The following is a 57,671-nucleotide window of genomic DNA, read 5'->3' on the forward strand; positions in this document are numbered from 1 at the left end:
AGACGGAATCTCAATTAATACCGGCTTGTCCTTTGGCATATATAAGTCTTTGTATTCCTTTTTATAGTCAAATGCTTTTTCACTCATCTTAAAGCCTCCGCTTCCTTTCTCCACTTAAGCCCACCTCACTTATTTCTTTCTGCATCTTTTTTGTAAGAGAATTAAAGACCAGAGAATAGGATATATCAATCCATTTCTTAAGCTCTTCTTCTGGAATTAATCCGTCTACGGTTATAGTATTCCAATGCTTTTTATTCATGAAGTAGCCCGGTGCTACCTGCGGATATTGCTGTCTTAATACATCTGATAATATCGGATCACATTTGAGCGTAATCCTTAAACCCTTGTCAGTAGATATGGCAGCAAACATTTTATTCCCCACTCTGTATCTTGCCGCATCCCATCTAAGATGGTAATCAAGTTCTGCACCTTGCTTCTCTTCACATAGCTTCATTAAGAAATTCAAATCCATAATTCTTTCATTCTCCTTCACTTAGAAGGCTTACCCTCTTGTTGATGGAGTTCAAATGCTCCTCATCACTTAACGAGGGGTCTTTTAAATCGTACCATTTCTTACATGGCAGCTCATTGCATTTTCCGCAGTTTTGAAAAGCCTTCTCTTCACAACATTTATATACAGGGCATGGCTCTCCGCCAATATATTCAGTCCAAAAAGGCTTTCCGCAGACCTCTTCACAACCTGGACATTCCTTTTGGAAAGCATAACATTCGTTACAACATAACCCGCATTTATTAATCATTAAGACAACCCCCTGCACTTTTTAACTCATAATATCACAGTAAACTTGACAACAATGTGTCAAGTTTATCAGAAATGATATATGCCATAGCTGAAGGGGATGCCAAGCTTCCAGGAAAAACCGGGGAGGGCATCGGTGCTGTAATAATTGGTGTGGCTATGTTTTCATGCTCACATTTGCGGCAGGAGTACACGTATCGAACATGTTTGATTACTTTTATTTGGGCAGGAATAATTTTAAGTTCTTGCCTCACTCACGTTTTCGATTGCAAAAGACAAAAAGACAGGGTGCAAAGGGATCAAGAGCAAAACCTTCCTTAACTAAAACGGCTAAGCCATCAATTGATTTGCGTAAATCGGTACTTCCACATGCTAGGTAAACTTGCTCTATGCCAAGGTCGGTTATCATAATTCTTTTAGTGTTCGTACCACTTCTCTAAGTATTGCCGGGGTGAAGCCAGGTTGGATCTCTGTAACCGCATGCCCTACTCTTACAACTAAACCGCAGCCCTGGCCATTAGGCCCTAATTTGTCTATTTCTACAGGCAGCCACTGTGTTGGGACTACTTTGGTAGTATCTACGGATTTAAACTTCCGGAGCCAATACCGTAATTGAGGAAGTTTTATATCGTGCTCTGCACACCATGCTGACGTACTCTGCCCACTAGCTACTGGCACAAGTGGCCTACTTTTTTCCCGGCGCTTGGTACACTATTTTCTTGACGTTCGTACACACTGTGAGAGTCAACAAAAAACTGCAACTTTTTTTATTTTGTTGCAGCTTAAAGTGTAGCCAATATTTACAGTCCTACTATTTGAATGAGTCAAAAAACTTTTTCAAGTCTGCTTTTGTTTCGCAGTTCAAATAATGCCACCTTATACCTTGAATGGCGCCTTCAAGTGCACAAAGTGAGTTAAAACAGGTATCTCCTTCAAGCAAACGCAGCTTTATAAATGCTTCTTTACTGCCGACTTGCCTCAAAGCTTCAACGTCGTTTATTCCTGCCTTGACTAGGCGTTTTTCCATTACCTTACCAATATTCGGCAGGTCGCTCAATAATCTCCCCATAGTCACACCTCATCAAAAGCGTTTAAAGCAATCGGAAGTGCTTTGACAACCTTGTTTCCAACTGCTGGCAGTCCAAGAAGAATTGCACTTTTGATGTCTTCCCTTGTAGCACCTAATTCTTTTGCTCTTTTAACATGGAATGGAATACCGCTTTCTAATCCCACAGCGGCAAGCACTGCGATATATGCTATTTCCCCCATTTTTTCATCAAGGCTGCACACCGCGTCAAGCTTTTGCACTGCCTCCATCCATGCTTTTGAATGCTCTGGCGCTTCTTTCAAAAACACCTGAAATGAATTGCTTACATTTTTGCTATCCATAGTCTTTTTCACTCCCTATAAAAGCTTCATTACTTCGCTTTTTGCTTTTTTATTAAGAATTCAACCTGTCATGGTATTGCTTATATACATCTCAATCTCTTCTCTCCGGCTCTGCTTATTAATTGCGATCAGTACATTCTGAATATCCAAAAGGAGGATTTTTCTCTGTGTCTCTCTGCGTTCCATTATTTTTATGTATATCAGCTTATCTGCAATCTTTGTGCAAAGATGCTTTTCATATGGATTTACCTTGCACTGGCGAACGGTTATTGGTTTCTGATCATCGCAAAATGAAAGGAATAAATCAATAACTTTATCAAATTTGCCATCTTCGTCCCACTTCACATTTTCAGCCAAGTTTTCAGTCGCCGCAAGCTCTCTGGCAAGCTCCTGGTTCGGAACTTCGTCCTTTCTGTCTTGCAGGCAGGCGATTCTGTTCAGTCCCGACATTTTTATTTCACTCCATATAAAATCAAGCTCTTTCCACCGGATGCCTGAGTACCGTTTTCATGCTTTCAGGCTTGCACTTCCTCGAGTCTGAAAAGTAAATCTCGTGATGCTTTCCACCGCTGCCCAGCCTGTGCTTCAATCCCTGCCTCTAATTCGGCACCCCGGCTATCATAGCGATATCAAAGCTCGTTTTAGACCCGTGGCTTTGCGTCCCTGTCTTTCAACAGTTTGACCTTATAATATTATTTAGTTATTATCTATTAACTATTATACTGCTCAAACCTTGTTGAATCTTGTCATATCGCGTTACTATTTCTTTTTTCTTCCTAATTACAACTAATAACAACTTTTCATTAAAATGTTATCTTAAAATATTTTTAATTATTTTTAGACAGGGAAAAGCATTATTTAGTTCTTCTTTGAAATTTTTGATTTTTCTGCCTTAATCGTCTTTAGTTGACAATAATCCAGCAAGCTTCAACTGCCGACTATTATGATAGTATATAGTCCTTGAACATCCTGGTAGTCAAACTACTTATAACAATAATTTACTTATATTACCTGTGTAGTATAGCGATAACTTATGCAAAGCTCTTGTACAAGCAATGTACAAAAGCTTCTTGTCATCCGCATTCATATAATTTTTCTCATCCGTGTCATAAACTAAGACAGCATCAAATTCAAGCCCCTTGGCCATATAGACAGGGACTATAAGCACTCCCGCCATTGTATCAGCCGTATCTTCATTTATTAATTCCACAGCAATCCTGCTATTTATCCTGCTGTATAATTCTTTAGCTTTCTTCATACTTTTACATACAATGGCAATTGAGGAATAGCCGAATTTTTGGCACTGAACGATATCCTGTATTACTGCATCGTCAAGTTCATCTATACTCGATTTGCCCACTATTTCAGGAAAGCTTCCATGCCTGTCAAAGCTTTCTATTGCAATATTGCTATCAATAAATTTTGCGCTGAATGTATTAATCTCATAGGAACATCGAAAGCTTTTAGTCATAAAAACGGTTGTGGTTTTTAGTTTGTTCAATATTGCTTTAATATCATCATAGATAGATAAATCTGCCCATTTTTCAATGGCTTGGTTAATATCACCCACAATCGTATATTTTGCATTCGGAAACAGTATTTTTAATATTTCAAAATGCATGGGGTAGTAGTCCTGTGCTTCATCAACCACGACCTGTTTGATATCAGAGTAGGTACTGCAGCCAGTCATTTTTATTTTTAAACACATTAACACAATCGCATCTTCATAACGCAATTTATCTGCACTAAGGTTTTTGTTTGTATCATCCAATATCTGCTCAATATCCAACGGCAGATTAAGCCCCTTCGAAAGGCGATAAAACAGGGCTTTGTCCTTAAACAATGTCTTATATACTGATAAATAGTCTATTTTTGTAAATTTGTCTATTGTTTTCCTCAAAGCTGCACTTTGCTTTGCTGCCAGCAGCCTTGCAAAAGCTTTTGCGTCGAAAGGGTGATCTGTTTGCTCATATACAAACTTTTCGAACTTTATAAGCCTGTCTTTTCTAAGTTCCTGCAGCCTGTTCATGATTCGGGTTTCAATTTGTTTAAGACGTTTTTCAACAGGTATAAATTTTTTTGCTTGTTTAGTAAATCCATCTTTAACAAGTGGCGGTCTGCAACACATTCACCATTAAAATGAATGTCGCAAAACTCTATCATACGATGCTCAAAATGCCTTATAAACCGTTCAAGCAGAATAAGAAAAGTTTTAGACAGCTTAAACTCTATACTTGACTTGAGCAATTCTTTTTTCTTTGTATCATCTGAGGTTATAATTTCTTCAAGTAATGAATTTCTGCTTTTAACTCCGATACTGTTCTCAAAAATGGTTGCAAAAATATTTTCAAAAGTAAGGGTTGCAATGTTCTCTTCACCAAGTTCAGGTAAAACATTGGAAATATACTGACCAAATAAGAAGTTGGGGGAGATAAGGACAATATTATTCATTCCAAGTTATTCGGTAAGGCCCTGATACATTAAAAAGGCTACTCTGTGCAAAGCTACAGAAGTTTTCCCGCTTCCCGCAACGCCCTGAACAATCACAAGCTCATTCTCAATGTCACGAATAATTATGTCCTGCTCTCTTTGGATGGTTTCTACAATGGTTTTCATTTTTGATGATACATGACCGGATAATACTTTTTTGAGTATATCGTCCATAACACTTACGCTTGAATCAAAAAAATATTGCAGCTTACCATTTTTTATTTCATATTGACGTTTTAACGTAACTTCACCTTTTACAGTTCCACACGGTGCTTGATAGCTAACCTCTCCAAGTTCATACCGGTAGAATATACTTGATATGGGTGCTCGCCAATCATAAACATAGGTGTTATAAGTTTTATCATCCGTCAGATTTCCAAGCCCAATGTATATACTTTCCTTGTCAAAGCCTTCTTCAATGAAATCTATTCTGGCAAAGTAAGGTGAATTTAATAGCTTCTTGTATTTTTCTATTCTTTTTGCGGTAGCTTCATAGTCATACGTTTGCACTTCCAGAGGACTCAGGTGCTGAACCATTTCGGTAAGTTTATCAAAGTCATTTGAAAAATGAGCCGTATTTTCATACATATCCCGTCTTGAAGCAATTAAATTCTCTTTTTTTTCCGCAATATTATGCTGTTCCTCTTCTAATTTATTTTTTACAACAGCAAGGGTCTGCTCTAAATAGTTAGTCTCAATTATTAGATTTTCTTCATATTCACCCATAAAATCACCCCCTACTATTCAAAAGCAATTTCATTATTTTGACAGCCTCTTTAGTAACATATTTCTTGAACTCGTTTTCTTCTGGTATAAGTGATCTTCTAGCAATATAGATAGAAACTTCGCCATGTATATAACAGTGCACGTTGTGAAGTGCATATTTCATCTTTTCTTTTTGCAGTTCTACTCCATACAGATTTCTCCAAATAGTTATGAGGCTGTCAACAAAAGTATCTACCGTCTGTACTGTAGCTATTTCATTACTTTTGGGGCGCTGACCTCCAATTATTTCAACCCATGCTAAACGAAACCACCCCTTATTATTCAGATAGAAGTCTACAAATTAACTTCTCTACGTGATCCTTTACGAAAAACATTTAATAAAGCGAAGTTTCAATTCTCCGGCAATAGTACCAATCGTCGGACAACACTTGACGTCCTTGCCTGACCGGTCACGAAGATACATTATAGGTGTTTATATCTCTATGTAGAATTACAATCTAAAATGAGTGAGATTTGCAAGACCTACGCGAACAGTAGTTTGCACTGCTTTTCCATCTTTCACAACTATTACATAATCCTTATCATCTTGATGGAGGAGTGCTGAATTTGGAATAACTAAGGCCGATGGAATTTGCACGGAAATCTTGGCTATGGCCGTCATCCCCGCCTTTAAGAGTCCATCCGAATTATCCACTGTGACCTTGATCGGAAAAAACTGCCCTGTAGGAATAGAAACTGGGCTAATATAAGCGATTTTCCCCGTAAAGGTTCAAACAACCATTCTCACTCCCTTAAAACAGAACAGATTTATTATTGGATTGCGTAAGTTTGGAACTATTGACAATTTCCAGGGTTGCACAATACGTATCCACAATACAAACTATAAGTGATTCATAATATTTGGGCGGCATAATAGTCAGCGGCCACATATGTTTTTAGATAATATCCTGCTCTATTTCATTTAAAGTAAATATTCTATTAGCATTTTCCAGTGCTATGGACAAAATGGTCCTGACAAAAATCCCCTATTTATAAAACGTTTTTCGGAAACACTTGCATAAATTGATTCTAAAGTCCACCCAATAAAAGCATAAAAAGCAAAAAAGTACTACATCAATAATATGGCTCCTTAATTACCTCTCCCCTATATAAAAAGAAGTCTTAAAAAAGACCTGAGCGAAAGACTGAAAGTACAAGACCTATTGTTATTATTCCGGCAACAGCTAATCCTATTTTTAAAAGTACTATATTTAATTGATAGACTTCTACTCCGGTATGGGCACTCATTCCTGAACCGATAATAATTCCGGCAATAATTATACTTACCGCCAAAAGTACGATACTAAAGGAAATTCGATTGGATATTCTATCTATTCTTCTTATTATTTTTTCAATATCTTGAATCTTAAAATAGAATGTGAAATCCTCCTCTTCTATTCTCTTTATAAAACTAAGGATAAAAATAGGTAATTCCTTTATTAAACTGCTATAATTAGTTATTCCTCTAAAAAATATTTTCGCAAAATATTCTGGCGACAAAGTAGCAAACGCTAATTTTTTAGCGATTGGTTCCGCAATTTCTAAAACGCTTAGCTGGGGGTCAAGTTTTTCTACTAATCCTTCCATAGTAATTAGTGATTTTGCCAGCATTGTAAATTCAGGTGGAAGCATAATTTTATAGGAAAAGGCTATTTTAAAAACCTCATTCAGCAATTCACCAATTTTTAGCTTATTTAGCTCGTGCGATAAATAATTATTTCTTATTGCGTCGAATTCTTTTTCAAGTTTATTTGTATTAACCCTGGCTGTTATAGCATTCAGCTCCATCAGAGCCTCCACAATTAACTTGCTGTTTTTAGAGGTAACACCAATTAATATTTTGAGGAACTGGATTTTACGTTCTTCGCTTAGTTTTCCTACCATACCTAAATCTAAAAAGGCGATGGTATTGTCGGGTAAAACCATAATATTCCCCGGGTGAGGATCGCCATGAAAAAAGCCATCTCTCAATACCTGATTAAATATTGATGTGGCAAGCTTCTTGGCTATCAGCTTACGGTCAATCCCCGCTTTTTCTAACGCGTCAAAATCAGATAGCCGTATCCCGTCAATATACTCCATTGTCAGGACACGTCTTGTTGTATGAATCCAACTGATTGACGGTACTAAAATACCCTTGTCTTTAGAGAAGTTTCTTTTGAAAGTTTCTGCGTTTTCTCCTTCTACTCTAAAATCCAATTCATTTTTTAAAGTATTTTCAAATTCTTTAACCATTTTACTGAAATTATAGAGCTTACCATATTGAGTGTGATTATCAATAAAATAGGCAAGGTCTTTTAATATCTTCAAGTCTAAATCAATATTTCTTTCTATTCCCGGCCTTTGAACCTTAACTACTACTTGTTTACCTGACCTTAATCTGGCGAGGTGAACCTGTGCTATCGATGCTGCTGCCAAAGGTTTTTCAGTGAACTCGGTATAGATATTTTCCAATTTTTCATCAAACTCATTCTCAATTACAGACCTGATATCTGAAAAAGGCAAGAGTTGTACGGCATCCTGTAATTTTTCTAGTTCATTAATAATTTCTTTAGAGAAAAGATCGGGTCTTGTACTGATTACTTGTCCGAGTTTGATAAAAGTTGGCCCTAATTCCTCTAATGCCACTCTTAATCTCTCACCTATAGAAAGTTTTGCATACTCATTTTCCGCTTCGATTTTTATTATTCTTTTTTTGATATTCAGATACCTAAAAAGGCCTAGTTGGTCAATAAAGACACCAAAACCATGCCTGGCAAAGACCACAATTATCTCTTGATACCTTTTAAGATGTTCATATCGATTAATTACCAAATTTAAATCACAACCTATTTTTATTCTTTAACTGATTTCAGCTATACCATTTCATTATACTGGCTCCCCACGTTAACCCCGCTCCAAAACCAATGAGTAATATTATATCACCTGTTTTTATTTGTTTTTTAATAAAGGCTTCGGACAAGATACTGCCGCATTTACAAGCTATGTCTGGAGTGCTAATATTATATTCTACTTTTCTTCTTTCCCTTCGTCCTGCAGTTTTATCCCTGCCAGAAAAACTGCCTGCCGGTGAGCCAGAATATCACGAAAATGATGCCATCGGCATTGGAGAGATGGTTACAGACAAAAATTACAGGTTACCCCAGTATATTTTCTAGGCCTGTTACCTTAGAGGGTTGTAATATTTCACATAAACTTTACCATAAAATATTCGGACGTCCGTACTATATATTTAGTATAACTTGACTTTTTTTAAAGTGTTAATCTTTATCTTCTTTTTTACAATTTGCATTTTGCTCTAACACCTGAATAAGTTGCTCTCTTATAATATTTTTTATATCGTCTTTAGTAAGCAAATCTTCTTTCCTTGCTACATTCACATAGTCTAATGATTCTTTGATTTCGTCTTTAATCAATTTTTTAAGCTCTTCTCGCTGCTCCGCTCCTTTTTTAACTAAGTCGCTAACGAGTTTTTGAGCATCTTTTCTCGAGACTTCCCCTTTATTTACGAGTTCATCTACTACTGCTTCAATTTTTTCTCTTGAGTATGCAAATAAACCTAAACCGAGATTCATTGATCTTTCTAATAAATTTAACATTAATAACTTCTCCTTTCATTATTAAGCTAAACTTTATTCAAATATTATTTCTACCGCATTTAATGCTTGAGGTAAGTTTTCTTCTTCGGAGTCTAAAATTACCTGTATGGCAGTTCCTAACATTGCACCAAGAATCATTCTAGCTATAGACTTAGGAGAATATCTCTCTAAATTCTCCTTCATTGGGATGTCATGTAAAATGTGTTTTTCTATCAAATCAGATAGACCTTTAAAAAGGTTACACAGCAAATCTTTAAAAGAAGAAGACCAGAGGGCTAGGCCTGTTAAGTCATATAGCATGCGAAAAAGTGCAGGATTACTTTTTAACATTTCCCGAAAATATTTTATTAAAGAAGAAATTTTATCTTTAGGGACATCCCCTTTCTGTAAACACTGCTCTACTTCCCTTAAATATTTTTGTGCCATCAGTTTGATAACTTCTGTAAACAAACCCTCTTTATTCTTGTAGTAATAATTTAGTTGGCTTAAAACTACACCTGCTTCATTAGCAATATCTCTTAAAGAGACATTAGCGTAACCTTTTGATGATATGCAGTGAAAGGCTGCAAGTAAGATTTTTTCTGACTGATTCTTCGTTTCTGCGTCTTGTTTCATTTTATCACCCCTTTCACTATAATTCGGACGTACGTCTTACAAAGAATTATATCATTGTTCATTTGTTAAATCAATATAGTCGACCGGGATAGCTTAGATATCCTGGGCACCCCGATATAGTTTTACCTAAGTATAAGACAATAGTTTTTGTTAATGGTTGCTTTTGGCATATGCATGTCGGTTGTTCTGACTTTTGATAATAAAGTCTTAAGGATTCTTATTGTTTTCACCATTTTGGAAAAGTGGAGATTGTCCCTTTTTCCACAAAAATTTTCCTTTTTATTTCCTCAACTAACATCTATCCTGTCAACTCAACCCATACAAAAACAGCCATTATCCATTCTGTCAACTCAACCCTACCTATATCAAGGCAGTTGACCTGTTTCCATGAACACAAGAAATAAGGGTTTTCAGCCTTATTTATTTTCCACCCTTGACATCAATACGACACTCTCAACATGGAACGATAGCATCAGATTGATGTCTGGTATGTATTTTTCTGTTTTTCCGTATAAGGGAACAGGTCGAGCATGGTTTTTATGGGTATTATCGGTTCGCGGGAACAGGTCAACAGTTTTTGCCCTTTCGTGGGAATAAGTCGAGATATGGTTTAATATTTCATTTTGCGATATAATGACCCCCATATTATGCTCACTTATGAGTCTCATTCTCTTCATATTTTCTCTGGATGTGTTTTATCTTTTCAATTGGGAACGGAGCACTTTCTGATGAATGGTATTCTATGGATTCAATCCTCACAACGGCCTCATGGTTATCTGGACCAGCTGGAACAACCACCAAGTCACCTTCGCAAAAATCATCGCTGTCCGCAAGATAACAGTATGTACGGCCACCATCCTCAAATTCCACATTGCAGAAAATAAAGTCAGATTGCCTGCGCTTGGCTTTTCCATATACTCTTTCATCGAAAAGCTCGCCAAGTCCATAAAAAGCCATAAACTCATAAACATTGTTAATGAAGTCAGGCCAGTCTGCAGGAAGGCCCTTCTTGTCAAATGTGCCGGTCACAATGTGCGTATCACCATGTTTAGTAAACACTGTGATCGTATAGTCTTTGCTTTCCAACGGATCTTCGACAACGTCGGGAGGATTACCTTCAATTTCAGAAAAAGCATCTATATCAATATCATCCAAAAACCTTGTGATCCCTTCCTGCACATAATAGCTGTTTGTCACTTTGCAGCCAGTTCCGATTTCTCTAATGTGCTCCAGCGTTTCCGAATCGCGATCAATAGTAAGCAGCTCGTTATAATCCCATGTGACATACTCCCATGTAGTGTCCTCCTGAACTCTGGGCTTGATTTTAGTGTTACGATGATACTTTATCTCAATCCTTGTAATGGCATCCGGATTGCCATCAAACACAAAAAGATCGTTACGTCCCAGTTTTGAACGAATTAAATCTGATAATCCACCTGATGGAGTATATAAATCGTAAATCAGCGGACCGGTAATTTTGTATGTTTGCCCGTCAGTATTTGTGAGTGTTAGGTCCCATGATCCAACATCTGTAACAAAATTAATGTCGTACTCATCACTGAAATAGCTGCTTATTGCCGTCATAATCTCATTGACGGCTTCTGTCGAAATGCTAAAGGACAGCTTTTCAATAAGCTCGTGTTCGTCTCCCATAACACCAAAACGGTATCTTGAAAGCCACACCCGTCCGTCTGAGGTTATGGTTAAGTGCTGTTCGATTTCATCTTCTGGCTCCGGGCAAGGACCATAACAGATATTGTTTGAAGTCAGCTGTATTTTCTGAAGTGTGCCCTCAAATATAAATGTACTTGTTTCTGGTTCCTCAGTAATCACAGCCAGTCTGCCGAACGCAGTGATAAACCAAGGACGATGCTCATCATCCAGCAGAGAAGAATAATCAGCCCAATGCGTTACATATCTCCAATGTGAAAATATTGCTGAGCCAAGAAGGTCAACATCGTCAATTTCATCAATCACTTTATCCAGAGCATCATTTTTATAAAACGCATCATTTGAAAAAGTATCTATAAACCTTTTGCCACAATCCATCTCGAATCTGAAAGTAAAACACTGGTCAGCAAATCCTTCCTCAACCTCTGATTCTACGGTTTGAGGATTCACATATAGGCTATGATATTTTACAGCAAAGTCATGTACTTCTTTTTTCGCTGTCATGCCTTTTCCTCCCGTTAGTCACCGTCGAATATATCATCATATAACATAATCTCTTCAACGCTATATGGACTTTTTTCCTATTCATTTTTCATTTTCTTATAGGTTTTACCGTCCACCTCGATGGTGCGTGTCTCCATAACGGCTTTCTTAACACCGAAGAGGCCGCGCTTCTCAACAAGGGCTTGAACCTTTAACTTATACTTCATAGGATATCCTCATAGACGGCTCTCAAAATCAACAAGAAAACACCTTTTTAAACTCTTGTTCATGGGTCTTCATTTTCGTAACAAATCCAGCATAGTCCGATACATCTACAGGGATTTTTAAGCCATGCTTGGTAATGCTTATATCGTCACGCGGCATGACATTCGCTTCATAAGTCGAGCCGCGATTCATCCATAATCTCAAATCATCCGAGCCTTCCGCTTCTGGGTAAAGATAGTAACCGGCCTTAGCGTCAAAACGGAACATATACGCCAGCACCTGCAAATAATCTCGATTTCCGATATTGTCAATTGGTTTGTACTTTGCATCTGCGATTATTCGTGCCTCATTGTCCCGGCTGATAAAATCCGGGTAAATCAGACCGATATTCCCGTCAAACAAGCGTTGCGCTCCTTTACCTCCTTTATTCATCGGATGATAGAAAATATCCTCAATGAGTGAGCTAACATATTCCTCCCACAACCAAGCGCCGTCAAAAAGGATGCCGTATATTTGCTTTGATCCCGAACCAATCTGGTGTTTTTGGTGCCGCAGAATCAAAAGACATAGCTTTTGCAAATCAAGATATTCTCGGAAATACGCATGGCGAATGGTATTCTTTTTATTCTGTTCAATGATTCTCTCTCTATCGTATGGCTCGTATCCAGGCGTGGCTTCCATAACGAGTTTTACCTCATCCTTTACCTTTATGAGAAGATTGTTTCCATAGGGCTTTCTTTTGATAAATTCTATGGTATGGCGTATCAGTTCCATCAGACTGTTATCATACGAGAACTCCCTCTGACTATAAGCAACATTCCCGGTAAAAGGAGTGTTCTGTTCAATGTGTCTTGCGATATCAATGGTGCCTTTTACATTTCCATCATTATATCTGTGACAAATATATTTCTTAAAAAGGCCTTTTCGCATAGCCGTTTTGAGATAATACGGAAACAGAAACAGCAGGAAATTGAACAGTCTATTATCCTGATTGGCATCAGTTTCTAAATTCACAATATTCGGAAAGTTCAATACTCTGTCGAGGAGATACTGGAAAAAATAATCTCCTTCTTCGCCGCAAAAACGAGACTCAATTATAAGCCGTTCATCTCCGCATCCAAGGAATCCCATAACATTGCCAGAACGATAGGAATCGTTGACGCTCTGAATTATCATCTGATCCCGCGTTATATCCTCAGCGTCTTTTACAACTTCCGGGAACACGAATATACCTTCACGTTCAAGTTGCTCTAATGTCTTGTCAGCTATCTTGCCCGTAAGGTTTCCGATATTAGAAAAGGTATCTTTTTTCTGTTGTGAATTATCCTTGATCTTGAGTAGTTTCATTAACATCACCTTCAACAGGCTTCTGATAACCGTATGCTTTCGCAAATCTGTTCATGATCCCTTCCTCATCGTACATTCCATGAATGTATTCCTGCAGAAGCGGCTGCAGATAATCCGTCCAAAGCTGATCGAAATCGAGAGTCTTCAACTTTAGGAAATAGGCTGCGCCAATTTGGTAATTTTCATTTAAATCCTCGACATTTGCGATTTCCTTATTAAGTGCAGACATTCTCTTGATTGCCTCGGCTTCCAGTTCCTCGTTTTCCAGGGAAGCCAGCATCTCAAGACACTCATCCGCTTTAAGCTCTACGAATCGGAAACGCCTGCGCATAGCAAAGTCAAAGCTGTCTACAGAGCGGTCGATATCATTCATAGTACCGATGATATAGACATTCTCTGAGATATAAAACTTCTCATCCGGGTCAGAATGCAGAGTTGCATATTGCGTGGAAATTTCTCCAGCTTTGCCGCGGTATCCAGGGTCTATCGCAAAGAACAGTTCACCGAATATTTTTGAAATTTCACCACGGTTAATCTCATCGATAATGAAGATGTACTTTTTCAGTTCTTCCTGCTTCACCTTTGCCTTTGAGCCCGCACTTTTTTTAGCCTTGATTGCTTTGTAAATTGCAAAGTCATAGGAATATGCCTGTGTTGCAAATGACTTTCCGAAGAACGTCGTGATGTCTTTTATCCTATCGAACTTCTGACCGGATTCCAGCATCTTTTTGACTTCATCCAGATTCAGAGTGAGTTTATTAACGGTGGCGTTTCCCGGAATGGAAATATTAATGTGCTTATCATCCACGCTGGTAATGGTAAACTCATTGCCGTTAATCGTCTTGAAGGTATCCACGCCAAGTTCGATGTTGGAGAAGAATTCTGTCATGGATTCCTGTACGGAGATTTCCTTCTCTATAGTTTCCTTGGATTTCTGGGAGTCTTCATAATTCTTCCTAGCACGGTTAACAAACTTCTTGAAGATGCCGTCCTGCAGTTCAAAGCCCATAGTCCCATCGTCATTTATCTTCGGTCTTAATCCTTCGACGAAATCAGAGTAGTCGTAACTCGGATGGAACTGCACAAATTCCACTTGCTTTTTTTGCTCATCGGTGAGAAGAGTGTAGTCGTCAAAGTACCCATTACTAATAATGTCTGTAGCAATTTCCTTTGCAAGATATGACTTGCCGGTACCTGGCGCACCTCTGAAAATCAGGTTCTTTGATGCTATCAGCATAGAAGAGAAGGGATTTCTGTAGCCCTTGAACTGCTGGACAAGTTCCTCCTGAGCCGCCGCCTCGGTCTCCGCAGCTTTTGTCTCTTTCTCATCTTTTTCACGGTAGGTCAGAATGAATTGATCTCCGGGTTCTCCGAAACGCTTAAGGCATTCCTGAACGAAAATAATCGTTGAAAAGATGTTCCAGCAATAAATGACGAACTGTCTACCATTATCATAACCGTATGTCAAATACTCTATGGTATTCCGATGCTTTTTGAATTCATCCACGCTTGTATAGATACCACGGATCATTTCGGTGTCCGGATTGTATTTGCAGATAGGGAAATTTTCCTTTTCTTCCACAGACAGACCTGCAATCTGCTTCTCGAATATCTGACATGCAATGCGAGGCATGGTCTGATTTGAATTTCTTCTTTCACCTTTACTATAGGATCGTTTAACCACATCACCGTTTGCCTTCTTGAAATACACATCAAGCGGCTTATAGTTGTCGCCGAGACCCAGGTTATCCATTGTGAAACGCTCATCCGTAGATTCAATGCTCTCAGCAGTAATGGACAGTTCAAACTTTTCCTGTTGTTTTGCTTGAATATTGAAATCCTGACCTTCCAGATAGCTCTTTGCTTCCACGGCATTAAATCCCTCTGTAGAAATATCCGTACCGCTTGCTATATGAGCAGCTACGGCCACCACATACTTCGGCGGGTATTTCTTTCCATCCTCAGTCACAAGTTCATACTTTGTGCTCTGGTTATGGAAAGGTACTCCGTTCTCATCGATGTACTTTAAGGCGTCGATGATGTCCTGTTTTTTTATTTTTGGTATAGCCATGCTGCACCTCCATTAATTTGTTTCGATTCTCTTATATAATCTCCATCAATTTTTTGTTCACCTTCAGCCACTCTTGGTCATTCTCGAAAGTGGGCAGCACGGTTTTCACTCTTGCCCAGAATGCGGGGCTATGGTTCTTATAGGTAATGTGGCTCAATTCATGCACCACGATATAATCGATCACGGAAAGAGGACACATGATAAGCCGCCATGCAAAGTTCAAATTATTCTTCGTGCTACAGGAACCCCAACGTGCCTTAGCCTCGGACAGCTTAACCGTCCCCGGGGTAACACCCATGATATTCGCATACTGAGCAACACGCTCTGTTATGATCTGCATAGCCTGTTCCTTGAGCCATACAGTCAGGGCTTCGACATCGTAATTCTCCGGGACAATCAGTTCGTTCCCAGAAACCTCGACCACATCAACCGCATCCTTTATGATGGCATAACTGCTGCCGAGGTACATAATGCTTTCACCTGTTTTTACAACAACGGGTGGATGCTTTTCTCCGAAGACTGCCACCTGCTGCTGTTTTTCATTTATCCAGCGCTTTTTTTTACGGACAAACTCATCAATTACCGTGTCCGGCATAAGAATCGGAGCGCGGACAATAAGATTTGCCTCGTTATCTATCACAAGCGCCACGCTCTTCCTGTTGGAGCGCACCACTTGATATGCTATTTTCTGCATCAAACATCCCTCCCGAAATGCTGGTAGCCAAGTTCCATCAGTTTCTGTGCGACATCCTTACGGCGTTTCACGATATCCGGCACGTACTTTTTGATCTCCGGCGAAATAAGCTGCTTGATTATGTATGTGCGGAGTTCCTGCTGCAAGGCTACATTATTCCAGAAGTTAACGGCCTCGGTTTCCTGTTTGAAGCGGCTCAAAACGTCGTCCGTCAGATTCTTCAACACGCCCATCTGCTCCTCTGACAGTTCCTCAAAAGCCTTCTTGCCGTAAAACTCCGTCTTCAATAGACCAAGGAACGGCATTTCATGAGTAGCCTCATATCCGTAGGTGTTTTCTTTTGCACGTCCGGCTTTGATGTCATGGCGCAGCTGTTCAAGAGCCTTACGAAGTTCAGCCCAGTTGTTCTTGAACTCCTCCAAAATCTGCTCAAGCCTTTCACTCAGTCGGGCATACAGTTCCGGGTCTTTAGGCATATTGATATTGATGAACTCACGAACGGCGTACTTGATTTCTTCGCTTACCGCGCGATCACTCTTTTTCTTGTCTTCACCTTTCAGAAAATCATCTGAAAGCAAAGAAATCGGTGCAATTTCCATATCCACGCCGTTGACGGTGAGGTATTCCTCAATAATGGCACGGACTTTCTTACTGGCATCCTTGTTGGAGAATCTCGGATTCCTAGTCATCTTAGCGACGGATTCACGAATGAAAGCCAGCGTCTTATAATCCTCGCTGTACTCCAGCGCAGCAGGATTCGGAAGAACTCGGTCAAACAGGCGGGATATTACAGAAAACCGCCCGTTGTATTCTTCGCGCAGTTCCTCGTCAACGCAAAGTTCCTCTATGATATCAGAGGTCTGTGCCAGCGCATATCCGACCTTCTCATTAAGGAACTGAATAATCTCGTTGTACGCCGTATTTAATGCATCGATATCTTTTGATTTATCACGGAGGGAAGCCATGATCTCATCCCTATCCGCATCTGCATAATCGGCAAGTGCGTCCTTGAGGTGGTTTGTAATTCCAACATAATCCACCAGGTAACCGCACTTCTTATTCGCTCCGCAGGTACGGTTTACTCTCGTGATCGCCTGCAGGAGATTGTGGTTTGTCAGCTTCTTATCAAGGTACATGACCTGCTCGACAGGAGCGTCAAATCCCGTCAGCAACATAGCTGTTACGATAAGAATACCGTAATTGCCATCGCCGCCCTTGAGACCTTTCTCTCCGAACGGAGCCTTAAAGCCATCAATGATCTTTTCGTTTTCGCTTTCGTTGGTGTACTGCTTCAGATGCTGATCCTCATTCGCGCCACCAGAAGATATGATGCAGGCGGTTTTGAGTTTCTTCAGCTGTTCAATATCGACATGGTTCGGATTGCTGCGCTCCAGTTCCGCGATCTTTGTAGGCAGAAGAGTGTCAATCGCTTTCTTATAACGATACGCCGCTTCCTTACTGACTCCCACCACCTGCGCTTTGAATCCATTAGCGAAGACGGTGCTGATATAGTGGTCGAGCATATCGGCAGCTTTCTCTTTTATGACTTCCTCTGCCTCAAGGTATCCTCTGACCGTATATTTGCCGAGAATCTCAAGCTGCTCCTCATCATCAAGATATCCGAATATGTCAATGAAGGCATGGTTCATGGCATCGTGATCTGTGATCTCGCTGTCTGTGGCACGGCCTTCATATTTTATTTCCACGACAATGCCATCTTCTTCAGCCTGCCGCATTGTATAAGTGTCTATGTAACCGCCGAAGTTATCGATCGTCTTTGTAATCGGAGTTCCGGTGAATGCGACCTTGACAGAGTTCGGCATACTTTTCCACATATTTGCTGCCAACTCGGAGTATTCGGAACGGTGCGCCTCGTCAATCATTACGAGGATGTGTTCATCAGTATTCAGAACGGGGAATGTCGAGACGGAAGTTCTCTGTTCCAAGGAGGCAGATTTCTTCTTGCCCTTTTTGTCCTTGTTCTCTTCAGCCTCGCCAAATTTATGAACCATCGCGACCGTGACGTCGCTCGCCGTGTTTGCGATAAGTTTCTTCAATCCCTCGATACTGTCCGCCGTATTGACCGCATACTTCACTGTCTTTGTTGTCTTAAACATCTGCGTCTGCAGGTCTTTTCGGTCAACGATTAAAACGACCTTATAATTATTCAGGTCAAATGAGTTATACATCTTACGGATGACAAACATCATCGTGAGGGTTTTGCCTGTACCCTGGGTATGCCAAAGCGTTCCACCTTTTTCTCCTTTGGCGGCAGTGCGCAGACGCTCGATGATCTTGGACGCTCCGCGGTACTGCATATAACGGGGAACAAGCTTCACACGGATGCCGTTGTCCTCGTCCTTGTAAGCAATGAAGTTCTGTACAATATCAAGAAGGTGAGAAGGCTCAAGCATTCCCGCCACGGCTATCTCCTGGGCAGATGGTTTTCCGTTCGGATTGATGTCTCGCAGCTTATATGGATAGGCATCCTTCCACTCCATAAAATGACTGACGCCGCCAGTAATACTGGAATACCGGCAGTCATGAAAACAGGTGGATATGACTATCTGGTTAAAGTAGAACAGTTCCGGCACGCCTTCCAGTTCTTCAGCGCCTCTGCGGTTCTGATAACGCATCAGTTGGTCGATGCCCTCCGCCATCGGCTCCGTAATATCCGGTGCTTTGCATTCGATTACCACGAGAGGAAGACCGTTCACGAACAGAACGATATCGGGGATGATATACTCCTCTTTTCCGGGAATACGAACCTTGTACTGGCTGATTGCCAGAAAGTCGTTGTCAGTCGCATCGGGCCCGTCATAGGCATCCACATCCGTCCAGTCGATCAGCCGCACCGGGCAGTTTACCTCGCCAGTTTCCTCATTGTCGGCCGACAGACCTTCCGTAATGCGGTCGTATACTTCTTCGTTATTTTCAAGAATCTGTCTCAACGGATGTGGATAGTTCTGCACTTGAACGCAAAGATCATCGATCTGCACATCGTTCAACCACGGATTCAAACGCTTTAGAGCAGCTTTCAGGCGCGACAAGATAACAACCTCCGAGAAAGACTCCCGGAAGCTCTTCTGCGGATCGTGCTTTTCGCTGTCATCCAACTGGACAACTGTCCATCCCAGCTTTTTCAATTGTTCAAGCAGTGGAGTCTCAACATACATCAGTTCAGATGGCCTTCCTGCCATAAACGCCGCCTCCTTATATCATAGTCACGTCTACCAAGCCAAACAGTAAATCATGCATTAGTCCCGCTTTGATACTTTCCATCTTGTTATAGTACTGTACCTCTCGGTCTATCTTCTCATCTATTATCCTTAGTTTTTCTACGATTGCTTCTTGTTCCGGCTCACTCAATACCGGAACTTTAATTTCAAGAATGTTTTTTAAAGGCAACTTTGCCTGAACCTCTCCAACCGTACCACTCGCAATTTCTTTCTGTCCGTACTCCGATTTGAGGAAGTAGTACAAAAACTCAGGACTATAGCCTTTGATGTTTACAATTTTGGAGCAGTTTTCCGTCAAGTTGGCTTTATCGAGAGTTTCTCCCACAAGAGCAACCGCACCGACAGTTCCGACAATAGAAATAATCAAATCACCGGCATCTACTATGTATCTCGAAATCTTGTGAAAATCCGATTCCTCCACATACATGAAATCGTCCGTTAATTCCACAACCTTCGGTTTTGTCATATCTCTAACGCGGATGTATGGGTGCGCTGTTTTAGCAATCGTCAATTCGGAGCCTTTAGGGACGCGCTTGCCACCAAGTGCATTAGCAAAAGTTCCCATTTTAACAGTATTCTGATCCTCGATACTGTCGGTAAGTATATCTTGAACAACACCTTTCATTAGAGATGTGTACTTCTCGATTAAATCCCGCGTCTTATCAATAACATCATCAATAGACTCCAGCACCTCCACGATTCTCTTCTGTGTCGGCACATCAGGAGCCTCAAATACAAACTTATAAAAATTTCCCTGTGTCAGTCCTTTGATGGTCGTTCCCGTGAGAATGTTTTTCATAAAATCCGTAAAGATGTATGAGTTCAGAACATAGTACAGATATTCAGGCTCGACAGAGCCGTCCTTTGAACGCACCAAGAAGATATGGCTGTTAAGGGTAGCCTGCTCTGGGCAATCTACCACAAAAGCGGTTTTTCCAACGGTACCATCTTTTGTCACCAGCAGGTCATTCTCTCGAAGTTGGATGCCCTTGTCCTGTTCAAAACGGTCAACAGAAACATGATAACAGTCATCCCAATTGATTCTGCCATTGATGAAATCCCATCCGGTTACAAGATAGGCTCCCTCTGTCCTGAATTCATCTGACCGCAGTCCTTGCCAACCGATACGTGCCCGCAGGGAAAAGCAGTCAATCAATGTATGCTTTGTCATGGAGGTCATATGTTCGCCTCCTTTTTCGGGATATAGCCAAACTTCTCCAGGAAGCTGTTCAGCTTATCCTCAGCTTTCATTCTCTCATCTAGAAGCGTGGTGACGGAAACATAGTATTTCTCCCACAGCTTATTGACCGCACGGATGGTTTTTTGCACCTCAGCAGAAAGATAAGCATCCAGTTCTTCCACAAATCCATCATAGAGAAGCTGCATTACAAGGTCTTCACACTGCTCTTCAGTTAGTTTTTCTCGGATGGCGTCGATCTTTATCTGAAGTTCGGATTCCTTCTTTTTGACGTCTCTATTCAGACGATTCTTTTCCTTTTTGAGAGTGGCGATCTGTTTCAAAGAAGCCTTTGCCTCATCTGTTCCAAGGCCTTTGAGGTAGGACTCCACTTCCTTGACGGACGGCTCATTCGGTTCTTTCTCCTCATCGTCTTCTTCGGAATCATCGTCATCGGTTTCCATTTCGATAGATGCAATATAAGCCATCAGGTCAGCCAAAGCATTTTCCGCTTCATCACGAATCTTGCGCAGTTCGTTCAGTTCGTCTACAAAATACTCTGATGCGATCTTATCATCGCTGACCAGTGAGGCAACAAAGCCCTCGGAACTAATGGTCTTAAACACATTCTTTATGCGGATAACTTCCTTTACATCAACCTTTGTTTCTTTGCCCTCAACAGACTGCTCGATCTCTGTGTATTCGCGAACGGTATAGCTGTGTTCCCACCAGTTGGCGAACACTCCCTGGCATTGGAACTGATCCAGGATGCCGATTGGTTCAAGCGTCTCCACGAGCAGGTTGGTGTACTTGATGGCAAACTCTGCAATGCCCATATCGGTATGGACACTATTGATGGCAGGTGCAGCCTCTTTCCAGAACCCCTCGAACGCGCCGTGCATCCGCTCCTTTGCACCGAGGACGCCCGCGTGTTCAGAAATGTAGGATTTTATCAATCGCTTCGTGGCGCATCTCTCCAGAAAGTCGGAGTATCCGTCTCCTCTGTCTGAGAAAATGTCCGAAGGAGCAATGTCGTATTTCGCAAGCAGACCGTTTAGAGCATCGATCTCCACATTTGGCACTCCACCGAGCATATGCGCACGGACATCATGCGGCTCTTGCGCGGGTGAGTTATCGACATAACGGCTAATGTTCAGATTGGCATCGTTCGTCTTTTCATCAAGGATATCGTCAATCTTTACGATTTTGGAATATCCGGGAACCTCGACCATGTTGTCGAACACCCAGACGATTTTCTCGGTATCCTCGGGGCGCAGGAAGTTCTGATTCTTTCCTTCGCCGTACTCTGCGTCAGCATTGATGATCAGTATCTTGCCCTCAAGTTTCTTCGGCTTTTTCTTGTTGATGACCAAGAGACAGGTGGGTATGGTGGTGCCGTAGAACAGATTCGGCGGCAAGCTAATAATCGCCTGAACGATGTCCTGCTTGTCGGTGAGGATTCCCTTACGGATGGTCTTCTCTGCACCACCACGGAACAGAACACCGTGAGGCATAACAGTTATCATCATACCGTCCGGCTTTGTGCTGGCAATCATGTGCTGCACAAACATTAAATCGCCCTTTTTGCCCGTCTGCGGAGCCCAGCCGTATACGAAACGATTCTGACACTTCATCTTGTCGTTCTTTGTATAGTTCTGCGAGAACGGAGGATTGGCGATTACACGATCAAACTGACGTACCGAGCCGTTCTTCTGCCAGTAGGGGTCCATCAGTGTGTCCCCATGCTGAATGTCGGCATCCTTGATGTCGTGCATGATCATGTTCATCTTACAAATCGACCATACCGTCGCAGCGTCATCCTGTCCGAACAGTGCCAGCTTGCGACCGTCGCCGCCTTGCTCCTCGACATACTGTTTACTTTGGATGAGCATACCACCGCTGCCGACCGTAGGATCGTAGATTTCCATATTCTCCTGCGGCTTAATGATTCGCACCATTAGTTGAACGACCGTTGACGGCGTATAAAATTCTCCGCCTTTCTTTCCGGCAGAGTCTGCAAAGTTCTTAATCATGTATTCATAGGCTGCTCCAAGCAGGTCTGGGAATACAAAATTGTCATTCGTCAGCTTATGCTTATTGAAGTGCCATATAAGCTGCACCAGGCGCTCGTTCGTAATAATCTGCTTGTTCTTGACCTTTTTTGCGAAGTCAATGTTCTTCAAAACGCCATCAAGCTGGCTGTTTTCCTTCTCTATGGCAACAAGGGCGCGTTTCAGCTTGGCGGCCACATCCACCTTGACATGGAGCAGTCCTGTCCAGCCGTCGCCGTTATCCTCACACTCCCAGCGCGCCTCACGAGGTACAAAGAAAGTACTACCGTAAGAAGTCTTATCCTCAAGGAAATCTTCCAGTTCTTCCGGCGTCAAATCATCCTTATATTCCGCTTCTAGTTCCTTGCGTTTCTGTGCAAAGTTATCTGAAAGCCTCTTCAGAAAAAGCATCCCGAAGATGTACTCCTTAAACTCAGAAGCGTCCATTTTGCCACGGAGAATATCTGCCGCTTTCAACAGATGGCTTTCCAATTGAGATATTGTTAATTTAGGCATGATAAATTCTCCCTTACGTTTTTTTAGCCGTCAGACGGCTTTGTGCGTATCTTGGCGGCATACGCCGATACGCGCTTAACACAGGAATCGGAGTAACTTTGCAGAGCTTCAAGAATTATGCCTTCATTCTTCACTACAAAATCCACATTTCCTGCATCTTTCACAAATACAACCATATTCTCACAGTCGTATAGGGCCAGGCTGCCCTCAAGAGCAGCATACAGTTCCTTTTCGAGTTTCCACTTCCTGATTGCCATTAGCGTGAAACTCCAATAAGCACATTCTATATAATCATCAAACTCTTCATCAATCTCCAGGTTATCGTATTCCAGCGAGGTTACTTCCGTCCCGTTAAATTCGTTGATGAAGCGAAAGAACAGGCGATGCAGGACATCCTCTTCCTTTATCGGGAATGGCAACTTTTTCCCGCTTTTCAACAGCCGCAGTTCCTCCATGCAATTATCCGATGCCTGTCCCGATAAATCACACAGTTCCATAAAGTCCACCTTTGACTGGATAGACGGCAGCCTGATTATTATGGTCATAGGCGCCAGGAGATTGACGGCAAATGTATCTGCCTCCCGTTCCAGTACCTTGTACTCCTGCTCCGACAGACTTCCGCGACACAAAGCCGTGGCCTCAAACGAGGTCAGGTGTCCAAGCACGATGTGTCCTATCTCATGCGCTATCGTCCATCGTATCCGTTGGTAATTCTCAACACGGTCATCATAAACGACCAGATAGTCTGCTTGTCCCCGTAAATGCTGTGTCTTTGCATCTGCGCTTTCTTTGTCGATAAAGAGAGGATCATCATCGTGGCAGTTGTCTCTTAAGTCCGTCCATTTGCATATATGGACATTCGGAAGCATTGCTGCGACCTTCCAAGGATCAACAGGCAGTCTGTCGATTTCCAGCTCGCATAGTAATCGATAGGCTCGTTGCCTTGCATATGCATAACGCGGCTGATCAGGTATCTGATTTCTTCTTTGCATAGTCCAGATACATTTCGACCTGTCTCACGAGCTCATCGTACTGCGAATCTTTCAAATCGCTGTTTCGAGAAAGACCGTCAACGATTTTCTGCGCAGTTTCCTGCTGCTTTCTGGTCTTTAAGTCAGGGAACACGCGTTCAATCAACGGAGTGCTTTCACCGTCGGTCTTGTAGCCGGCGAGCACAAGAATATCGTCCTGGGGAATGCCTAATGCATCCGCTAAAGCAATGAGCATAGGCACAGACGGATTCTGTCTTTCGCCATTTTCAATTCGATGCACCTCGGAATGACTGATGCCTGCCTTTTCTGCAAGTGCTCTCTTGGACATTCCCTTTGCTAATCGGCGCTCTTTTATAACTTCACCTACATTGCTCATTTCGTTCTGCACCTCCTTGTCACTTATTATATCACAAGCGTTGCCAAAAGGCAACACTTTTTAGAAATAAATTGCCTTTTGGATTAAAGTCTCTTTGAGGGTACATTTATTGCGACGGTGTTGACATTTGGAAACATAGGTGGTATAATTTGCATATATCATGTAAGAAAGGAGGCTGAAGCATGAATCCTAATATCGACAGGATTAAGGAACTGATGGTGGCCAAGCAATGGTCAGCAAGCGAACTGGCAAGGCAGATGGGAGTATCCCGATCTGAAACCACAAGACTACTTAACGGAAAACGAAACGGCGGAAACAAGGTGATAAGCGGGCTAATCAAGGCTTTCCCAGATGAGTCTTTGGAATCACTCTTTTTTTTGCCCACAATGTACCCCAATGTCAACTCAAGTGCAAATGATGTTGCCGTTAAGAAACCGCCTGGCACACACCAACCCATCCCGGTTAAACATCCAGATGCTCATCAACTGGCTTGCACTGTTAATGAGGATGACGGGCTGGTCGAAATCAAGCAAGGCAAGTACATAACCACGCTTGTTATTCCTCCCGGTTCGGTAAGCATCAAGTATAGTACAAACAATTAAACAACTGGATTTCCGCCAGACCGCAATACGGCAGAGCGAAACGACCATCTTGGTAGTTTCCCTGCCGTTTTTTGTGTCTTTGCGGACATCAGTACGGCTCCTGGCGGATTCCACAACGGATCTGAAAGGAGCCAAACAAATGAAAATCAACGACAACCAAAGTCAAACCCGTATCTACAAAATCTACCTGCCCCATGAAAAGAAGTGGGTCGAAGTTACCGAAACACAGTACTACGCCTACTACCGCGACATCTGGGCTACAAGAAAACGCGCCCAAGCACATCGCCAATGCATGTGCCCAAAGGACAAGCATTGGCTGTGTGATGGCGACTGCCTCATCTGTCCATTCCATGCACCGGGAGACAGCCTATCCCTTGACCTTACCTATGAAAACAGCGACGGCGAGGCTTTCTCCATGCTGGACAAGCTCGCCGATTCAAGCGCCAGTATCGAAGATGTCGTTACCGATCAGATCGTATTGGACATGCTTTTTCAGCGTCTCGCTGAAATCATGCCTGAAGCCCACCGTATTGGCGACCTGCGTATGGCCGGAATGTCCGATGCGGAGATAGCTGACAAAATCGGTGTCCCACGTACTACATTTCTTTCACGCCTGAAAAAGGCCAAAGAACTCCTGCAGCGCGAATACCCGGACCTATTCTAAATCCTACATCTCCGGCCGTCCCATAAAACGGTCGGAGATTTTTTTCAAAATATTTTCGTTTCCTTCGTCAAAACGGACTCCTCACCTCCAGTGAGTAGTGGAAAGAGCAAAAACGATAACCGCTCCTTCCAAGGAGGTGAACGAGATGAACGGAACCGATACCCGGACTCGCGCTGTAGACGGAGAGCTCATAGAAGTTTTGACCGCAATCAGTGTAGTGTCCAAACGTCTGGCAAGAAAACTCATAATACTTGCCGATCAGAGTCAACACATGGAAGGAGGAAAAGCAGATGAGCAAAATGAACGAAATGGCTGCGTCTATCGAAGAACTGCGCAACGCTGCTGCCGCTATTAACGACGTGGCAAACTGGCTGGCCGAGGCGTTCAGCACTAATGAACCTGCCGAAGAAGCACCCGCACCAGATCCAGTGCTGACGCTTGAAGAAGTGAGAGCCGTGCTCGCGGAAAAGTCCCGCAAGGGCCACACTGCCGAGATTCGCTCACTGCTTCAGAAGTACGGCGCGGATAAGCTCTCACAGCTTGATCCTGCCAACTACAAGGCGCTGCTTGCCGAGGTGGAGGATATCGGGGCCCCCGAAGAATCCACAGATTCTTTGGGGAGAGGAGGAGCAGCGGAATGAACGAGCTTTCGTGTTTTCACGGAAGCGAGCAATATGAAGCTTGCGACGACGAGATGCCACCTAAAGGACATGCAATTCTCTCTGCATCCAGCGCTGACCGCTGGCTCCATTGCCCGCCGTCCGCACGGCTTTGTGAGAGCTACGAGGACAGGGGCAGTGACTACGCCGCTGAAGGCACCGATGCCCACGCTCTTTGCGAGTACAAGCTCCGTAAAGCACTGGGACTTCCAACTGAGAACCCAACCGAAAACCTGACCTGGTTCAATGAGGAAATGAACGACTGCGCCACTGGTTATGCCGCTTATGTACTTGAACAGGTCGAGGCTGCTAAGCAGGTTTGTACTGATCCGGTGGTTCTCATCGAACAGCGCGTCGACTTTTCACGCTGGGTGGAGGGCGGCTTCGGAACGGCAGATGCCCTTATCATCGCGGACGGCACCCTTAAGATCTGCGATTACAAGCACGGGCTTGGCGTGCTCGTCCGAGCAGAGGAAAACCCGCAGCTCATGTGTTACGCCCTCGGTGTGCTGGAGCTCTTTGACAATATCTACGACATCGAAACGGTCAGTATGACCATCTACCAACCGCGCAGAGACAACGTCAGCACCTATGAAATATCTAAGGATAACCTGTACCGCTGGGCTGACGAAGTCCTTAAGCCCACCGCTGATCTCGCTTTTGCTGGTGACGGCAACTTTCTCTGCGGTGAATGGTGCGGCTTCTGCAAGGCAAAGAATGACTGCCGTGCCCGTGCCGAAGCGAATCTCGCTCTGGCACAGTATGAATTCAAGCTTCCGCCGCTCCTCACAGATGAAGATATTGAGGAAATTCTCTCTAAGGTGGATGAGCTTGTCTCGTGGGCCTCGGACATCAAGGAATACGCCTTGCAGCAGGCAATCAGCGGCAAGGTATGGACCGGCTGGAAGCTGGTCGAGGGCCGTTCCAATAGAAAATACGTTAACGATGCGGTTGTCGCCGATGTCGTCGAGCATGCAGGCTTCGACCCGTATGAGCGCAAGGTGCTCGGTGTCACAGCCATGCAGAAACTGCTCGGAAAATCCCGCTTTGATGAACTCTTAAGTCCCTACATTGAAAAACCGCAAGGCAAACCCACGCTCGTGCCGGAGAGCGATAAACGCCCGGCAATGTCAACGGCAGCAGCCGATTTTAATGAAAATTAAGGAGGACAATCATATGTCTAACAATACGAACAAGGTCAACAACCCCATGAAAGTTATCACCGGTCCCGATACTCGCTGGTCCTATGCAAACGTCTGGGAGCCAAAATCCATCAACGGCGGCACCCCGAAGTACAGTGTCAGCCTCGTTATCCCAAAGTCCGATACCAAAACTGTCGCCAAGCTGAAGGCCGCCATCGAAGCTGCTTATCGCGAAGGTGAGTCTAAGCTCAAGGGCAACGGCAAGACTGTACCGCCTCTAGCCGCAATCAAAAACCCGCTTCGTGACGGCGACGTCGAGCGCCCTGATGATCCGGCTTATGCAAACGCTTACTTCATCAATGCCAACTCCACGACAGCACCCGGTATTGTAGATGCGGATCGCAACCCCGTCATCACCCGCTCCGAGGTGTACTCCGGAGTGTACGGCCGCGCCAGCATCAATTTTTATGCCTTCAACAGCAACGGCAACAAGGGTATTGCCTGCGGTCTCAATAACCTGCAACTCATCCGCGCAGGCGAGCCTCTTGGCGGCAAGACAAGCGCCGAGAACGACTTCGCGTCCGACAACGACGACGATTTCTTGTCCTGATGGAGGTGGCTGACATGTCTGAAATTCAAAGCATGATGCTTTCCGTGTGTTTCGGAGCCACGTTTGGTTACTTAATCGGAAACCTTGTGGGGATTATCATCTTCGCCGTAGGAGAGTTCAAAGAAAAGCGCCGCAAACGCCAGAAAGCCGAGGATACTTCCATCAAAACGGAGTAAACACGCGGCGGCAGGGACTCGTTCTCTGCCGCCCTTGTTTCCATGAAAGGACAATCCTATGAAAACACTCTCTATAGATATTGAAACCTACAGCAGCGCACCGCTCTCCAAATGCGGCGTTTATAAATATGTAGAGGCTCCTGATTTCGAGATTCTTCTGTTCGGCTATAGTGCTGACGGTGATCCGGTTCAGGTAATTGACCTTGCCTGTGGGGAGAAGCTCCCACATGAAATCACGATTGCGCTAACTGACGAGGCTGTAACGAAATGGGCCTTCAATGCCAATTTCGAACGTGTCTGCCTCTCTCGCTTCCTTGGATTACCGACCGGTAAATATCTCGATCCGTCTCAGTGGCGATGCTCAATGGTGTGGGCGGCAACAATGGGACTGCCGCTGTCGCTGGAAGGTGTAGGTGCAGTGCTGGGGCTCGAGAAACAGAAACTCACCGAAGGCAAAGACCTCATTAAATATTTCTGCCAGCCTTGCACTCCTACAAAGTCCAATGACGGCCGCACCCGCAATCATCCATATCATGCTCCGGACAAGTGGGAAACCTTCAAGCGGTATAACGTCCGCGATGTGGAAACGGAAATGTCCGTTCAAGAGAAGCTCTCCAAGTTCCCGGTACCGGATCGAGTATGGGATGAATACCACCTCGATCAGGAAATAAACGACCGTGGCGTCGCTCTTGATATGACGCTGGTCAAGCAGGCTATTGACATGGATAGTAAGTCTCGGCAACAGCTCACTATGGCTATGAAAAAGCTGACCGAACTTGATAATCCAAACTCTGTTCAGCAGATGAAGCAGTGGCTTGCGGATAACGGGCTGGAAACGGATACGCTCGGAAAGAAAGCCGTTGCAGAGCTTTTGAAAACCGCACCAGAACCACTCGGGCATGCCCTCTCCCTTCGACAGCAGCTTGCCAAATCGTCGGTGCGGAAGTACCAGGCGATGGAAGCCGCCGTCTGTGCCGATGGTCGTGCTCGCGGTATGTTCCAGTTTTATGGCGCTAACCGAACCGGACGCTGGGCTGGCAGACTCATTCAAATGCAAAACCTGCCGCAGAACCATCTTCCCGACTTGGAGCTGGCCCGTGCCCTTGTATGCCGCGGAGATTTTGATGCGCTGGAGCTTCTGTATGAAGATGTACCGGATACACTCTCACAGCTTATTCGTACCGCGTTTATACCACGTACCGGCAATAAGTTCATCGTTTCCGATTTTTCGGCTATTGAAGCCCGCGTGATTGCATGGCTGGCTGGCGAACAGTGGCGTCAAGATGTCTTTGCCAAGGGCGGCGATATTTACTGCGCCAGCGCCAGCCAGATGTTTAAGGTTCCGGTTGAGAAACATGGCGTCAACGGCCACCTGCGGCAAAAAGGAAAAATCGCGGAATTGGCGCTCGGTTATGGCGGCTCAGTCGGTGCGCTCAAAACAATGGGAGCTTTAGATATGGGACTTACCGAGGACGAACTTCCTCTGTTAGTTGATGCGTGGAGGCAGGTCAACCCGAATATCGTGAAGTTTTGGTGGGATGTTGACCGGGCTGCCATTGAGGCTGTCCGCAACAAGCACACCAACACCACGCATGGCATTGTGTTCTCCTGCCAAAGCGGGATGCTCTTTATCACGCTGCCTTCCGGCCGGAGACTATCCTATGTGAAGCCGCGCATCGGCGAGAACAAGTTCGGCGGACAGTGTATCACCTATGAAGGCGTCGGCGGCACAAAGAAATGGGAACGCCTCGATTCCTACGGTCCAAAATTCGTGGAAAACATTGTGCAGGCCACATCACGCGACATTCTTAGCTATGCCATGCAGACTCTTAGAAACTGCTCAATTGTCATGCACATCCACGACGAAATCGTCATTGAAGCCGACCCCATTATGTCTCTTCAGGCAGTCTGCGAACAGATGGGCAGAACACCGCCGTGGGCGAAGAGACTTCTGCTCCGTGCTGATGGGTACGAAACAAATTTCTATAAAAAAGACTGATTATTTTCGTCAAAAGCGGGCTGTCACCTCCAGTGGTTAGTAGAGATGGGCGATGACAGCCCGTCGAGAAAGGAGGTTCACAATGTGTATAGATAAACGTAATAGCGAAGGTTATCCTGACCCAACCGCCTACGAAGCCTTGTTGCTAATCGAGAAAGAGGAACGCGCGCTCCGCGCTTTCCGGCCAATTGTATATATCTGTTCTCCCTATGCGGGAGACATCGAAAAAAATGTAAAAGCCGCGCGGGATTATTGCCGTTTCGCAGTGGACAAGGGATTCATACCGGTCGCACCACATCTGCTTTTTCCGCAGTTTATGGACGACACCGACCCGCAGGAGCGGGAACTGGGATTATTCTTTGGAAATGCCCTTATGAGCAAATGCTCCGAAGTGTGGGTGTTCGGCAGCGTTATCTCTCCTGGTATGCAGGTAGAGATCAAAAGGGCCAGGTGGAAAAACTACCGCCTGCGTTACTTCACAGAAGATTTGGAGGAGGTACAAGATGTTTGCAATCACTGAAGGTATACGCCGCATCGGCGGCATAGAAGTTCCTACTTATAAACGTGAAATCGTAAGCGCCAATGTTCTTGAAGTCGAAGCCGGTACGAACGGCTATCAGGGTGGCGATACGGGACATGGCAGCCGCACCTATTTCCGTATTGAGAATGAAGGCGGCACAGATATTCAGGTACGCCCACTTGGCCGTTATGGCGATGAAGGTTTCGAAGTTATCCTCGGTGGCGACTGTGAGCTCGAAACGATCATCACTGCGCTCAAATTCATCACCAAGGTTCTGGAGGATGGCGCGAAGGAGGTACATGACTGATGTTCACCCTGTATAGTGCCGATATCATCGGCAACCCCGGCAACTGCTCCTATCCCAATAAAACTGAGGTTACGGGTGAGGACAGTCTGCGGGCGGCAGTTTGCCACGACTACGTCTGTGCTGAGTACAAAAACAGCTACCGAAGCGGCGACAACTTTCTCGGCGCGGACTGTCTTCCGGTCGACTGTGACAACGACCACTCAGAGGACCCTGCCGATTGGGTCCTGCCGACTGACGTTGCCGCCGCTTTCCCAGATGTCTGCTTTGCAGTCCATTACAGCCGCTACAACATGCGCGAGAAAAATGGAAAGCCCGCTCGTCCAAAGTTCCATATTCTTTTCCCAATCACACATATGACCGACGCAGTCGCTTACAGCGACATGAAGAAGCTGGCCAACTCCATCTTTCCGTACTTCGATAACAAGGCGCTGGATGCAGCACGTTTCTTCTTCGGCACCACTAATGTCGAGGTTGAGCTCTTTCCCGGCAGCATGAATCTGACCGAGTTTCTGGAGAACGACGACTTTGACGCGGATATGGCTGGTGGCTATGGAGCCAGTCTGATAATCCCGGAAGGCAGCCGTAATGCCACCATGTCACGCTTTGCCGGTCGGGTCATCAAGAAATACGGGGACAGTGCGGAAGCCTACCAATGCTTCCTTGATGAAGCTGCAAAATGCACACCGCCTTTGGAGGACTCTGAGCTTTCAACCATCTGGCACAGTGCCCAGCGATTTTACGCCAGAGTACAGCAGCAGGACGGTTATGTTCCACCGGAGGTCTATAACGACGATACCTCGTATAAACCCGAAGATTTCTCCGACGTCGGGCAAGCCGAAGTGCTGGCGAAACACTTCTCTGGCGAGCTGCGCTATTCCCCGGCGACGCACTTCATCCGTTACACGGAGCATTACTGGAAAGAAACCGAGCCCGGTGCGCAGGCGGTCGCCCATGAGCTTACCCGCCGCCAACTCGAAGAAGCGACGAAAGACCTGCTGGCCGCCGCCAAGAAGCTGACTGAATGCGGCGCACAGAGCATTCTCGATACGACATCAAAGGCGAAAGCAGAATCCTTGTTCAATGACACACAGTCCGAAGCCTATGCCGAATTTCTCGCGGCTAAAGCCTATCAGTCCTTCGCAATTCGCCGCCGCGACTCCAAAAACATCACCGCAACGCTGAAAGAAGCACGCCCGATGCTGGAGATCTCCCCGCGTGATCTGGACGCAGACTGTTTTCTTCTCTGCACACCGGAAGCTACTTATGATCTCCGTAAAGGTGTAGCAGGTGCACGGGAACATTCGCCAGCTGACTACATCACCAAAATCACTTCCGTCTCTCCCAGCAATAAAGGCGAACAGCTTTGGCATGACAGCCTTGACCTCATATTCTGCAAAGATCAGGAGCTTATCAATTATGTTCAGATGATTTGCGGCCTTGCCGCCATCGGCAAGGTCTATGTGGAGGCACTGATCATCGCCTATGGCTCCGGGCGCAACGGCAAGTCTACTTTCTGGAATTCTGTCTCCCGTGTGCTGGGCCTGTACAGCGGCAACATCTCGGCTGACACTTTGACGGTTGGCTGTCGCCGCAACATCAAGCCAGAACTGGCCGAGGTCAAGGGCAAGCGACTGTTAATCGCAGCTGAGATGCAGGAAGGCGCTCGGCTCAACGATTCCACCGTCAAGCAGCTGTGCTCTACCGATGATGTTTTCGCAGAGAAAAAGTACAAGGACCCGTTCAGCTTCACGCCCTGCCATACGCTGGTCCTCTACACCAATCACCTGCCGAAGGTCAGCGCTTCTGACGACGGTATCTGGCGCAGGTTGATCGTGATTCCGTTCAATGCCAAAATTGAAGGCTCCGAGGATATCAAGAACTATGGCGAGCACCTCTACAACAACGCCGGAGAGAGCATTCTGGCGTGGATCATCGAGGGTGCCCAGAAGGTTATCGCGTTGGACTACAATATTCCCGTTCCGACATGCGTGCAGAAAGCAATTGATGAATACCGGGCGCAGAACGACTGGTTTGGCCATTTTCTCGACGACAAATGTGAGCTTGATGCCAGTTTCCGTGAAAGCTCCGGTGCCTTGTATCAGGCGTATCGAAATTACAGCATTGACACAAACGAATACGTCCGCAGTACCGCAGATTTTTACTTTGCACTTGAAAAAGCTGGCTTTGAGCGGATTGTCCGTGATGGTAGACGTCTGTTTACCGGGCTTCGGCTTAAAATTGATAACGGAGATTTTGAGAGCTTTCTACAGTAAAAGAAATAATCAAGTGACCTCGACGAAGGTCTATTACAAAAATTTTCTTAGGCGTATAAAAAACTCCATAAGAAAAAGTTCAGTAAATGACATACGCCGAGGTCACTTGTAAGGAGAAAACGACCATGAGAGAAAAAGAAATCGAGCAAAAATTCACCCTGATGGTAAAGCAAGCGGGCGGTCTGGCTCTGAAGTTCGTTTCGCCGGGCATGAGCGGCATGCCGGATCGCATCGTACTTCTACCGGGTGGCTACATGGCCTTCGTGGAAGTCAAGTCTCCAGGAAAGGCGCCGCGCCCTTTGCAGGAAGCCAGACACCGGATGCTGCGAAAACTTGGATTTAAGGTTTATGTGCTCGACGACGCCGGACAGATTGGAGGGATTCTTGATGAAATACGAGCCACATAACTACCAGACTTATGCCATCAATTACATCGAGACGCACCCCATCGCGGCAGTCCTGCTGGATATGGGCCTTGGCAAAACGAGCATCACGCTGACAGCGCTTAACAACTTGTTATTTGACAGCTTCGTGGCTCATCGTGTTCTGGTTATCGCGCCTCTGCGTGTAGCCCGCGATACCTGGCCCTCCGAAATTCAGAAATGGGACCACCTGTCTCTGTTGACCTATTCCATAGCGGTTGGAACCGAAGCTGAACGCAAAGCGGCGCTCCTACAACAGACGGACATCTGCATTATCAACCGGGAAAACGTACAGTGGCTCATCGAGGACAGCGGCATACCCTTTGACTTCGATACTGTGGTGGTCGACGAGCTGTCTTCCTTTAAAAGCTATCAGGCAAAACGCTTCCGGGCATTGATGAAAGTCCGTCCGCGCATCCGCCGCATTGTAGGACTGACCGGCACCCCATCTGCGAACGGCCTCATGGATTTGTGGGCTGAGTACAGGCTTCTGGACATGGGCCAGCGCCTCGGTCGCTTTATTGGACAATACCGCACCAACTACTTCATGCCGGATAAGCGGAACGGCCAGATCATCTACTCCTATAAGCCGCTGCCCGATGTGGAAAAAGCAATCTACAGCAAAATCGCGGATATCACCATCAGCATGAAGTCCACCGACCATCTGCAGATGCCGGAGCTCGTCAGCAGCGAATATGAGGTGCGGCTTTCCGAGGAAGAACAGGAACACTACGACAATTTGAAGGACGATCTCGTACTGCAGCTCCCGGACGGCGATATTACCGTAGCCAATGCTGCCGCCCTGTCAAATAAGCTCTCGCAGATGTCCAACGGCGCTGTCTATGACGATGTTGGCGGAATAGTACATATTCACGACCGCAAGCTGGACGCGCTGGAGGATTTAATTGAGGCAGCGAACGGCAAGCCAGTGCTTGTAGCTTATTGGTTCAAGCACGATCTTGCCAGAATTTCCGAGCGACTGCGCAAACTCCATATTCCTTTTTCCCAACTTGATACCCCGGAGAACATCCGCAGATGGAACGCCGGTGGACTTCCTGTGGCGCTGGTACATCCCGCCTCTGCCGGACACGGACTCAACCTGCAGAGCGGCGGTTCCACCATCATATGGTTCGGGCTGACCTGGTCTCTTGAGCTTTACCAACAGACCAACGCCCGCCTATGGAGGCAGGGCCAAACTGCAGATACTGTTGTAGTGCAGCATATCATCACAAAGGGTACCATAGACAGTCGGATACTGAAGGCGCTTTCCGCAAAGGATCGCACTCAGACAGCCCTGATTAATGCCGTAAAGGCCGATTTGAAAATCTGATGACAACGAGGGACTTTGTCCCCGAGACAATCCGTGCCAATCCGAGAGAAATAAAAAATTCGGAGGTACAGATTATGAATACACCCTATGAAAACTTGGCAAACGCTATCATCTTGAGGGCCGTTGAGGATTATCGGGAGGCTCTTGGCACTCTTCGATACAGTCCACATGATAAGGATGCGTTCATCAGCAAAGATGAAATTGAGCGGTTCTTCTGTTCGGGCTGGTTTGGACTTCTGACAAGTATTGACCCTGAAATGCTTATGAACAGGCTCCGTAAGGAGGTGGCGTAATATGAGGGCAAGAGAATATCTCTCCCAAGCCTATCGCCTTGATCAGCGCATAAACTCTAAACTGGAGCAGGTGCAATCGCTGAACGAGCTGGCTACAAAAGCAACCTCAACTCTTACAGGCATGCCACGTAATCCGAACCGTGCTACTTCCACGATGGCAGACGCTGTTGCAAAGATTGTTGACTTACAAGCGGAAATCAACCGTGACATAGACCGTCTTGTTGACCTTAAGCGGGACATTGTTGCACTGGTGAAATCTGTTGATAACACGGAGTATCAGACCCTTCTTGAAAAGCGCTACCTTTGCTACATGAGTTGGGAGCAGATTGCTGTCGATATGAACTACAGCATCCACCATCTATACAAATTACACACTGGCGCATTAGACACTTGCGATGCAATTCTCCATCGTGATACCTGATGATACCACATGATACCTGTTCCTTATGATAGCATTATAATGTAGAAGTAAAATGCAGAGAGCCTTGTGGGAGCAATCCCACAGGGCTTTTCTTATGCCCGTAAGGAGATGAAACAATGCCATACAAACCAAAACGTCCTTGTGCCTATCCCGGCTGCGGTCGGCTCGCTGTACGCAATCTCTGCGGAGGGAACGAGCAATACTGTGCCGAGCATCAGAAGGTCATGGACAAACAGTACAACCAGTATGAGCGTGACCCCAAGACCAATAAACGGTACGGCAGAAGCTGGAAGCGCATCCGTGACCGCTTCATCAAGGCGCACCCTCTCTGCGAGGAGTGTCAGAAGCAAGGCAAGCTGACGCCTGCCGAGGAAGTTCACCACATCCTCCCGCTCTCCAAAGGCGGCGGCAACGAAAAGAGCAACCTAATAGCTCTTTGTAAATCATGCCACTCTCGAATTACAGCCGAGAGCGGTGACCGGTGGGGGCGGTCAAATCTCTAAAACTTTTTTAAGCGGACAGCGGCGTGGGGCTTCGTGTTGAAAAACGCAGTTTCAAACGGGGGAATAGCCCCACCCCTGCTAAGTGAGGTGATATTTTTGGCAAAAGACGGTACTAATCGTGGCGGTGCTCGTATCGGCGCGGGCGCAAAAAAGAAGCCATTAGCCGACAAAATAGCCGAAGGTAATCCCGGGGGCAGGAAACTGACCATCATGGAGTTTTCTGATACTGCAAACCTTCAGGGGATGGAGATGCCGGAACCAAATAAAATGCTTGAAGCTATACAAAAAGACGGTAAGACACTTGTTGCAGGAGAAATCTACAGAAACACATGGAAGTGGCTGGATGAACGCGGGTGTGCCGCTCTCGTTTCTCCTCAACTTCTGGAACGCTACGCCATGAGCGTGGCTCGTTGGATTCAGTGTGAGGAAGCAATCACTGAATATGGCTTTTTGGCAAAGCACCCTACTACGGGAAACGCCATTCAAAGCCCATATGTGGCAATAGGTCACAGTTATGAAAAGCAAACAAATCTCCTGTGGTTGGAGATTTTTCAGATTGTCAAGGAAAACTGCACCGGCGACTACAAAAGCGCTAACCCACAGGATGATGTTATGGAGCGGCTCTTAACCGCCCGGAAAGGGAAATAATATGCTGATTGAAAAGATACAAACTGCGCGGCTCATCCCCGCTGACTATAATCCACGTAAAGACTTAAAGCCCGGCGACGCGGAATATGAAAAGTTGAAACGCTCGCTTGAGGAATTCGGCTATGTTGAACCCGTTATATGGAACAAGACCACGTCCCATGTCGTTGGTGGACACCAGAGGCTGAAGGTGCTACTCGACATGGGTGTTACCGAAGTCGAGTGTGTGGTGGTCGAGATGGATGCAGAAAAGGAAAAAGCGCTCAATATTGCACTTAATAAAATCAGCGGTGATTGGGATAAAGGCAAGCTGGCTTTACTTATTGCAGATTTACAGGGTGCAGATTTTGATGTATCGCTCACGGGTTTTGATCCCGTTGAAATCGATGACCTTTTCAAGGATTCACTCAAGGACGGCATTAAAGACGATGACTTTGATGTGGATGCGGAACTGAAAAAGCCAGCCATTACAAAACTTGGCGACGTGTGGCTGCTCGGTCGACATCGGCTGGTCTGCGGCGATTCAACCAAGGCTGAAACCTTCACCAACCTGATGGATGGAAAGCTTGCAAACCTCGTGGTAACTGACCCACCGTATAACGTAAACTACGAAGGTACGGCCGGTAAGATCAAAAACGATAATATGTGTGACGAAGCGTTCTACGACTTTCTGCTGGCGGCATTTACGAACACCGAGGCGGTAATGGCACAGGACGCTTCTATTTATGTATTCCATGCTGACACCGAAGGTTTGAATTTCCGTAAGGCATTCTCGGATGCAGGCTTTTTACTTTCCGGGTGCTGTATCTGGAAAAAGCCGTCTTTGGTACTGGGACGCTCTCCTTATCAGTGGCAGCACGAACCTGTGCTGTTCGGCTGGAAGAAAAAAGGCAAGCACAACTGGTACGCCGACCGTAAGCAGACCACTATCTGGGAGTTCGATAAACCAAAGAAAAACGCCGATCACCCTACCATGAAGCCGGTTGCACTTGTGGCCTATCCTATTTTGAACAGCAGCCTCACAAACTGCATCGTGCTCGACCCCTTCGGCGGTAGCGGATCCACCCTCATCGCCTGTGAACAGTCCGACAGGATTTGCTTCACTATAGAACTTGATGAGAAATACTGCGACGTCATTGTAAAACGGTATATTGAACAGGTTGGTAGCGCCAATGCCGTTTCCGTTGTTCGTAATGGTGTCACGATGAAATATGCGGATATAGCTGTTGATGAGTAAACATCTGCTCAGATTATTTTTCGACGGCAAGGATATCCTGACATATGCATGTTATGTCTATCCGGTATTGTGTTATCTACACAAGAAACCGCCAAATAATCGGTACAGTATTCTCTGCAGAAATCGCATAAAACCGTTGCTATATAAGCGGTTCAGAGTGATTAATGTATGTACCGAAACCGAATAAATTCGGATCAAAGAAAGGCGGTTTGAAAAATGAAACTCACTTTTAATGTAACTGGCAGCGAACGCAAATCACTGGTTGGAGCAATCAGTACAGCACTCGGTGCTCCGACTAACTACCTCGGTGCTCCTACCTTCGCCTACGAGGTCGGAGAGTACCACATTGACAAGACTGGAGTGCTTACGGGTCCCGATAACCTCGAACTTGAAGACGCACTCCACCAACATGGCTTTGATGCAGACGGCGAAAACCGTCACTACGATGAACCCGACACCTACGAGAGCGGACTTGGCGGCATGGGTACGATTGATGAGTTTCCGGATATCGACCAACACCACCCTGGACGGTATGTCAATCCAAACGCAACCATTACCGAAACTATGCAAAGACAACTGGATGAAGTGATTGCCTTTGAGGACCTGAGGATGGACGGTCGTGAAGAACTGGGACTTGGACGTACCCGACATGAAAACTTTCAGGGAGAAAATGGTATGCAAGCAAGTGATGTCCCCGAACCCTATGACAACATCGGTCTGGTAATTGAAATGCCGCGCTCCTCCTTCACCGACACCGCTCTGGAAAACCTTAAGCGGTTGATCAAAAGTAAAGGCAGCCTCATCAAAAAGGCGCTCGGTGTGAAAATACTTGAACTTGAAATAACAGATGACAAGGTTAGATTCCCATGGTTTGAGGACGGCACCGACCCTGATGCAGTCAAGGCATATTCGCATTTTGTGACTGCCCTCTGCGAGGTAGCAAGGATGCAAAAGCGTGTCTCCGCAAAAGAAAAGAATATCGATAACGACAAATATGCTTTTCGCTGCTTTCTCCTACGGCTTGGATTCATCGGCGACGAGTACAAAGCCGAACGAAAGCTCCTGCTCCGCAACCTTACTGGCAGTGCTGCTTTCAAGAGCGGTCAGAAGAAAGGCTTCTCGCAGGAAGACCTCGACAAAGCCAAATCCGACCCTGCTGTACGCGCCGAAATCAAAGCCATTTTGGGAGGTAACGACGATGAGCAATAATTTTCCATTAAGAGAAACCGTTGAGCGTATCCGCAAACAGTACCCGGTTGGTTGTCGTGTGGAACTCCTCCGCATGGACGACCCTCAAGCACCGCCAATCGGCACAAAAGGCACCGTGCGGTATGTCGATGACATCGGCAGCCTGGGTGTTGCGTGGGACAACGGCAGTACGCTTCAAGTAGTTTATGGTGAGGACATTTGCCGGAGGTGTGACAATGACAGATAAAGTGCGTAAGCAGATTCTGGCTATCCGCGACACAATGCTGACGAATATGTATGATGTCAGCACAGTTCAGCGCATCGCTAACGACATGGGTTTCTACGAGCTTGTTGTGTACCTCGAAGAAAACCGCAAGGAATATGCCCAGTTCATCCTAACTGGCGAAGCATAATATACACATTTTTCAGCTCGGATATTTGTTGCTTTTATGCTGGTATATTTCTCTGAATTATCTTGCTATTGTGTGCTTTTAGAGCGAATATACACATACAAAAACGAAAGGAGCACACCACCATGAACGAAAAACAAATTAAGCAAATTGAAAGCCAACTGCCGCAGGGCGAGAAAATCGTCAGAATGTACACCGCTTTTGAGGGCGGCATCCGGGTGATTACCAAGAATGCTGACGGCTATGAAATCCGCTACAATGTGAGCTTTGACGCCGACGGCAACGCCAGCATCAAGAGATTTTAGGAGAACATAGCCATGTGGAAAGAAGGAAGCCTGAAAATTCACGACAACGTTTTTCATTACTGGATGAAGCAATACGACGAGGGTTCAGAATTTGGCATTGAAGGCGGCAGAATCAGCAAGTTGACGCTCAAGCGTAACGGCGAGGTTGTTTGCAACTACGATAGAGGCTGGGACATCAAGCCAACCGACCCTGATATACAGCTTGCCCTTGAGCTTCTCCTTCACAGCGAAAACCACTAAACTCGCTCCAATAAAATAGCCGAGGTTCAGCCCTGTATGGGGCTGTGTCTCGTACAGATAAATCTTGAAGGCTTGCACTTGCAAACGTTGCATTTGGCAGGTCTATTTTTATGCTCCGAAGGAGGTGGGCAGCATACGGAAGCTTAAGAAATACAAACCGACACGATTTAAATCTACAGATTCGATTTATAACAAAGCCGCCGCCGATTTTGCTGTGGCTTTTATCGAAGCTCTATCACATACCAAAGGCACTTGGGCCGGTAAACCTTTTGAGCTTATCGACTGGCAGGAACAGATTATTCGTGACATCTTTGGAACACTCAAGCCCAATGGCTACCGACAATTCAACACCGCCTATGTGGAAATTCCGAAGAAGATGGGTAAATCAGAGCTTGCCGCCGCTGTGGCACTCCTGCTCACTTGTGGCGACGGAGAGGAACGCGCCGAGGTCTACGGATGTGCCGCAGACCGAAATCAGGCCTCCATCGTGTTCAATGTGGCGGCAGATATGGTGCGAATGTGTCCGGCACTTTCCAAACGCGTCAAAATACTTGATGCAACGAAGCGGCTCATCTATCAGCCAACCGGGAGTATCTATCAGGTACTGTCCGCCGATGTTGGAAACAAGCATGGTTTTAATACCCACGGCGTCGTTTTTGATGAGCTGCATACCCAGCCGAACCGAAAACTATTTGATGTTATGACCAAGGGCAGCGGTGATGCGAGAATGCAGCCGCTGTATTTTTTAATCACCACCGCCGGAGATAACCAGAACAGCATCTGCTGGGAGGTTCACCAGAAGGCGCTGGATATCATAGACGGCAGGAAACATGACCCGACTTTCTACCCGGTCATCTATGGCGCAGCGCCAGAGGATGATTGGGCGGACCCTAAGGTATGGAAAAAGGCAAACCCTTCTCTCGGCATTACGGTTAGCATGGACAAGGTCAAAGCGGCTTTTGAATCAGCAAGGCAGAATCCCGCCGAGGAGAACAGCTTTCGACAGCTCCGCTTGAACCAGTGGGTCAAACAGGCTGTACGTTGGATGCCTATGGACAAGTGGGATGCCTGCGCTTTTACGGTTGACCCGGAAGCCTTACGCGGCCGGGTTTGCTACGGTGGCCTTGACCTATCTTCTTCCACCGATATTACTGCTTTTGTGCTGGTTTTCCCGCCTATGGACGAGAATGACAAATATTCCGTGCTTCCGTTCTTCTGGATACCGGAAGACAACATCGATTTGCGTGTGCGCAGAGACCATGTGAATTATGACGTGTGGAAAAAACAAGGCCATTTGCAAACCACCGAAGGCAATGTCGTCCATTACGGATACATTGAAAAGTTCATTGAGCAGCTTGGAGAAAAATACAACATCCGTGAGATTGCCTTCGACCGCTGGGGTGCTGTGCAGATGGTACAGAACCTTGAGAGCATGGGTTTCACAGTTGTTCCGTTCGGTCAGGGATTCAAGGATATGAGTCCGCCGACAAAGGAACTCATGAAGCTAACCTTAGAGCAGAAACTTGCCCATGGCGGTCACCCGGTTCTGCGCTGGATGATGGATAACATCTATATCCGCACCGACCCGGCAGGCAACATCAAAGCGGACAAAGAGAAATCCACCGAAAAAATTGACGGCGCGGTCGCCACCATTATGGCGCTGGACCGGGCAATACGGTGCGGCAATGTTACTAGCGAAAGCGTGTATGACACACGCGGACTGTTATTTATTTAAACAACGCACCAACCATGTACATAGCAGGTGCGTTGTTGTTTAATCATACTTCAAAATCAACGACAGGACCGTCAAGAAAACGAGTGGCAGTTCTTACACCCCATTCGTTTACAGAACAACGCTCCTTTTGTTGCCGATATCCTAACACATACTTGAATACAAACCCCATGAGCGAACCCATAAATTGGCTTTCCTGTCCGGTAAAAGTAAATGTATCAGTCGGATGGTTTTTACGAGAGTAAATGTTGATAAGAGCCTTGACAGGGGGGACCCCCATGTCGTTGGCAAATGCAATGCAACTCATGGTAATTGGATCTCCAATGGTGTTCATGCAAAAATCCCACAGGGCACCCGAACCAACAAAAGGAGCAGCGTTTTTATACGTTTTTGCGAAATCCTGATTGACAGCGTTAATGATATCTTGGGTCTTCATGCTTAATACCTCCATTTATTTGATGGTTCAATTATACAGCGGTTATACAGCGTTGTCAATAGTGTATGTACAAAAAAATGTGGGTTCTAATAATCTTTGTAAGGAGGATTATAAATGAGCATTTTATCAGGAATATTTAAACCCCGAGATAAGCCTAAAGACACCCTGAGCGGCAGTCGGTATAACTTCTTTTTCGGCAGTACGAGCTCGGGAAAGCCGGTCAACGAACATACTGCCATGCAGATGACGGCAGTCTATTCCTGCGTAAGGATACTGTCAGAAACGCTGGCGGGGCTGCCGCTCCATGTGTATAAATACAACGACAGCGGCGGTAAAGAAAAATACCTGAAGCACCCGTTATATAAACTGCTCCACGACGAGCCGAACCCGGAGATGACTTCATTCGCATTCCGCGAAACACTGATGAGTCATCTTTTATTATGGGGCAATGCCTATGCGCAGATTATACGCAACGCCAAAGGCGAGGTTATTGCTCTCTATCCGCTGATGCCAAACAAGATGACAGTCGACCGTGATGCAAACGGCCGGCTTTTCTATTTATATCAACGAAGCTCGGAGGATGTCCCCTCACTCGGCAAGGACAATCAGGTCTACCTTGCTCCCGCCGATGTCCTGCACATTCCGGGCTTGGGCTTTGACGGGCTTGTTGGCTACTCTCCCATTGCTATGGCAAAGAACGCAGTGGGACTCGCAATTGCTACCGAGGAATACGGAGCTAAGTTCTTTGCTAATGGTGCAGCACCGGGTGGTGTACTTGAACATCCCGGAACCATTAAAGACCCGCAGAAGGTCAAGGAATCATGGAATGCCGCATACCAAGGCTCAGCCAACTCTCACAGGGTAGCCGTTCTTGAGGAAGGTATGAAGTATCAGCCTATCGGGATTTCACCGGAACAGGCGCAGTTTCTGGAAACACGGAAGTTTCAAATCAATGAAATCGCCCGGATTTTCAGGGTACCACCGCATATGCTTGCCGACCTTGAGAAATCGTCCTTCAGCAACATCGAGCAGCAGAGTCTTGAATTTGTAAAGTACACGCTCGACCCTTGGGTGGTTCGATGGGAGCAATCCATGTGCCGTGCTCTTCTTTCCGACAGTGAGAAGCCGACGGTGTTTATCAAGTTCAACGTGGACGGACTTTTACGCGGCGATTACGCAAGCCGTATGAACGGTTACGCCACGGCAAGGCAAAACGGATGGATGAGTGCAAACGATATCCGTGAACTTGAAAACCTAGACCGCATTCCGGCGGAGCTCGGCGGCGATCTCTACCTCATCAACGGCGCGATGACCAAATTACAGGACGCGGGTGCATTTGCAAAGCAGGCTGAGCCTGCACCCAATAAAACAGAAACGGAGGAAGGTTCTGATGAAACAAACAACGCGGGCAGAAATGCCACAATCCGCACAAAGTAATATGCGCGATTTGCCAGCGGGTGCTACCCGCAAATTCTGGAACTGGGCAAGGGATGAAGATTCCGGTGTCCGAACGCTTTACCTTGACGGCACAATTGCCGAGGAAAGCTGGTTTGACGACGATATCACCCCGAAAGCATTCAAAGCTGATTTGAATGCCGGTGAGGGTGACATTGTTATTTGGATCAACTCTCCCGGCGGCGACTGTATCGCAGCGAGTCAAATCTATGCCATGCTCATGGATTACAAGGGCAAGGTTACCGTAAAAATTGACGGCATTGCGGCTTCGGCAGCAAGCGTTATCGCAATGGCAGGAACCGAGGTATTGATGGCTCCCACGGCGCTCATGATGGTGCATAACCCGCTTACCATCGCAATCGGCGACAGCGAGGAAATGCAGAAAGCTATCTCCATGCTGGACGAGGTCAAGGAAAGCATCATCAATGCCTATGAAATCAAGACCGGACAGTCCCGTGCGAAGCTGTCTCACCTTATGGACGCTGAAACTTGGCTTAACGCCAACAAAGCGATTGAACTGGGTTTTGCGGACGGCATTCTGGAGGATGAGAAAAAGCGGATTCAACCGGACGACATTACCTATGCTTTCAGCCGCAGAGCAGTAACAAACTCGCTGCTTAACAAGGTCAAACCCAAGATACCCAAACAGAGCAAAGGCACATCCGTTGATGTCGCTAAAGCCACTCCTGCGGATTGGCTTGAAAAGCGGCTCTCTTTAATTTCACACTAAATTTAATGGAGGTAACATCAATGAACAAAATTCTTGAACTGCGCGAAAAGCGCGCCAAGGCATGGGAAGCCGCTAAGGCTTTCCTCGATACCAAGCGCGGTACTGACGGCCTGGTTTCCCCTGAAGACACCGCTACCTACGAAAAAATGGAAGCCGACGTGGTCGCTCTCGGAAAGGAAATCGACCGTCTGGAAAAGCAGGAAGCTCTTGACCGCGAGCTTTCAAAGCCGCTGAACACACCCCTCACAGGCAAGCCTGCTGTTCCCGGTATGGATACTAGGACCGGCAGAGCCTCCGACGAGTACAGGAAAGCGTTCTGGAACGCCATGCGTACCCGCGCCGGTGAGGGTCTTGACCCTATCGTGAAAAACGCTCTGCAGATCGGCACCGATACTGAAGGCGGATACCTTGTCCCAGACGAGTTCGAACGTACCCTTGTGGAAGCTCTTGATGAGGAGAACCTCTTCCGCAGACTGGCTAACGTCATCACCACTTCTTCCGGGGATCGCAAGATTCCTGTTGTTGCTTCCAAGGGCACCGCTTCCTGGATTGATGAGGAGGGCGCAATCCCCGAAAGCGATGACAGCTTCGGTCAGGTTTCCATCGGTGCGTACAAGCTGGGAACGATGATCAAGGTTTCCGAAGAGCTGCTGAACGACAGTGTGTTTCCGCTTGAAGCATATATTTCAAGAGAGTTCGCAAGGCGTATTGGCAATAAGGAAGAGGAAGCCTTTTTTACAGGCGACGGCTCCGGTAAACCGACCGGCATTCTCGCTGCTTCCGGCGGTGCACAGATCGGCGTAACCACGGCGGGCGCTACCGCTATCACCATCGACGAGGTGCTCGACCTGTTCTATTCGCTGAAAGCGCCTTATAGAAACAAGGCTGTTTTCGTAATGAACGACTCTACCGTAAAGGCGATTCGCAAGTTGAAGGATGGTAACGGCCAGTATCTCTGGCAGCCCTCACTGCAGGCTGGTACCCCTGACACCATTTTGAACCGTCCGCTGTATACCTCAGCATATGTGCCCGCTATTGCTGCGACCGCTAAGACTATCGTGTTCGGAGATTTCAGCTATTACTGGGTAGCCGACCGCCAGGGGCGTGTGTTTAAGAGACTCAATGAACTCTATGCAGCCACAGGCCAGGTTGGCTTTGTCGCCACCCAGCGTGTTGACGGCAAGCTCATTCTGCCGGAGGCTATCAAGGTACTCCAGCAGAAGGCATAATGGAGGTGCAATATGAGTTATAACACAAAAAACTACACAGAACAGGGCGGCGAGAAAACCGTCATCGGCGGAACGCTTGAAATCAGGGAGGGAGCCTCGGTGACGGGGCTTACCTCCACTGCCGCACCCGCTTCAGTAACCGCTCTCGGTGGTGTGAAAGCTGCTGCAAAGGAGGAAACCGACACTGTGCCCGTCAAAATTGGTGAAGACGCAATCCTTTATGTACCAACATATCCGATCGTGCCTGAGATACCTGTAGCTGCAAATCAGGCGGACAGTACTGCCACTGATGCCACTGGTCTGGTCGCTGACTTCAATGCTCTTCTCTCCAATCTGAAAGCGGCGGGTCTGATGGCCCCAGACGAAGAATGACCGAAGGGAGGCGGATGGCGTGACGGCAAATAACCTTCTCCCCAAAGTCAAAGCACACCTCATTTTGTCACACGACGAGGACGACAGCCTGCTGCTGAGCTATATTGCCGCTGCTGTCTCCTATGCCGAAAGCTACCAGCATTTTTTCAAGGGCTATTATGAGGATACTCCCATGCCGCCTACCACAGAGCAAGCCGTCATCATACTGTCGTCCTTCTTTTACGAAAGCCGGGACGGCAGCACAGGCGGCTTTTTTGCGGATAACGTGCAGGCAGGCCAGCAGGTATGGGATACTGTCAATCTGCTTCTTCGGCTCGACCGGGATTGGAAGGTGTGACAATGAGCTATGGTAAAATGAATACCTTCATCGATATCGTCTCCAACGCCCCGGTTAAGGATGCGGACGGATTTGTTACCAAGGGCGACCATATTGTTGCTTCCATCCGCGCATATAAAGAAGATCGCCACGGAAACGAACGATGGGCAAATATGGCAGTATTTAGCCAAGCGACGGCCCTTTTCCGCTTCCGGAAGATACCCAATGTAGCAATCACTACCTCGTTGTTTATCGTTTGTGGCGACGAGCGTTACCGAATTGTCAGCGTCGAAGATGTTCGAGGACGCGGAATGTACATTGAGGTTCTTGCGGAAAAACAGGAAGGAACGGAATATTAGGGCTCCCGCAAAGCCGATTTGCTTTGTGGGAAGAGGACGAGCAACGAATTGTAGCGGATGCCCAACTTTAGGCGGGCGGAGCGGAAAGGAGTTTGTGAGGACGAAATGGCAAAAGCAGAAATTAAGATGCCCGAGGATTTTATGCTTAAGGTTTCACAGCTTGCCGAGAAAACAGATACGATTATCCCCAAGGTGCTGGAGGCAGGTGGAAATGTCGTTCTCGATAAAATGAAAGACAATCTATCTGCCGTGGTCGGCAGAGGGACAAAGGAAAAAAGCCGCTCCACAGGCGAATTGGAACGTTCCCTCGGTCTTTCTCCAGCTATGCAGAATCGGGACGGTAACTGGGATGTGAAGATCGGGTTTTCTGAACCGAGGAGTGACGGCGGCTCTAATGCTAAAATCGCCAACATCCTCGAATATGGCAGATCCGGTCAGCTGCCTAAGCCTTTTTTGAAACCGGCAAAGTCGCAGAGCAAAAGCGCCTGCATTGAAACCATGAAGGCAAAGCTTCAGGAGGAGGTCGATGGAATATGAGCATTTTAACAGAATTGAACACGTTGCTTTCTCCTGTCCTTCCTGTGGAAACGGGAATTTTCTCCGGCATTCCTCCCGATGAGTACCTCGTACTCACGCCGTTGACAGACGAGTTTGCCCTGTTCGGGGATAACGCCCCGCTATTTAATATCTCTGAAGTGCGGATTTCGCTGTTTTCCAAAGGCAACTATCTCCAAAGGAAAAAGCAGATAACAGAGCTGCTTCTGGCAGCTGAATTTACGATTACCGACCGCCGGTATATCGGCCATGAGGACGATACCGGGTACCACCATTACGCCATTGATGTGGCAAAACATTGTGAATTGAAGGAGGAGTAAGATATGGCGACAATTGGTCTTGACAAACTGTACTATTCAAAAATCACCGAGGATTCCAACGGTGAAGAAACCTATTCCACGCCTCTAGTGCTCGCCAAAGCCATCACCGCCGAACTCTCGGTGGAGCTGGTGGAAGCTATATTATACGCCGACGATGGTGCAGCTGAGGTAGTGAAAGACTTCAACAGCGGTACTCTCACCCTCGGCGTAGACGACATTGGCCCTACAGCAGCGGCAGATCTGACCGGTGCGACCACAGACGACAACGGCGTTCTTATCTCAGCAAGCGAAAATGTGGGGACACCTGTAGCAGTAGGATTCCGTGCGCAGAAAGCTAACGGCACATATCGCTATTTCTGGCTTTACCGTGTGAAATTCGGCCTGCCTGCAACTAATCTGCAAACCAAGGCTGATTCCATCACTTTCTCCACGCCTACTATCGAAGGAACGGTCATGCGCCGGAACAAGCTGGACACATTTGGCAAACACCCATGGAAAGCCGAGGTCACCGAAGGCGACGCCGGAGTATCTTCCGCCACAATCACCGGCTGGTTTACCGAGGTTTACGAACCGGTCTACACACCAGCACCGTAAGGAGGACGCAGAATGGATAACAACATCTTTACAGATTTGTCCGAAAGAAGCGCTGCCATCAATATTGGCGGCAAAGAGTATGAATTGGTACTGACTACCCGCGCGACCAAGGCGATAGCAGGCCGATACGGCGGGCTTGAAAACCTCGGTGAAAAGCTGATGAAGTCCGAAAATTTTGAGATGGCACTGGATGAGATTGTATGGCTTTTAACCCTTCTTGCCAACCAGTCTATCCTGATTCACAACCTTAAAAACAAGGACGACCTGCAGGGACTTCTGACGGAAGATGAGGTTGAGCTTCTCACCTCGCCCCTCGATCTGGCGGCATACAAAACCGCCATCACGGAAGCCATGTTCCGGGGCACCAAGCGCAACGTGGAAAGCGAAGAGGAAAATCTCTCAAAAAACGCGGAAGTCGGGTAACAGACGCAGAGGTCTTTACCCGGCTTTTTTATTACGGAACAGTGCAGATGGGTATGGGCGCGGAGGATTTCTGGCTCATGCCCATCGGCCTGTTTCTGGATCTATGGGCCTGCCACAAGCAGTTTATAGGCATTGAGAAGCCAAAGAAAACCCGGACGATTGACGATATCATTCCGCCGGGCATTTAGGGAGGTGAGCATGTATGGCAGACAATTTTGGCTTGAAAATCGGCGTCGAGGGCGAGCGTGAGTTCAAAAAAGCGCTCTCGGATATCAACCAGAACTTCAAGGTTCTCGGTTCGGAGATGCAGCTTGTCACCAGCCAGTTTGATAAAAACGACAAGTCTGTGCAAGCGCTCACCTCCCGGAATGAGGTTCTCAACAAGGGAATCGACGCCCAGAAAGAAAAAATCTCTATGCTGAAAGCCGCGCTGGATAATGCCGCGTCCTCCTTCGGAGAAAACGACAAGCGCACGCAGAACTGGCAGATTCAGCTGAACAAGGCGCAGGCTGAGCTCAACGGCATGGAGGGCGAACTCGCGGATAACGAGAAGTCTCTCCAGGATGTTAATCGCGGCTATAACGACGCCGGACAGAAAGTCGATGAATTCGGCAACGTTGTCGAAGAGTCAACCGCCGATGTGGAGAAATCCTCTGGTAAACTTGAAAAACTCGGCTCGGTACTCAAAGGCATCGGCGTTGCGATGGGAGCAGCGTTTGCGGCTGTAGGCACAGCTGCGGTCGGAGCGGCTAAGGCCCTTACGGATATGACCGTTGGCGCATCGCAGTACGCGGACGATATCATCACCATGTCTACTGTCACCGGTATGAGCACCGAATCGCTCCAGGCGTATCAGTATGCTGCCGAATTGGTCGACACCTCGATGGAAACCTTGACGGGCAGCATGGCCCGGAATATACGCTCAATGACCTCCGCCCAGGCTGGTACAGGCAGCACTGCGGCAGCGTATAAGGCGCTGGGTATATCCGTCACCGACGCCAGCGGCAACCTCCGCGATTCGGAGACAGTGTATTGGGAAGCCATTGATGCATTGGGGAACGTATCCAACGAAACCGAGCGGGACGCCCTTGCCATGCAGCTTTTCGGTAAATCGGCTCAGGAATTGAATCCTTTGATCGCACAGGGCTCGGAGGGAATCCAGCAGCTGACTGAAGAAGCCAAGGCTATGGGTGCCGTTATGAGCCAGGAATCGCTGGAGTCCCTCGCTAAGTTTGACGATTCTATGCAACGGCTCAAGTCCGGCGGCGAAGCGGCCAAGAACGTCCTCGGTATGGTGCTCCTGCCACAGCTTCAGATTCTCGCCGATGACGGTGTAAGCCTGCTGGGTGATTTCACCCGGGGTCTGAATGAGGCCAACGGCGACTGGACGAAGATCAGCGAGGTAATCGGCAATACAGTGGGCGGTCTGGTAAACATGATCATGGAGCAGCTCCCGCAGATTATCGAGCTGGCAATGAGCATCGTATCCAGCATCGGCGGGGCTATCGTGGACAATCTCCCCATGTTGGTAGACGCAGCGTCACAGATTGTCATGACCCTGCTTCAAGGGCTGATTTCTGCTTTACCCGGTATCACGGAGGGCGCTCTCCAGCTTGTTCTGGCATTAGTGAACGGCATCATCGCCAATCTTCCCGCCATCGTGGAAGCGGCGGTGCAAATGATTGCGACGCTGGTCAACGGCATCGCGCAGGCGCTGCCCGAACTTATTCCGGCTGCCGTGTCTGCCGTAACTCAGATCGTGACTGCTCTCATCGAAAACCTGCCTCTGCTCCTTGACGCGGCACTCCAGCTGGTGCTCGGTCTGGCGCAGGGCATCGTCGACGCAATCCCGGTTCTGATTGAGTCTCTGCCAGCCGTCATCGATGCGCTGATCCAGTTTGTCACCGATGCTATTCCGCAGATTGTCGCGGTCATTCCGGAGATTGTTCAGGCACTGGTCACGGTGATCACCGAGAATATACCCCAAATCGTACAGGCGGGTGTTGCGCTTTTCGTATCCCTCATTCAGGCGCTTCCCACTATCATCACGCAGATATTGGAAGCTGTGCCGCAGATCATCGACGGAATCGTTGGCGCTGTGCTGGACGCACTGCCGCAGATCGTGCAGGCAGGCATTGACTTGCTGACCGCTCTGGTGGAGGCACTGCCCGAAATCATTGACGCGATTGTAGAGGCTATACCAAAAATCATCGACAGTATCCTGACCGCTGTATTTGAAGCGATACCACTAATCGTCGATGCGGGTATCAAACTTTTTATCGCCCTCATTGATAACCTGCCCATGATCATTTCTACCATCGTGGCGGCGATCCCGAAAATCATCACTTCGCTGGTAAATGCCATTCTCGGGAACATTGACAAGATTATTCTCGCAGGTGTGCAGCTGCTGGTGGCTCTGATTGCAAACCTTCCGACGATCATCGTGGAGGTCGTAAAGGCCATCCCTCAGATCATCGTTGCCATCGTTAAGGCAATTGTGAAAAGTGTACCCGAGTTGGCCAAGGCTGGACTTGAACTGATCAAGGGATTGTGGAAAGGAATCAACGACGCGGCCGCATGGCTGTGGGAGAAAATATCCGGCTTCTTTGGGGACGTGATGAGCAAGATCAAGAAGTTCTTCGGCATCAATTCTCCGTCCACTGTATTTGCTGGACTCGGTGAAAATATGGGCCTCGGTATCGGCGTGGGCTTTGAGCGGGCTATGGAACGCGTCGGCGAAGATATGAAGAACGCTATTCCTACAGACTTCGATGTGGATGCCGGGCTCAACTTATCCGGCTCCCTTGCACGGGACGCTAGAGGCTTGAGCGCAAACGGCACTACCATTAACCAGAGCATTTCCGTGGTCACGCCAAAGGCGCTGTCTGAAAAGGAACTGGTGCGGGAATTCAAGAATCTCTCACGCAAGCTGGCACTGGAATATTAAAGGAGGGACGGCTATGGAACTAACCTATATCAATGCGAATGGCAAAAGCATTACGCTCAAACAGGGCCGCCCGTATTTTCTTAAGAAGATAGACGGCATAGGCGACATACGCCAGACCGTCAACACTTTCAAAGCGCCGGATCAGGACGGTGCTTTTTATATATCCTCTACGCTGGATATGCGCAATATTACGTTGGAAGGCACAGTCATAGCGGACACGCCTGATGAAGCCTATGCGCAAAGGCACCACTTTCTTCAAATTTTCAGTCCCAAGGTGAGTGGAACGCTTCTGTACCGGGAGCGGCAAATTACCTGTGTTGTAGAGGAGGCAGGCTTTACGATTTCCACGCGGCAGCGGATACCCAGCTTCTTTGTCAGTCTGCTCTGCCCGTCGCCCTTCTTTGAGACACAGGATGAAGTGCGTGAAGAACTGGCGTCCTGGATACCGCTGTTCGAATTTGAACTGGAGCTGCCCGAAAGCGGCATGGAATTCGGAATGCGCCAGCCGAGCCAGATCATCACGGTAGACAACATCGGCGACGTTTCCTGTGGCTGTGAAATTGTTTTTCGGGCTCTGGGAACGGTGACGAATCCTGAACTGCTGAACATGGACACCGGGGAGTACATCCGTCTCCTTACGACGATGAACACCGGAGATGAACTCAGGGTATACACCCATTTCGCCGGCAAACGTGTCGTCAGCGTCAACGGCACAACAGTGACAAACGCTTTCTCACTATTGGATACCGGTTCGGCGTTCTTTCAGCTTGCCGCCGGAGTTAATACTCTGCGCTACGACGCTTCAGTCAATATGGAGCTGCTGGAGGTCAGCATATATTACCGTCCGCAGTTTTTGGGGGTGTGAGTATGGAACTGTATATTTACAATCAAAACCGGGAGCTTACAGGTATCGTGGAATCCTTTGAATACCTGCGATGGACGAGACGTTATTCACAGTGCGGCTCCTTTGAACTGAAAGCCATCGCGACGCCGGAAAACACCGCACTTCTACAAGAAGGAAACTTCATCTGGAAGAACGACGATGAGGAAGCCGGAATCATTGAGCATCTCGAAATGGCTCAGGCGGAGAAAGAAATTATTACGGCAAGCGGCCGCTTTGCTACCTCATTACTCTCCCGCCGTATTTTATGGCAAACCGAGGTACTATCCGGAGATCTCGCCGACTGCGTTGAGCAGCTAATAAATCATAACCTAATCAGCCCCTCTGACGCGGCAAGGAAAATCGATGGCATCGTCTTCTCGTCTCCGAACCTTAGCGTGCCCGTCAGTACTCAGATATCGTACCGAAACCTGATGGATACAGTAACAGAACTATGCACTGCATCGGATATTGGAATTAAAACCGTATTTACCCCGGCTACACGTATCTTTACCGTAACGCTGTATAAGGGCGCTGATTCTCAGGCAGTGTTCTCCAAGGAATATGAGAATCTGACGGAACAGAGCTATACCGAGAGCGCGGCGGATTACGCCAATACTGCTCTCATCGGCGGCGAAGGTGAAGGAGAAAGCCGAACATTTGCCGCCATTACAAGCGGCTCCGGCGAGACCCGGCACGAAATATTTGTGGACGCCAAAGACCTGCAGGAAGCAGACTTCGGTACAGGTTATAATGATGCACTGATTTTTCGGGGACAGAGTAAGCTGAGCGAACAGGGAATCCGTTATTCGTTCGACACATCGGTGAACCCTCACGGCAACTTAACCTACAAGATTGATTTCGACCTTGGACAGACCGTCAAAGTTATCTCCAAGGCATGGGGCGTATCGATGACGACGCGTATCACCGAAGTTGAAGAAACCTATGACGCAGACGGTTTGAACATCAGCGTTGTATTCGGAAAGGCTGAGCTTACAATCGCGCAGAAGATCCGTTCCGACATGAGCGAGGTCAAAACGGCGCTATCGGCTCCGACCGGCATAGCTCAGGTGGCGGAAGCGCTGGACACAGTGGCTGGAACACTGGGAGATCTGTCGGAGGTGGACCCAGATATTCAAGGAGAAACCTTTACAGATACAGTGAACAACCTATTTGGAAAACTTCCCGCGCTTGAAATAACTGTGGGTGCGGGTACTATTTCGGCGGGCCAGTACGCCCTGCACAACATGGCAGCAGGAGATGCCTTTTATTTTACTTCGTGGAGCGGCAACAAATTCAGCGACCAGCCGAGTGACGACGGGCATGTTTTTCTGGTTAAGCACAATGGTGACAATACAGGAACGGGTTACCAGAGAGCAATGGGCTTCTTTATATCCCGAAATACCATGACGTTTTATGTAATTTCTCTTTTCGTATACAACAATCCGTCGGGCACGGCGAACTGGCTAGGCTTCCCGCTCGGCGCGCTTACAGACATAGCTGCTGCAGTTCGGGGGAGCACATTTGCTGCCAGCATTAACAATGTCTATAACGCGCCGGTGTCAGGGACGAGGATTGCAAACGGTGGTGTCACTACTGCAAAGATGGCTCAGGAAGCTGATACATCCCTCACTTACTCGCTTGGTAGCGGCGTGACCATGGGCTATAATATGTCATTTGTGAATAAGGGCGTTGTTTCAATCGGAATGCAGATTAATGTGGGTTCTTCAGGGGTTGCCTCTGGCGGCACGATTTTAACAATCACGAACGCGAACTTTTACCCCTATTCGACGGTTCGCTCGGTAGCGACTGCGGTGGGTGGCAACGGTACCAATATGCCGATTACAATCAACGCGAGCGGCGTGGTGGCGAATGCCGCTGCGTCCACTCTGCCTACGGGCTATTACCTAATATCCTGCTCTTACGCGAGGGCTTAACGGGAGGAAATCAACATGGAGAAAAGCGGATTTTTCAACTCATCGGATGGAGACAGAATTTATGACGCGGCGGACTTCGCGTCGTATTTCGGAAGCCTTGTCTCGAACGGTGTATTTTACACGGCGGCTACAAATCTTCAGGTGTCTCCGGGAAGCGGGTTGGCGGTGAGCGTAGCGGCTGGAAGTGCGTGGATTAATGGGTATCGGTATGAAAATACAGACACCTTAAATATACCTCTCACCACAGCAAACGGAAGCAATCCCCGAATTGACCGGGTCGTGGTTCGTTTAAGCAAGGTCAGCCGGAATATGCAGCTTGCTGTCGTCGTTGGTACACCCGCTGCTACACCGTCAGCTCCGGCACTGACAAGGACCAGCGATGTCTATGAACTTGGTATCGCAGATGTGCTAATACCGGCTGCTGCCACGTCGATCGCCGCGAATAATATTACCGATACCAGACTGAACACCAGCCTTTGCGGGTTGGTCAATTCTCTTGTAACAGCAGTCTATGAATAAGGAGGCGAATGATAATGGCAGATATTAATGGTGTATCTTTACAGGCGGGTTCAAGCCCAACCGTACATTACACTATAACCTATTCTAAAAGCCGGCCGAACAACAGCCAGATGACCTACAACTTCACCATCTCAGCTGCGCTGGGTTCCTCCGGCTCATACATTCACAGCGGTTACGCTCTGCTCTGTACTATGACCGTAAACGGCTCATCCGCACAAGTGCGAATCAAGGCGGCGGACGGAGACGACTGGGACGGGACCGCTCCGAGGCTAAGGTATGTTACAGTTACCTGTGCTTCCACAACTGGAAATACCACACAGGGTGTGCGCTTTCAGGTGGTGTCGGACGGAAGGCTGACGCTTTCTTCCGGTGTAATTGACAACTCAAGCTATACGGTGTTAAGTTCAGCACTCCTTACCACAGCATGCAGTGCGCCGACTTCCTGTTCGGTAAGCCCAATACTTTCGGAAGGTGGGGTTACACTTTCATGGAGCGGAGCGTCGGGCGGTATAAGCAATGCAATTTCCAGTTATGAGATTCAGTACAGCGATTCAACAGATAATTCTACATGGGGAGCATGGACGGCGCTTGCCACTGTGGACACCACAGCAACGAGCGGCAGTGTGGCTACATCTCCTCCTTCCACAAGAGGCAATTACCGTAGATTCCAAGTACGGACACGCGGAACGGCAGGAGCAAGCTACTACTCCGGATGGAAAGTATCCACGAACTCCGTCCGCAGAAATACCGCTCCAAAACCGGCGACTTCAGCCATTGCTTCTCCTGCAGTATACAGTAACGAGATAATCACGCTGACCTGGAGCGGTGCATCAGGAGGAACCAGTGCAATAAAGGGCTACCAGATCGCCAGGCGCACCTCAACAGACAACAGCACCTGGAGCACGTGGAGTGTGCTGGCCACGCTGACATTGTCGGCCAGCGGGGGCAGCTATAATCCGGCTGTATCGAGCACGCCGGGAACGTATACTCAATTCGGCATTTGGACGATAGATACGTTTGACGTTTATTCAGTGGAGATAATCAGCAACAGTATCTACTGCGACGTCACAGCCTGCGGAGCGCCAACCGTCTGCTCGGTGAGTGCGGCACTGGCTGAAGGAAACGTTACCCTCTCGTGGAGCGGCGCGTCCGATGGCGCAGGCAATGCTATCACGTCTTATGAAATACATTATAGGGACTCGTCCGACAACAGCAGCTGGGGAGATTGGACAGCGTTGATGACGGTAAACACCACCGCGACAAGCAATAGCGTCAGCGTCAGTCCTCCTGCCACAAGGGGCAATTACCGTCAGTTCAGAGTGCGAACACAAGGTGCCGCCGGTGAAAGTTACTATTCCAATTGGACAGTGTCCAGCAATACTGTTCGCAAAAACACACTGCCAACGCCTCCGGTATCCTTTACTGCCACGCCCGCGATCTATGAAGGAAGCACCGTAACTCTTGCGTGGAGCGGAGCAGTGCCGGGAACCAGTGCTATCAAACAGTATGTAATTCAGCGGGCCACCTCCACGGACGGAACAAACTGGTCAGCATACGAAGCACTGACTACCGTTGTATCAAGTGCCACCTCGGGGACGTATTCAGCGAATGCCTCTCAGATAATCGGAACATATACCCGCTACCGAATCAGCGTAACCGATACCTTAGACGCTGTTTCTTCTTATGTAGTCAGTGGAACAGTGAAGAAAAATAGCCCTCCGACTGCTCCCGTTATCGTCTGTCCGATATCCGGCAGTTCCATCTACAACTCCACTCCGCGCTTTATGATTACAACAGGCATCGAGCCGGACGGACAGTCACAGATTGTTGAAGTGAAAATCGATGCGGGTGCTTGGATCAACAGCATAGATAATCCAGAGAGGTTTTCCACGAGCGGCTATCTCGGCAACGGTGCTAAAACGATATATCAAGCAGAAACTTTGGAAGCTGGAAACCACACAATTACCATCCGCTGCCTTGATAGTGATATCGAGTCAGCAAGTCCTGCGGTTGTGCGGACTTTTACAGTACTGCCGACACCATTTGAGACAATCACCGCGAACGAAACTCATGTGAAGGCAGCGCATATCAAGACGTTCCGAATTGCTGTAAACATCGTGCGGAGTTATTACGGTCTATCCCCCGCAATTTGGAATGAGGACATTGCCGCCGGAAAAACCACGGTCAAAAACTGGCCATTCCATATTACGGAGCTTCGAAAAGCCATCGAGCCCGTCATTACTGTAGTCAACGGTTTCGATTCCTCATCGGTCTTTGATGTCCCGCCTGTAACATGGCTGTCCATTGGAACCGGCCGACCCAAAGCTGCGGTCATGAACCAGCTGCGGGAACTGCTCCTGTCCCTGTAGCCAGATATATGTTTCAGCGTTCTCGCTGTGGCGGGAGCGCTTTTTATATACCAAAATTCACATATGGAGGTTTTGTAAAGTTTGAAACAAAA

At 47.0% G+C, this 57,671-nt stretch carries 65 protein-coding genes, 2 pseudogenes and 1 riboswitch; of the genes and pseudogenes, 39 read left to right on the plus strand and 28 right to left on the minus strand.

Going from position 1 to position 57,671, the window contains the following annotated elements:
• Positions 1-88: 88 nt before the first annotated feature.
• The 17 genes and pseudogenes from RDV78_00005 to RDV78_00085 all read right to left on the minus strand — a co-directional run bounded on the left by RDV78_00005 (position 89) and on the right by RDV78_00085 (position 9,618).
• Positions 89-493, minus strand: a complete 405-nt coding sequence (locus RDV78_00005) for an MmcQ/YjbR family DNA-binding protein (protein MDS1028882.1) — start codon at positions 491-493, stop codon at positions 89-91.
• On the minus strand, positions 480-761 hold the full coding sequence (locus tag RDV78_00010) for a DUF3795 domain-containing protein (protein ID MDS1028883.1): 282 nt from the start codon (positions 759-761) through the stop codon (positions 480-482). Before RDV78_00010 ends, RDV78_00005 begins: the two co-directional genes overlap by 14 nt.
• 64 nt (positions 762-825) lie before the next feature.
• Positions 826-1,014: pseudogene (locus RDV78_00015) on the minus strand (IS66 family transposase zinc-finger binding domain-containing protein).
• A complete protein-coding gene (gene tnpB, locus RDV78_00020; GenBank protein ID MDS1028884.1) occupies positions 1,011-1,169 on the minus strand; it encodes an IS66 family insertion sequence element accessory protein TnpB in 159 nt (52 codons plus the stop codon). Before tnpB ends, RDV78_00015 begins: the two are co-directional and overlap by 4 nt.
• The gene (locus RDV78_00025; GenBank protein ID MDS1028885.1) at positions 1,166-1,438 is read right to left on the minus strand and encodes a helix-turn-helix domain-containing protein; all 273 of its coding nucleotides are present in this window, start codon (positions 1,436-1,438) and stop codon (positions 1,166-1,168) included. Before RDV78_00025 ends, tnpB begins: the two co-directional genes overlap by 4 nt.
• A 133-nt stretch (positions 1,439-1,571) precedes the next feature.
• Positions 1,572-1,829, minus strand: coding sequence for a TfoX/Sxy family protein (locus tag RDV78_00030; GenBank protein MDS1028886.1), 258 nt, complete (start codon positions 1,827-1,829; stop codon positions 1,572-1,574).
• Positions 1,830-1,831: 2 nt separating this feature from the next.
• Positions 1,832-2,149 (minus strand): carboxymuconolactone decarboxylase family protein, encoded by a 318-nt coding sequence (locus RDV78_00035; protein ID MDS1028887.1) that lies wholly within the window; start codon positions 2,147-2,149, stop codon positions 1,832-1,834.
• Between the two features lie 60 nt (positions 2,150-2,209).
• Positions 2,210-2,599: a hypothetical protein gene (locus RDV78_00040; protein ID MDS1028888.1), complete on the minus strand. Its 390-nt coding sequence runs from the start codon at positions 2,597-2,599 to the stop codon at positions 2,210-2,212.
• 152 nt (positions 2,600-2,751) lie between these two features.
• A riboswitch (cyclic di-GMP riboswitch) is annotated at positions 2,752-2,843 on the minus strand.
• Positions 2,844-3,134: 291 nt separating this feature from the next.
• Positions 3,135-4,178, minus strand: coding sequence for an ATP-binding domain-containing protein (locus RDV78_00045; protein MDS1028889.1), 1,044 nt, complete (start codon positions 4,176-4,178; stop codon positions 3,135-3,137).
• Complete coding sequence (locus RDV78_00050; GenBank protein MDS1028890.1) at positions 4,175-4,600, minus strand: hypothetical protein; 426 nt, start codon at positions 4,598-4,600, stop codon at positions 4,175-4,177. The genes RDV78_00045 and RDV78_00050 overlap by 4 nt, the downstream gene beginning before the upstream one ends.
• Before the next feature lie 6 nt (positions 4,601-4,606).
• Positions 4,607-5,365, minus strand: coding sequence for a hypothetical protein (locus tag RDV78_00055; protein ID MDS1028891.1), 759 nt, complete (start codon positions 5,363-5,365; stop codon positions 4,607-4,609).
• A 490-nt stretch (positions 5,366-5,855) separates the two neighbouring features.
• Positions 5,856-6,059, minus strand: coding sequence for a hypothetical protein (locus RDV78_00060; GenBank protein ID MDS1028892.1), 204 nt, complete (start codon positions 6,057-6,059; stop codon positions 5,856-5,858).
• Positions 6,060-6,359: 300 nt separating this feature from the next.
• Entirely contained in the window at positions 6,360-6,449 is a 90-nt protein-coding gene (locus RDV78_00065; protein MDS1028893.1) for a hypothetical protein, read from the minus strand.
• Between the two features lie 77 nt (positions 6,450-6,526).
• On the minus strand, positions 6,527-8,218 hold the full coding sequence (ubiB, locus tag RDV78_00070; protein MDS1028894.1) for a 2-polyprenylphenol 6-hydroxylase: 1,692 nt from the start codon (positions 8,216-8,218) through the stop codon (positions 6,527-6,529).
• Positions 8,219-8,255: 37 nt separating this feature from the next.
• Complete coding sequence (locus RDV78_00075; GenBank protein ID MDS1028895.1) at positions 8,256-8,366, minus strand: 3-oxoacyl-[acyl-carrier-protein] synthase III C-terminal domain-containing protein; 111 nt, start codon at positions 8,364-8,366, stop codon at positions 8,256-8,258.
• 298 nt (positions 8,367-8,664) lie between these two features.
• The gene (locus RDV78_00080; GenBank protein MDS1028896.1) at positions 8,665-9,003 is read right to left on the minus strand and encodes a hypothetical protein; all 339 of its coding nucleotides are present in this window, start codon (positions 9,001-9,003) and stop codon (positions 8,665-8,667) included.
• Between the two features lie 33 nt (positions 9,004-9,036).
• On the minus strand, positions 9,037-9,618 hold the full coding sequence (locus tag RDV78_00085; protein ID MDS1028897.1) for a TetR/AcrR family transcriptional regulator: 582 nt from the start codon (positions 9,616-9,618) through the stop codon (positions 9,037-9,039).
• A 95-nt stretch (positions 9,619-9,713) separates the two neighbouring features.
• Between RDV78_00085 and RDV78_00090 the strand changes: the two are divergent.
• Positions 9,714-9,803 (plus strand): annotated as a pseudogene (locus tag RDV78_00090) (very short patch repair endonuclease).
• A gap of 466 nt (positions 9,804-10,269) precedes the next feature.
• Here the strand turns inward: RDV78_00090 and RDV78_00095 are convergent.
• From RDV78_00095 to RDV78_00140, 10 genes are all read right to left on the minus strand, one after another.
• Positions 10,270-11,793 carry a hypothetical protein gene (locus RDV78_00095; GenBank protein ID MDS1028898.1) on the minus strand — a complete coding sequence of 508 codons (1,524 nt, stop codon included), beginning with the start codon at positions 11,791-11,793 and terminating at the stop codon, positions 10,270-10,272.
• Positions 11,794-11,870: 77 nt separating this feature from the next.
• Positions 11,871-11,999 (minus strand): hypothetical protein, encoded by a 129-nt coding sequence (locus RDV78_00100; GenBank protein ID MDS1028899.1) that lies wholly within the window; start codon positions 11,997-11,999, stop codon positions 11,871-11,873.
• A gap of 28 nt (positions 12,000-12,027) precedes the next feature.
• The gene (locus tag RDV78_00105) at positions 12,028-13,344 is read right to left on the minus strand and encodes a hypothetical protein (protein MDS1028900.1); all 1,317 of its coding nucleotides are present in this window, start codon (positions 13,342-13,344) and stop codon (positions 12,028-12,030) included.
• The gene (locus RDV78_00110; GenBank protein MDS1028901.1) at positions 13,319-15,415 is read right to left on the minus strand and encodes an AAA family ATPase; all 2,097 of its coding nucleotides are present in this window, start codon (positions 15,413-15,415) and stop codon (positions 13,319-13,321) included. The genes RDV78_00105 and RDV78_00110 overlap by 26 nt, the downstream gene beginning before the upstream one ends.
• Before the next feature lie 31 nt (positions 15,416-15,446).
• Positions 15,447-16,109, minus strand: coding sequence for a SprT family zinc-dependent metalloprotease (locus tag RDV78_00115; GenBank protein ID MDS1028902.1), 663 nt, complete (start codon positions 16,107-16,109; stop codon positions 15,447-15,449).
• Positions 16,109-19,309 (minus strand): HsdR family type I site-specific deoxyribonuclease, encoded by a 3,201-nt coding sequence (locus tag RDV78_00120; protein ID MDS1028903.1) that lies wholly within the window; start codon positions 19,307-19,309, stop codon positions 16,109-16,111. The genes RDV78_00115 and RDV78_00120 overlap by 1 nt, the downstream gene beginning before the upstream one ends.
• Before the next feature lie 13 nt (positions 19,310-19,322).
• Complete coding sequence (locus RDV78_00125; protein ID MDS1028904.1) at positions 19,323-20,528, minus strand: restriction endonuclease subunit S; 1,206 nt, start codon at positions 20,526-20,528, stop codon at positions 19,323-19,325.
• Positions 20,525-23,092 carry a class I SAM-dependent DNA methyltransferase gene (locus RDV78_00130; GenBank protein ID MDS1028905.1) on the minus strand — a complete coding sequence of 856 codons (2,568 nt, stop codon included), beginning with the start codon at positions 23,090-23,092 and terminating at the stop codon, positions 20,525-20,527. Before RDV78_00130 ends, RDV78_00125 begins: the two co-directional genes overlap by 4 nt.
• 23 nt (positions 23,093-23,115) lie before the next feature.
• On the minus strand, positions 23,116-23,961 hold the full coding sequence (locus tag RDV78_00135; GenBank protein ID MDS1028906.1) for an ImmA/IrrE family metallo-endopeptidase: 846 nt from the start codon (positions 23,959-23,961) through the stop codon (positions 23,116-23,118).
• Between the two features lie 97 nt (positions 23,962-24,058).
• Positions 24,059-24,460, minus strand: a complete 402-nt coding sequence (locus tag RDV78_00140; GenBank protein ID MDS1028907.1) for a helix-turn-helix transcriptional regulator — start codon at positions 24,458-24,460, stop codon at positions 24,059-24,061.
• Positions 24,461-24,642: 182 nt separating this feature from the next.
• On the opposite strand from RDV78_00140, the gene RDV78_00145 reads away from it, so the two are divergent.
• The 23 genes from RDV78_00145 to RDV78_00255 all read left to right on the plus strand — a co-directional run bounded on the left by RDV78_00145 (position 24,643) and on the right by RDV78_00255 (position 42,141).
• Positions 24,643-25,062, plus strand: coding sequence for a helix-turn-helix transcriptional regulator (locus RDV78_00145; GenBank protein MDS1028908.1), 420 nt, complete (start codon positions 24,643-24,645; stop codon positions 25,060-25,062).
• A 139-nt stretch (positions 25,063-25,201) separates the two neighbouring features.
• Entirely contained in the window at positions 25,202-25,726 is a 525-nt protein-coding gene (locus RDV78_00150; protein MDS1028909.1) for a bacterio-opsin activator, read from the plus strand.
• A gap of 290 nt (positions 25,727-26,016) precedes the next feature.
• A complete protein-coding gene (locus RDV78_00155) occupies positions 26,017-26,367 on the plus strand; it encodes a DNA ligase (GenBank protein MDS1028910.1) in 351 nt (116 codons plus the stop codon).
• A 53-nt stretch (positions 26,368-26,420) separates the two neighbouring features.
• On the plus strand, positions 26,421-27,548 hold the full coding sequence (locus RDV78_00160) for a DUF2800 domain-containing protein (protein ID MDS1028911.1): 1,128 nt from the start codon (positions 26,421-26,423) through the stop codon (positions 27,546-27,548).
• 13 nt (positions 27,549-27,561) lie between these two features.
• Entirely contained in the window at positions 27,562-28,137 is a 576-nt protein-coding gene (locus tag RDV78_00165) for a DUF2815 family protein (GenBank protein MDS1028912.1), read from the plus strand.
• A gap of 14 nt (positions 28,138-28,151) precedes the next feature.
• A complete protein-coding gene (locus tag RDV78_00170; protein ID MDS1028913.1) occupies positions 28,152-28,313 on the plus strand; it encodes a hypothetical protein in 162 nt (53 codons plus the stop codon).
• Between the two features lie 58 nt (positions 28,314-28,371).
• Positions 28,372-30,312: a DNA polymerase gene (locus RDV78_00175; protein MDS1028914.1), complete on the plus strand. Its 1,941-nt coding sequence runs from the start codon at positions 28,372-28,374 to the stop codon at positions 30,310-30,312.
• A gap of 82 nt (positions 30,313-30,394) precedes the next feature.
• Positions 30,395-30,832, plus strand: coding sequence for a DUF4406 domain-containing protein (locus RDV78_00180; protein ID MDS1028915.1), 438 nt, complete (start codon positions 30,395-30,397; stop codon positions 30,830-30,832).
• Entirely contained in the window at positions 30,816-31,139 is a 324-nt protein-coding gene (locus RDV78_00185; GenBank protein MDS1028916.1) for a hypothetical protein, read from the plus strand. The genes RDV78_00180 and RDV78_00185 overlap by 17 nt, the downstream gene beginning before the upstream one ends.
• Complete coding sequence (locus RDV78_00190; protein MDS1028917.1) at positions 31,139-33,412, plus strand: phage/plasmid primase, P4 family; 2,274 nt, start codon at positions 31,139-31,141, stop codon at positions 33,410-33,412. Before RDV78_00185 ends, RDV78_00190 begins: the two co-directional genes overlap by 1 nt.
• Before the next feature lie 125 nt (positions 33,413-33,537).
• Positions 33,538-33,819, plus strand: coding sequence for a VRR-NUC domain-containing protein (locus tag RDV78_00195; protein ID MDS1028918.1), 282 nt, complete (start codon positions 33,538-33,540; stop codon positions 33,817-33,819).
• The gene (locus tag RDV78_00200) at positions 33,800-35,164 is read left to right on the plus strand and encodes a DEAD/DEAH box helicase (protein MDS1028919.1); all 1,365 of its coding nucleotides are present in this window, start codon (positions 33,800-33,802) and stop codon (positions 35,162-35,164) included. Before RDV78_00195 ends, RDV78_00200 begins: the two co-directional genes overlap by 20 nt.
• Positions 35,165-35,238: 74 nt before the next feature.
• On the plus strand, positions 35,239-35,457 hold the full coding sequence (locus tag RDV78_00205) for a hypothetical protein (protein MDS1028920.1): 219 nt from the start codon (positions 35,239-35,241) through the stop codon (positions 35,455-35,457).
• A gap of 1 nt (position 35,458) precedes the next feature.
• Complete coding sequence (locus RDV78_00210) at positions 35,459-35,878, plus strand: DUF1492 domain-containing protein (GenBank protein ID MDS1028921.1); 420 nt, start codon at positions 35,459-35,461, stop codon at positions 35,876-35,878.
• A 116-nt stretch (positions 35,879-35,994) separates the two neighbouring features.
• On the plus strand, positions 35,995-36,381 hold the full coding sequence (locus tag RDV78_00215) for an HNH endonuclease signature motif containing protein (GenBank protein MDS1028922.1): 387 nt from the start codon (positions 35,995-35,997) through the stop codon (positions 36,379-36,381).
• Positions 36,382-36,477: 96 nt separating this feature from the next.
• Entirely contained in the window at positions 36,478-37,029 is a 552-nt protein-coding gene (locus RDV78_00220; GenBank protein ID MDS1028923.1) for a P27 family phage terminase small subunit, read from the plus strand.
• A gap of 1 nt (position 37,030) precedes the next feature.
• Positions 37,031-38,263 (plus strand): site-specific DNA-methyltransferase, encoded by a 1,233-nt coding sequence (locus RDV78_00225; protein ID MDS1028924.1) that lies wholly within the window; start codon positions 37,031-37,033, stop codon positions 38,261-38,263.
• A 216-nt stretch (positions 38,264-38,479) separates the two neighbouring features.
• Complete coding sequence (locus tag RDV78_00230; protein ID MDS1028925.1) at positions 38,480-39,472, plus strand: virulence protein; 993 nt, start codon at positions 38,480-38,482, stop codon at positions 39,470-39,472.
• Positions 39,462-39,698 carry a DUF4314 domain-containing protein gene (locus tag RDV78_00235; GenBank protein MDS1028926.1) on the plus strand — a complete coding sequence of 79 codons (237 nt, stop codon included), beginning with the start codon at positions 39,462-39,464 and terminating at the stop codon, positions 39,696-39,698. Before RDV78_00230 ends, RDV78_00235 begins: the two co-directional genes overlap by 11 nt.
• Positions 39,688-39,864: a DUF5049 domain-containing protein gene (locus RDV78_00240; GenBank protein MDS1028927.1), complete on the plus strand. Its 177-nt coding sequence runs from the start codon at positions 39,688-39,690 to the stop codon at positions 39,862-39,864. Before RDV78_00235 ends, RDV78_00240 begins: the two co-directional genes overlap by 11 nt.
• A gap of 122 nt (positions 39,865-39,986) precedes the next feature.
• A complete protein-coding gene (locus RDV78_00245) occupies positions 39,987-40,166 on the plus strand; it encodes a hypothetical protein (GenBank protein MDS1028928.1) in 180 nt (59 codons plus the stop codon).
• A gap of 12 nt (positions 40,167-40,178) precedes the next feature.
• Positions 40,179-40,406, plus strand: a complete 228-nt coding sequence (locus tag RDV78_00250; protein ID MDS1028929.1) for a hypothetical protein — start codon at positions 40,179-40,181, stop codon at positions 40,404-40,406.
• A gap of 133 nt (positions 40,407-40,539) precedes the next feature.
• On the plus strand, positions 40,540-42,141 hold the full coding sequence (locus RDV78_00255) for a terminase large subunit (GenBank protein ID MDS1028930.1): 1,602 nt from the start codon (positions 40,540-40,542) through the stop codon (positions 42,139-42,141).
• 43 nt (positions 42,142-42,184) lie between these two features.
• Here the strand turns inward: RDV78_00255 and RDV78_00260 are convergent, their stop codons facing one another.
• Positions 42,185-42,574, minus strand: a complete 390-nt coding sequence (locus RDV78_00260; GenBank protein ID MDS1028931.1) for a hypothetical protein — start codon at positions 42,572-42,574, stop codon at positions 42,185-42,187.
• Positions 42,575-42,688: 114 nt separating this feature from the next.
• Between RDV78_00260 and RDV78_00265 the strand changes: the two genes are divergently transcribed.
• The 15 genes from RDV78_00265 (at position 42,689) to RDV78_00335 (ending at position 57,579) form a co-directional block, all read left to right on the plus strand.
• Positions 42,689-44,011, plus strand: coding sequence for a phage portal protein (locus RDV78_00265; GenBank protein MDS1028932.1), 1,323 nt, complete (start codon positions 42,689-42,691; stop codon positions 44,009-44,011).
• A 1-nt stretch (position 44,012) separates the two neighbouring features.
• Positions 44,013-44,759 carry a Clp protease ClpP gene (locus RDV78_00270; GenBank protein MDS1028933.1) on the plus strand — a complete coding sequence of 249 codons (747 nt, stop codon included), beginning with the start codon at positions 44,013-44,015 and terminating at the stop codon, positions 44,757-44,759.
• Between the two features lie 20 nt (positions 44,760-44,779).
• Positions 44,780-45,988: a phage major capsid protein gene (locus tag RDV78_00275; GenBank protein MDS1028934.1), complete on the plus strand. Its 1,209-nt coding sequence runs from the start codon at positions 44,780-44,782 to the stop codon at positions 45,986-45,988.
• A gap of 12 nt (positions 45,989-46,000) precedes the next feature.
• Positions 46,001-46,360, plus strand: coding sequence for a hypothetical protein (locus tag RDV78_00280; protein ID MDS1028935.1), 360 nt, complete (start codon positions 46,001-46,003; stop codon positions 46,358-46,360).
• A 19-nt stretch (positions 46,361-46,379) separates the two neighbouring features.
• Positions 46,380-46,697 (plus strand): head-tail connector protein, encoded by a 318-nt coding sequence (locus RDV78_00285; protein ID MDS1028936.1) that lies wholly within the window; start codon positions 46,380-46,382, stop codon positions 46,695-46,697.
• Positions 46,698-46,699: 2 nt separating this feature from the next.
• On the plus strand, positions 46,700-47,035 hold the full coding sequence (locus tag RDV78_00290; protein MDS1028937.1) for a head-tail adaptor protein: 336 nt from the start codon (positions 46,700-46,702) through the stop codon (positions 47,033-47,035).
• A gap of 105 nt (positions 47,036-47,140) precedes the next feature.
• Positions 47,141-47,572: an HK97 gp10 family phage protein gene (locus RDV78_00295; protein MDS1028938.1), complete on the plus strand. Its 432-nt coding sequence runs from the start codon at positions 47,141-47,143 to the stop codon at positions 47,570-47,572.
• A complete protein-coding gene (locus RDV78_00300; GenBank protein ID MDS1028939.1) occupies positions 47,569-47,910 on the plus strand; it encodes a hypothetical protein in 342 nt (113 codons plus the stop codon). Before RDV78_00295 ends, RDV78_00300 begins: the two co-directional genes overlap by 4 nt.
• Positions 47,911-47,913: 3 nt before the next feature.
• Positions 47,914-48,504 carry a phage tail protein gene (locus RDV78_00305; protein MDS1028940.1) on the plus strand — a complete coding sequence of 197 codons (591 nt, stop codon included), beginning with the start codon at positions 47,914-47,916 and terminating at the stop codon, positions 48,502-48,504.
• 12 nt (positions 48,505-48,516) lie between these two features.
• A complete protein-coding gene (locus RDV78_00310) occupies positions 48,517-48,927 on the plus strand; it encodes a hypothetical protein (GenBank protein MDS1028941.1) in 411 nt (136 codons plus the stop codon).
• 202 nt (positions 48,928-49,129) lie between these two features.
• The gene (locus RDV78_00315; protein ID MDS1028942.1) at positions 49,130-51,874 is read left to right on the plus strand and encodes a phage tail protein; all 2,745 of its coding nucleotides are present in this window, start codon (positions 49,130-49,132) and stop codon (positions 51,872-51,874) included.
• Positions 51,875-51,887: 13 nt separating this feature from the next.
• Entirely contained in the window at positions 51,888-52,739 is an 852-nt protein-coding gene (locus tag RDV78_00320; GenBank protein ID MDS1028943.1) for a phage tail family protein, read from the plus strand.
• 2 nt (positions 52,740-52,741) lie between these two features.
• Positions 52,742-54,691, plus strand: a complete 1,950-nt coding sequence (locus RDV78_00325; protein MDS1028944.1) for a siphovirus ReqiPepy6 Gp37-like family protein — start codon at positions 52,742-52,744, stop codon at positions 54,689-54,691.
• Between the two features lie 15 nt (positions 54,692-54,706).
• Entirely contained in the window at positions 54,707-55,210 is a 504-nt protein-coding gene (locus RDV78_00330; GenBank protein ID MDS1028945.1) for a hypothetical protein, read from the plus strand.
• A 14-nt stretch (positions 55,211-55,224) separates the two neighbouring features.
• Positions 55,225-57,579, plus strand: coding sequence for a hypothetical protein (locus RDV78_00335; protein ID MDS1028946.1), 2,355 nt, complete (start codon positions 55,225-55,227; stop codon positions 57,577-57,579).
• The last annotated feature ends 92 nt before the right edge of the window (positions 57,580-57,671 follow it).

This window comes from Bacillota bacterium LX-D, assembly GCA_031628995.1.
Taxonomy (GTDB): Bacteria; Bacillota; DUOV01; order DUOV01; family Zhaonellaceae; genus JAVLUO01.

Bases quoted from the DNA above. Each gene is read 5' to 3' on its own strand.
- RDV78_00010 (MDS1028883.1), bottom strand. From the start codon at position 761: ATGATTAATAAATGCGGGTTATGTTGTAACGAATGTTATGCTTTCCAA.
- tnpB (MDS1028884.1), bottom strand. From the start codon at position 1,169: ATGATAACCGACCTTGGCATAGAGCAAGTTTACCTAGCATGTGGAAGT.
- RDV78_00030 (MDS1028886.1), bottom strand. From the start codon at position 1,829: ATGGGGAGATTATTGAGCGACCTGCCGAATATTGGTAAGGTAATGGAA.
- RDV78_00035 (MDS1028887.1), bottom strand. From the start codon at position 2,149: ATGGATAGCAAAAATGTAAGCAATTCATTTCAGGTGTTTTTGAAAGAA.
- RDV78_00040 (MDS1028888.1), bottom strand. From the start codon at position 2,599: ATGTCGGGACTGAACAGAATCGCCTGCCTGCAAGACAGAAAGGACGAA.
- RDV78_00045 (MDS1028889.1), bottom strand. From the start codon at position 4,178: ATGAACAGGCTGCAGGAACTTAGAAAAGACAGGCTTATAAAGTTCGAA.
- RDV78_00050 (MDS1028890.1), bottom strand. From the start codon at position 4,600: ATGAATAATATTGTCCTTATCTCCCCCAACTTCTTATTTGGTCAGTAT.
- RDV78_00055 (MDS1028891.1), bottom strand. From the start codon at position 5,365: ATGGGTGAATATGAAGAAAATCTAATAATTGAGACTAACTATTTAGAG.
- RDV78_00080 (MDS1028896.1), bottom strand. From the start codon at position 9,003: ATGTTAAATTTATTAGAAAGATCAATGAATCTCGGTTTAGGTTTATTT.
- RDV78_00085 (MDS1028897.1), bottom strand. From the start codon at position 9,618: ATGAAACAAGACGCAGAAACGAAGAATCAGTCAGAAAAAATCTTACTT.
- RDV78_00095 (MDS1028898.1), bottom strand. From the start codon at position 11,793: ATGACAGCGAAAAAAGAAGTACATGACTTTGCTGTAAAATATCATAGC.
- RDV78_00100 (MDS1028899.1), bottom strand. From the start codon at position 11,999: ATGAAGTATAAGTTAAAGGTTCAAGCCCTTGTTGAGAAGCGCGGCCTC.
- RDV78_00105 (MDS1028900.1), bottom strand. From the start codon at position 13,344: ATGAAACTACTCAAGATCAAGGATAATTCACAACAGAAAAAAGATACC.
- RDV78_00110 (MDS1028901.1), bottom strand. From the start codon at position 15,415: ATGGCTATACCAAAAATAAAAAAACAGGACATCATCGACGCCTTAAAG.
- RDV78_00115 (MDS1028902.1), bottom strand. From the start codon at position 16,109: ATGCAGAAAATAGCATATCAAGTGGTGCGCTCCAACAGGAAGAGCGTG.
- RDV78_00120 (MDS1028903.1), bottom strand. From the start codon at position 19,309: ATGGCAGGAAGGCCATCTGAACTGATGTATGTTGAGACTCCACTGCTT.
- RDV78_00125 (MDS1028904.1), bottom strand. From the start codon at position 20,528: ATGACCTCCATGACAAAGCATACATTGATTGACTGCTTTTCCCTGCGG.
- RDV78_00130 (MDS1028905.1), bottom strand. From the start codon at position 23,092: ATGCCTAAATTAACAATATCTCAATTGGAAAGCCATCTGTTGAAAGCG.
- RDV78_00135 (MDS1028906.1), bottom strand. From the start codon at position 23,961: ATGCTTCCGAATGTCCATATATGCAAATGGACGGACTTAAGAGACAAC.
- RDV78_00140 (MDS1028907.1), bottom strand. From the start codon at position 24,460: ATGAGCAATGTAGGTGAAGTTATAAAAGAGCGCCGATTAGCAAAGGGA.
- RDV78_00145 (MDS1028908.1), top strand. From the start codon at position 24,643: ATGAATCCTAATATCGACAGGATTAAGGAACTGATGGTGGCCAAGCAA.
- RDV78_00150 (MDS1028909.1), top strand. From the start codon at position 25,202: ATGAAAATCAACGACAACCAAAGTCAAACCCGTATCTACAAAATCTAC.
- RDV78_00155 (MDS1028910.1), top strand. From the start codon at position 26,017: ATGAGCAAAATGAACGAAATGGCTGCGTCTATCGAAGAACTGCGCAAC.
- RDV78_00160 (MDS1028911.1), top strand. From the start codon at position 26,421: ATGCCACCTAAAGGACATGCAATTCTCTCTGCATCCAGCGCTGACCGC.
- RDV78_00165 (MDS1028912.1), top strand. From the start codon at position 27,562: ATGTCTAACAATACGAACAAGGTCAACAACCCCATGAAAGTTATCACC.
- RDV78_00170 (MDS1028913.1), top strand. From the start codon at position 28,152: ATGTCTGAAATTCAAAGCATGATGCTTTCCGTGTGTTTCGGAGCCACG.
- RDV78_00175 (MDS1028914.1), top strand. From the start codon at position 28,372: ATGAAAACACTCTCTATAGATATTGAAACCTACAGCAGCGCACCGCTC.
- RDV78_00180 (MDS1028915.1), top strand. From the start codon at position 30,395: ATGTGTATAGATAAACGTAATAGCGAAGGTTATCCTGACCCAACCGCC.
- RDV78_00185 (MDS1028916.1), top strand. From the start codon at position 30,816: ATGTTTGCAATCACTGAAGGTATACGCCGCATCGGCGGCATAGAAGTT.
- RDV78_00190 (MDS1028917.1), top strand. From the start codon at position 31,139: ATGTTCACCCTGTATAGTGCCGATATCATCGGCAACCCCGGCAACTGC.
- RDV78_00195 (MDS1028918.1), top strand. From the start codon at position 33,538: ATGAGAGAAAAAGAAATCGAGCAAAAATTCACCCTGATGGTAAAGCAA.
- RDV78_00200 (MDS1028919.1), top strand. From the start codon at position 33,800: ATGAAATACGAGCCACATAACTACCAGACTTATGCCATCAATTACATC.
- RDV78_00205 (MDS1028920.1), top strand. From the start codon at position 35,239: ATGAATACACCCTATGAAAACTTGGCAAACGCTATCATCTTGAGGGCC.
- RDV78_00210 (MDS1028921.1), top strand. From the start codon at position 35,459: ATGAGGGCAAGAGAATATCTCTCCCAAGCCTATCGCCTTGATCAGCGC.
- RDV78_00215 (MDS1028922.1), top strand. From the start codon at position 35,995: ATGCCATACAAACCAAAACGTCCTTGTGCCTATCCCGGCTGCGGTCGG.
- RDV78_00225 (MDS1028924.1), top strand. From the start codon at position 37,031: ATGCTGATTGAAAAGATACAAACTGCGCGGCTCATCCCCGCTGACTAT.
- RDV78_00230 (MDS1028925.1), top strand. From the start codon at position 38,480: ATGAAACTCACTTTTAATGTAACTGGCAGCGAACGCAAATCACTGGTT.
- RDV78_00235 (MDS1028926.1), top strand. From the start codon at position 39,462: ATGAGCAATAATTTTCCATTAAGAGAAACCGTTGAGCGTATCCGCAAA.
- RDV78_00240 (MDS1028927.1), top strand. From the start codon at position 39,688: ATGACAGATAAAGTGCGTAAGCAGATTCTGGCTATCCGCGACACAATG.
- RDV78_00245 (MDS1028928.1), top strand. From the start codon at position 39,987: ATGAACGAAAAACAAATTAAGCAAATTGAAAGCCAACTGCCGCAGGGC.
- RDV78_00250 (MDS1028929.1), top strand. From the start codon at position 40,179: ATGTGGAAAGAAGGAAGCCTGAAAATTCACGACAACGTTTTTCATTAC.
- RDV78_00260 (MDS1028931.1), bottom strand. From the start codon at position 42,574: ATGAAGACCCAAGATATCATTAACGCTGTCAATCAGGATTTCGCAAAA.
- RDV78_00265 (MDS1028932.1), top strand. From the start codon at position 42,689: ATGAGCATTTTATCAGGAATATTTAAACCCCGAGATAAGCCTAAAGAC.
- RDV78_00270 (MDS1028933.1), top strand. From the start codon at position 44,013: ATGCGCGATTTGCCAGCGGGTGCTACCCGCAAATTCTGGAACTGGGCA.
- RDV78_00275 (MDS1028934.1), top strand. From the start codon at position 44,780: ATGAACAAAATTCTTGAACTGCGCGAAAAGCGCGCCAAGGCATGGGAA.
- RDV78_00280 (MDS1028935.1), top strand. From the start codon at position 46,001: ATGAGTTATAACACAAAAAACTACACAGAACAGGGCGGCGAGAAAACC.
- RDV78_00290 (MDS1028937.1), top strand. From the start codon at position 46,700: ATGAGCTATGGTAAAATGAATACCTTCATCGATATCGTCTCCAACGCC.
- RDV78_00295 (MDS1028938.1), top strand. From the start codon at position 47,141: ATGGCAAAAGCAGAAATTAAGATGCCCGAGGATTTTATGCTTAAGGTT.
- RDV78_00300 (MDS1028939.1), top strand. From the start codon at position 47,569: ATGAGCATTTTAACAGAATTGAACACGTTGCTTTCTCCTGTCCTTCCT.
- RDV78_00305 (MDS1028940.1), top strand. From the start codon at position 47,914: ATGGCGACAATTGGTCTTGACAAACTGTACTATTCAAAAATCACCGAG.
- RDV78_00310 (MDS1028941.1), top strand. From the start codon at position 48,517: ATGGATAACAACATCTTTACAGATTTGTCCGAAAGAAGCGCTGCCATC.
- RDV78_00315 (MDS1028942.1), top strand. From the start codon at position 49,130: ATGGCAGACAATTTTGGCTTGAAAATCGGCGTCGAGGGCGAGCGTGAG.
- RDV78_00320 (MDS1028943.1), top strand. From the start codon at position 51,888: ATGGAACTAACCTATATCAATGCGAATGGCAAAAGCATTACGCTCAAA.
- RDV78_00325 (MDS1028944.1), top strand. From the start codon at position 52,742: ATGGAACTGTATATTTACAATCAAAACCGGGAGCTTACAGGTATCGTG.
- RDV78_00330 (MDS1028945.1), top strand. From the start codon at position 54,707: ATGGAGAAAAGCGGATTTTTCAACTCATCGGATGGAGACAGAATTTAT.
- RDV78_00335 (MDS1028946.1), top strand. From the start codon at position 55,225: ATGGCAGATATTAATGGTGTATCTTTACAGGCGGGTTCAAGCCCAACC.